The 57,671-nt window shown below is 49.3% G+C and carries 49 protein-coding genes (2 of these 49 running past the window's edge); 16 read left to right on the plus strand and 33 right to left on the minus strand.

What is annotated here, in order from left to right; translation table 11 throughout:
• The 7 genes from P2H89_RS12275 to P2H89_RS12305 all read left to right on the plus strand — a co-directional run.
• Positions 1-237 carry the final stretch of an MFS transporter gene (locus tag P2H89_RS12275; RefSeq protein ID WP_275827103.1) on the plus strand. Its footprint begins 963 nt before the window's first position, so 237 of the gene's 1,200 nt are visible here — the last part of the coding sequence; the start codon falls outside the window, past its left edge; it ends in the stop codon at positions 235-237.
• Positions 238-289: 52 nt separating this feature from the next.
• Positions 290-1,186 (plus strand): DMT family transporter, encoded by an 897-nt coding sequence (locus P2H89_RS12280; protein WP_275827105.1) that lies wholly within the window; start codon positions 290-292, stop codon positions 1,184-1,186.
• A gap of 59 nt (positions 1,187-1,245) precedes the next feature.
• On the plus strand, positions 1,246-2,010 hold the full coding sequence (locus tag P2H89_RS12285; RefSeq protein WP_275827107.1) for a TSUP family transporter: 765 nt from the start codon (positions 1,246-1,248) through the stop codon (positions 2,008-2,010).
• Positions 2,011-2,067: 57 nt separating this feature from the next.
• Positions 2,068-2,466 (plus strand): hypothetical protein, encoded by a 399-nt coding sequence (locus tag P2H89_RS12290; protein WP_275827108.1) that lies wholly within the window; start codon positions 2,068-2,070, stop codon positions 2,464-2,466.
• A gap of 98 nt (positions 2,467-2,564) precedes the next feature.
• The gene (locus tag P2H89_RS12295; RefSeq protein ID WP_275827110.1) at positions 2,565-3,437 is read left to right on the plus strand and encodes a hypothetical protein; all 873 of its coding nucleotides are present in this window, start codon (positions 2,565-2,567) and stop codon (positions 3,435-3,437) included.
• An 11-nt stretch (positions 3,438-3,448) separates the two neighbouring features.
• Positions 3,449-3,667, plus strand: coding sequence for a hypothetical protein (locus tag P2H89_RS12300; RefSeq protein ID WP_275827112.1), 219 nt, complete (start codon positions 3,449-3,451; stop codon positions 3,665-3,667).
• 83 nt (positions 3,668-3,750) lie between these two features.
• Positions 3,751-5,040: a folylpolyglutamate synthase/dihydrofolate synthase family protein gene (locus tag P2H89_RS12305; RefSeq protein ID WP_275827114.1), complete on the plus strand. Its 1,290-nt coding sequence runs from the start codon at positions 3,751-3,753 to the stop codon at positions 5,038-5,040.
• Here the strand turns inward: P2H89_RS12305 and P2H89_RS12310 are convergent.
• The 19 genes from P2H89_RS12310 to glgB form a co-directional block, all read right to left on the minus strand.
• The gene (locus P2H89_RS12310; protein WP_275827116.1) at positions 5,035-5,586 is read right to left on the minus strand and encodes an NUDIX hydrolase; all 552 of its coding nucleotides are present in this window, start codon (positions 5,584-5,586) and stop codon (positions 5,035-5,037) included. The two genes, P2H89_RS12305 and P2H89_RS12310, sit on opposite strands and share 6 nt — an antisense overlap.
• A 16-nt stretch (positions 5,587-5,602) precedes the next feature.
• The gene (locus tag P2H89_RS12315; RefSeq protein WP_275827118.1) at positions 5,603-6,322 is read right to left on the minus strand and encodes a (Fe-S)-binding protein; all 720 of its coding nucleotides are present in this window, start codon (positions 6,320-6,322) and stop codon (positions 5,603-5,605) included.
• A 27-nt stretch (positions 6,323-6,349) separates the two neighbouring features.
• The gene (ribH, locus tag P2H89_RS12320) at positions 6,350-6,853 is read right to left on the minus strand and encodes a 6,7-dimethyl-8-ribityllumazine synthase (RefSeq protein ID WP_275827120.1); all 504 of its coding nucleotides are present in this window, start codon (positions 6,851-6,853) and stop codon (positions 6,350-6,352) included.
• Positions 6,854-6,958: 105 nt separating this feature from the next.
• Complete coding sequence (locus P2H89_RS12325) at positions 6,959-7,669, minus strand: tetratricopeptide repeat protein (protein WP_275827122.1); 711 nt, start codon at positions 7,667-7,669, stop codon at positions 6,959-6,961.
• 40 nt (positions 7,670-7,709) lie between these two features.
• Complete coding sequence (gene pdhA / locus P2H89_RS12330) at positions 7,710-8,708, minus strand: pyruvate dehydrogenase (acetyl-transferring) E1 component subunit alpha (RefSeq protein ID WP_275827124.1); 999 nt, start codon at positions 8,706-8,708, stop codon at positions 7,710-7,712.
• A 415-nt stretch (positions 8,709-9,123) separates the two neighbouring features.
• Complete coding sequence (locus tag P2H89_RS12335; RefSeq protein WP_275827126.1) at positions 9,124-11,886, minus strand: T9SS type A sorting domain-containing protein; 2,763 nt, start codon at positions 11,884-11,886, stop codon at positions 9,124-9,126.
• 657 nt (positions 11,887-12,543) lie between these two features.
• On the minus strand, positions 12,544-13,557 hold the full coding sequence (locus P2H89_RS12340) for a hypothetical protein (protein WP_275827127.1): 1,014 nt from the start codon (positions 13,555-13,557) through the stop codon (positions 12,544-12,546).
• Positions 13,558-13,631: 74 nt separating this feature from the next.
• Entirely contained in the window at positions 13,632-14,174 is a 543-nt protein-coding gene (locus tag P2H89_RS12345) for a hypothetical protein (protein ID WP_275827129.1), read from the minus strand.
• A gap of 79 nt (positions 14,175-14,253) precedes the next feature.
• A complete protein-coding gene (locus P2H89_RS12350) occupies positions 14,254-14,964 on the minus strand; it encodes a DUF2071 domain-containing protein (RefSeq protein WP_275827131.1) in 711 nt (236 codons plus the stop codon).
• On the minus strand, positions 14,961-15,938 hold the full coding sequence (locus tag P2H89_RS12355) for an alpha/beta hydrolase (RefSeq protein WP_275827132.1): 978 nt from the start codon (positions 15,936-15,938) through the stop codon (positions 14,961-14,963). The genes P2H89_RS12350 and P2H89_RS12355 overlap by 4 nt, the downstream gene beginning before the upstream one ends.
• Positions 15,939-16,055: 117 nt before the next feature.
• Positions 16,056-16,688: a hypothetical protein gene (locus P2H89_RS12360; RefSeq protein ID WP_275827134.1), complete on the minus strand. Its 633-nt coding sequence runs from the start codon at positions 16,686-16,688 to the stop codon at positions 16,056-16,058.
• A gap of 32 nt (positions 16,689-16,720) precedes the next feature.
• Positions 16,721-17,245, minus strand: coding sequence for a hypothetical protein (locus tag P2H89_RS12365; protein WP_275827136.1), 525 nt, complete (start codon positions 17,243-17,245; stop codon positions 16,721-16,723).
• Positions 17,246-17,289: 44 nt separating this feature from the next.
• Positions 17,290-18,243: a hypothetical protein gene (locus P2H89_RS12370; RefSeq protein WP_275827137.1), complete on the minus strand. Its 954-nt coding sequence runs from the start codon at positions 18,241-18,243 to the stop codon at positions 17,290-17,292.
• Between the two features lie 87 nt (positions 18,244-18,330).
• Positions 18,331-18,771: a hypothetical protein gene (locus P2H89_RS12375; protein WP_275827139.1), complete on the minus strand. Its 441-nt coding sequence runs from the start codon at positions 18,769-18,771 to the stop codon at positions 18,331-18,333.
• A 56-nt stretch (positions 18,772-18,827) separates the two neighbouring features.
• The gene (locus P2H89_RS12380; RefSeq protein WP_275827141.1) at positions 18,828-19,442 is read right to left on the minus strand and encodes a hypothetical protein; all 615 of its coding nucleotides are present in this window, start codon (positions 19,440-19,442) and stop codon (positions 18,828-18,830) included.
• A gap of 158 nt (positions 19,443-19,600) precedes the next feature.
• Complete coding sequence (locus P2H89_RS12385; RefSeq protein WP_275827143.1) at positions 19,601-19,924, minus strand: hypothetical protein; 324 nt, start codon at positions 19,922-19,924, stop codon at positions 19,601-19,603.
• Positions 19,925-19,934: 10 nt separating this feature from the next.
• Positions 19,935-20,309, minus strand: coding sequence for a DUF5071 domain-containing protein (locus P2H89_RS12390; RefSeq protein WP_275827145.1), 375 nt, complete (start codon positions 20,307-20,309; stop codon positions 19,935-19,937).
• Positions 20,310-20,467: 158 nt separating this feature from the next.
• The gene (locus tag P2H89_RS12395) at positions 20,468-21,508 is read right to left on the minus strand and encodes a tetratricopeptide repeat protein (RefSeq protein ID WP_275827147.1); all 1,041 of its coding nucleotides are present in this window, start codon (positions 21,506-21,508) and stop codon (positions 20,468-20,470) included.
• Positions 21,509-21,677: 169 nt separating this feature from the next.
• Positions 21,678-23,627 carry a 1,4-alpha-glucan branching protein GlgB gene (gene glgB / locus P2H89_RS12400; RefSeq protein ID WP_275827149.1) on the minus strand — a complete coding sequence of 650 codons (1,950 nt, stop codon included), beginning with the start codon at positions 23,625-23,627 and terminating at the stop codon, positions 21,678-21,680.
• Positions 23,628-24,029: 402 nt separating this feature from the next.
• Between glgB and P2H89_RS12405 the strand changes: the two genes are divergently transcribed.
• Positions 24,030-26,810: a TonB-dependent receptor gene (locus P2H89_RS12405; protein ID WP_275827151.1), complete on the plus strand. Its 2,781-nt coding sequence runs from the start codon at positions 24,030-24,032 to the stop codon at positions 26,808-26,810.
• A 30-nt stretch (positions 26,811-26,840) separates the two neighbouring features.
• The gene (locus tag P2H89_RS12410) at positions 26,841-27,578 is read left to right on the plus strand and encodes a GLPGLI family protein (protein WP_275827153.1); all 738 of its coding nucleotides are present in this window, start codon (positions 26,841-26,843) and stop codon (positions 27,576-27,578) included.
• A gap of 141 nt (positions 27,579-27,719) precedes the next feature.
• Here P2H89_RS12410 and P2H89_RS12415 read toward each other — a convergent pair whose 3' ends face one another.
• Together P2H89_RS12415 and P2H89_RS12420 are read right to left on the minus strand one after the other, a co-directional pair.
• Positions 27,720-29,597, minus strand: coding sequence for a glycoside hydrolase family 13 protein (locus P2H89_RS12415; protein WP_275827155.1), 1,878 nt, complete (start codon positions 29,595-29,597; stop codon positions 27,720-27,722).
• A 39-nt stretch (positions 29,598-29,636) separates the two neighbouring features.
• A complete protein-coding gene (locus tag P2H89_RS12420) occupies positions 29,637-31,022 on the minus strand; it encodes an MFS transporter (protein ID WP_275827157.1) in 1,386 nt (461 codons plus the stop codon).
• A 197-nt stretch (positions 31,023-31,219) separates the two neighbouring features.
• Between P2H89_RS12420 and P2H89_RS12425 the strand changes: the two genes are divergently transcribed.
• The 3 genes from P2H89_RS12425 (at position 31,220) to P2H89_RS12435 (ending at position 38,127) form a co-directional block, all read left to right on the plus strand.
• A complete protein-coding gene (locus tag P2H89_RS12425; RefSeq protein ID WP_275827159.1) occupies positions 31,220-34,567 on the plus strand; it encodes a hypothetical protein in 3,348 nt (1,115 codons plus the stop codon).
• A 9-nt stretch (positions 34,568-34,576) separates the two neighbouring features.
• Entirely contained in the window at positions 34,577-36,241 is a 1,665-nt protein-coding gene (locus P2H89_RS12430) for an SWIM zinc finger family protein (RefSeq protein WP_275827162.1), read from the plus strand.
• Between the two features lie 350 nt (positions 36,242-36,591).
• A complete protein-coding gene (locus P2H89_RS12435; RefSeq protein ID WP_275827164.1) occupies positions 36,592-38,127 on the plus strand; it encodes a reverse transcriptase family protein in 1,536 nt (511 codons plus the stop codon).
• On the opposite strand, the gene P2H89_RS12440 is transcribed toward P2H89_RS12435, so the two are convergent.
• The 6 genes from P2H89_RS12440 to P2H89_RS12465 all read right to left on the minus strand — a co-directional run bounded on the left by P2H89_RS12440 (position 38,128) and on the right by P2H89_RS12465 (position 42,564).
• Positions 38,128-38,844 carry a hypothetical protein gene (locus P2H89_RS12440; RefSeq protein WP_275827165.1) on the minus strand — a complete coding sequence of 239 codons (717 nt, stop codon included), beginning with the start codon at positions 38,842-38,844 and terminating at the stop codon, positions 38,128-38,130.
• A 10-nt stretch (positions 38,845-38,854) separates the two neighbouring features.
• Positions 38,855-39,214: an ADP-ribosylation/crystallin J1 gene (locus P2H89_RS12445; protein ID WP_275827167.1), complete on the minus strand. Its 360-nt coding sequence runs from the start codon at positions 39,212-39,214 to the stop codon at positions 38,855-38,857.
• A 106-nt stretch (positions 39,215-39,320) separates the two neighbouring features.
• Entirely contained in the window at positions 39,321-39,926 is a 606-nt protein-coding gene (locus tag P2H89_RS12450; protein ID WP_275827170.1) for a hypothetical protein, read from the minus strand.
• Positions 39,927-39,949: 23 nt separating this feature from the next.
• Positions 39,950-40,582: a hypothetical protein gene (locus P2H89_RS12455; protein WP_275827172.1), complete on the minus strand. Its 633-nt coding sequence runs from the start codon at positions 40,580-40,582 to the stop codon at positions 39,950-39,952.
• Positions 40,542-41,324 carry a fatty acid desaturase gene (locus tag P2H89_RS12460; RefSeq protein WP_275827174.1) on the minus strand — a complete coding sequence of 261 codons (783 nt, stop codon included), beginning with the start codon at positions 41,322-41,324 and terminating at the stop codon, positions 40,542-40,544. Before P2H89_RS12460 ends, P2H89_RS12455 begins: the two co-directional genes overlap by 41 nt.
• 118 nt (positions 41,325-41,442) lie before the next feature.
• Entirely contained in the window at positions 41,443-42,564 is a 1,122-nt protein-coding gene (locus P2H89_RS12465; RefSeq protein ID WP_275827176.1) for a T9SS type A sorting domain-containing protein, read from the minus strand.
• 615 nt (positions 42,565-43,179) lie between these two features.
• Here P2H89_RS12465 and P2H89_RS12470 point away from each other — a divergent pair.
• The gene (locus P2H89_RS12470; protein ID WP_275827178.1) at positions 43,180-47,706 is read left to right on the plus strand and encodes a glycoside hydrolase family 97 catalytic domain-containing protein; all 4,527 of its coding nucleotides are present in this window, start codon (positions 43,180-43,182) and stop codon (positions 47,704-47,706) included.
• Between the two features lie 63 nt (positions 47,707-47,769).
• Here P2H89_RS12470 and P2H89_RS12475 read toward each other — a convergent pair whose 3' ends face one another.
• Both P2H89_RS12475 and P2H89_RS12480 read right to left on the minus strand, forming a co-directional pair.
• Complete coding sequence (locus P2H89_RS12475; RefSeq protein WP_275827180.1) at positions 47,770-49,044, minus strand: glucose-1-phosphate adenylyltransferase; 1,275 nt, start codon at positions 49,042-49,044, stop codon at positions 47,770-47,772.
• Positions 49,045-49,109: 65 nt separating this feature from the next.
• Positions 49,110-50,528 carry a glycogen synthase gene (locus P2H89_RS12480; RefSeq protein WP_275827182.1) on the minus strand — a complete coding sequence of 473 codons (1,419 nt, stop codon included), beginning with the start codon at positions 50,526-50,528 and terminating at the stop codon, positions 49,110-49,112.
• 253 nt (positions 50,529-50,781) lie between these two features.
• Between P2H89_RS12480 and P2H89_RS12485 the strand changes: the two genes are divergently transcribed.
• On the plus strand, positions 50,782-52,416 hold the full coding sequence (locus P2H89_RS12485; protein WP_275827184.1) for an MFS transporter: 1,635 nt from the start codon (positions 50,782-50,784) through the stop codon (positions 52,414-52,416).
• 66 nt (positions 52,417-52,482) lie between these two features.
• Positions 52,483-53,469 (plus strand): ROK family protein, encoded by a 987-nt coding sequence (locus P2H89_RS12490; RefSeq protein ID WP_275827186.1) that lies wholly within the window; start codon positions 52,483-52,485, stop codon positions 53,467-53,469.
• Between the two features lie 57 nt (positions 53,470-53,526).
• Here P2H89_RS12490 and P2H89_RS12495 read toward each other — a convergent pair whose 3' ends face one another.
• From P2H89_RS12495 to P2H89_RS12505, 3 genes are all read right to left on the minus strand, one after another.
• Positions 53,527-54,492 carry a phosphodiester glycosidase family protein gene (locus P2H89_RS12495; RefSeq protein WP_275827188.1) on the minus strand — a complete coding sequence of 322 codons (966 nt, stop codon included), beginning with the start codon at positions 54,490-54,492 and terminating at the stop codon, positions 53,527-53,529.
• A 34-nt stretch (positions 54,493-54,526) separates the two neighbouring features.
• The gene (gene lipA / locus P2H89_RS12500; RefSeq protein WP_275827190.1) at positions 54,527-55,459 is read right to left on the minus strand and encodes a lipoyl synthase; all 933 of its coding nucleotides are present in this window, start codon (positions 55,457-55,459) and stop codon (positions 54,527-54,529) included.
• Between the two features lie 85 nt (positions 55,460-55,544).
• Positions 55,545-56,348, minus strand: coding sequence for a hypothetical protein (locus P2H89_RS12505; protein WP_275827193.1), 804 nt, complete (start codon positions 56,346-56,348; stop codon positions 55,545-55,547).
• Positions 56,349-56,397: 49 nt separating this feature from the next.
• Between P2H89_RS12505 and P2H89_RS12510 the strand changes: the two genes are divergently transcribed.
• Positions 56,398-56,829 (plus strand): OsmC family protein, encoded by a 432-nt coding sequence (locus P2H89_RS12510; protein WP_275827195.1) that lies wholly within the window; start codon positions 56,398-56,400, stop codon positions 56,827-56,829.
• An 88-nt stretch (positions 56,830-56,917) separates the two neighbouring features.
• On the opposite strand, the gene P2H89_RS12515 is transcribed toward P2H89_RS12510, so the two are convergent.
• A protein-coding gene (locus P2H89_RS12515; RefSeq protein WP_275827197.1) for a DUF2851 family protein crosses the window boundary here: on the minus strand, positions 56,918-57,671 show its 3' portion. It continues 515 nt past the right edge of the window; 754 of the gene's 1,269 nt are visible here — the last part of the coding sequence; the start codon falls outside the window, past its right edge — the gene reads right to left on this strand; the stop codon is at positions 56,918-56,920.

The following is a 57,671-nucleotide window of genomic DNA, read 5'->3' on the forward strand; positions in this document are numbered from 1 at the left end:
ACGGCCGATTCGCCCCAGTTCTCGACGCTCACGGCACTTACGGCTCCACCGGCTTATAAAGGCACGGCGGTTACTGCGGTGATCAGCCTCGGGTTCATGGTTTCCATCATCAGTATACAGGCCATGAACTATCTGCTCGAGCTGGCGCCGCACGCCATTACTTACCTCGCCCTGGCCCCGGGCCCTATCCTCGGTTTGCTGGCCTGCCGCAGGCTGTTGAATAAGCCGATGGTATAAAGAGAAAGGGTTACTTTTGCGCCTTACCCAAGCGCTCCTCAGCCAACAGTACATGAATACTAAAAAGGAATTGGTTATCGGGATCAGTCTGGCCGTACTGGCGACCATCATCTGGTCGGGCAATTTCGTGGTGGCAAGGGGGGTCATCAAACAGATACCGCCTGTAGGCCTAGCTTTTTACCGGTGGGCCACTGCTTCGCTCATCCTATTGCCCTTTGCCTGGAAAAGGTTTCGTGCAGAAAAGGATGTTTTGGTGCAGCATAAGTCGTACCTGTTCTGGACGGCGCTCACGGGGGTTACGCTCTTCAATACTTTCGTGTATATCGCGGGCCATCATTCGCCGGCCATTAACCTGGCGTTGATCGGTACTACTTCCTCACCGGTTTTCTCGATCGTCCTGGCAGCGATCTTTTTGAAAGAACGCATCAATGCCTGGCGTGTCGTTGGCGTGTTGCTTTGCTTGGCAGGCATACTCTATCTGTTTTCGCAGGGCAGTTGGGAACGATTGAAAACATTCCATTTCTCGGCAGGCGATGGCTGGATATTGATCGGCGCGCTGTGCTTCGCCATCTACAATATTTTCGTGCGGCGTAAACCAGCCGGTATTCATCCACTCAACTTTTTATTCACCGTATTTTCATTGGGCACGCTGCTGTTGCTGCCTTTTTATTTGATAGAGTTGAGCCATGCGGCGCCCGTGCAGTGGAGCGCCAACCTCATCCTGATCATTCTGTACCTTGGCGCGGGGGCGTCTATGCTCGCATTCCTGTGCTGGAATATGTCGATAGCGCGGTTGGGTGCTGCACGCACGGCCTTGTTTGGCAACCTGATCCCCCTCTTCAGCATCATTGAAGCGGTGTGGTGGCTGGGCGAACAGTTTACGATGGTGCATGTATTCAGTGGCATTTTGGTGATCGCCGGTGTGCTGATCGCGAACCTGAAGAAGTGAGGCCGGCATGAACGCCGGTGGTAACCAACATGGCACGGCCTTGACCTTAACAATGATCTATGACGACTGACCTGATATTCCTTTGTATTGCGGCTTTTCTCGCTGGCTTTATCGATGCCATCGTGGGTGGTGGCGGGTTGATACAGACTCCGGTGGGTTTGGTATTACTTCCGCAATACCCCGTAGCTACGGTGCTGGGCACTTTGAAGATCCCTGCTTTCAGCGGCACCAGTTTTGCGGCCATTCAATATGCCCGCACGGTTAAACTCGACTATAAACGACTGGCGGCCATGACGGCCATTGCCTTTTGTGCTGCCTTTACCGGCTCGAAGTTGCTGACGCTGGTGAGCAGCAGTTTTATGAAGCCGCTATTACTGGTGATCCTCATTGGGGTGGCGATCTATACTTATGCAAAGAAGAACTTCGGCGTACATTCCGAAAAGGATCATACGGAAAGCCAGCAGTGGTGGTATGCGGCGGGGATCAGTCTGGTGATCGGCTTTTATGATGGCTTTATCGGTCCGGGGGCGGGCAGCTTTTTGATACTGGCCTTTGTAACGTTACTCGGTTTTGATTTTCTGAAAGCAAGCGCCCATGCGAAGTTTGTGAACCTCTCGACCAACCTGGGTTCTATCATCTTTTTTGCGATCAGCGGTAAGATCATTTATAAGATCGCGTTGCCGATGGCTGTTTGTAATGCGTTGGGGGGATTTCTCGGCGCCCGCCTGGCCATTCTCAAAGGCAATGCTTTTATACGCATTGTTTTTCTCCTGGTCGTTTGCGGCACCATCCTGCGGTTTGCCTATGACATATTTTTCAGGTAAGGGTGCTGTTTGGTACCTCGATTTAATTTCGTAGATTGGGATACACAACCTATCTATATGACCCAGCCTCCCTTCCAGCTATCACAACTAAAACCCTTCCTGCCCTATCTCTATTTTTCCGGGTTGCCGCTTGTTTGTTTTATTGATGCTATCAATAAGACGACCGAACCCGGTAACCTGCTGTTACTGATACCAGCCATTCCATTTGTGCTGCAACTCTTCTTCTCCATCAGGCATGTAGACATGATATTGGGTGTCATCACTTTTGCCATAGCCATCTATCTTACCCTGGCGTATGCTTCAGACCTATCTAAGATCACTGCCGTAACACCCCGCGCTATTAGCTTCATCAGCCTTGGCGGAGTTATTGTCGTGTTGAACTATATCATGTCGGTGAGGCTTTTCATCAATGAGTCTTTGCGCAATAAAGCAAGCGCTTCGCATCAATACCCTTAATTTAACAGTTTCCATACAGTTGCGAGGGCAATTAGCATGTTCTTTGTGACGTTTATACGACAAACATTGGTAAATTCGTGTATTCGAATCCCTTGTATATGGAAGACAATTTTGAGTCGAAGAAAAACGCGCAGGCAGGTGGCTATACCGCATTGGTAGTGGGCTTACTGCTTGTAATCTTCTTTTTTGTACGCTGGTCGCTGCCTCCATTGCCGGAACCATTGGCCAATGAAGGCATCGAAGTGAATCTCGGCAGCAGTGATGCCGGTATGGGCGATGATCAGCCCTTTGAGCCGGGTCCACCAGCACCCGCCGAACAGCAAGCCTATACTCCACCGGCTCCTACACCTGTGCATGAAGAGCCTGCCAAGGAAGACGAAGATGATAAGGAGCCCGATGCGCCCGTGATCAAGAAACCCACCATCACCAAACCTGATGCTACCAAGAGACCTGAAAAGGACGAAGTGAAAAGCAAACCGGTGAAGAAGCCCGTGGTAGAAACTCCACCCGCTCCTACTCCGCCCCGCCCCAAGGCAGTGTTTAAAGGTGTGAATGGAACCGGTACTGGTGGCAATGAAGCCGATACTTACAAGAAGGGCGGCAACCAGGGCATCGCCGGCGGCAATGGCGATCAGGGCCGTCCCGGTGGCAATCCCAACTCGGGCAATTACTCGGGCAATGGCGGTACTGGTAGTGGTGGTGTGAGCATCTCCCGGGGTTTGCAGGGCCGTCGCATTACAGGCACTCCTTCTTTCACAGATGAGTTCAACGAGAATGCTAAAGTATCTATCGATATTAAAGTAGATGAATCCGGCAAAGTAGTATCGGCCGTATATCAACCACGCGGTTCCACGACCTCCGATGCCGGCATGATCGAGATAGCAAAAAGGAAAGCTTACCAGGTGAAGTTCAATCCAGGCGAAAATGAATCGGCAGGTACTATTCAGTTCAATTTCAAACTGAGAAATTAACCTTCCTCCTCATGCAACTACTCCGTAAATTCCGGTGGCCTATTGTGATCTTTCTCGTCGGACTTGCTGTTAAGCTGTTTGGCGCCTGGGGTAAGATCACGCATATGGCATTTGCCGACACGGCATTGACGATCGGATTCTTTACGCAGATGCTGGCTGTCTTTATCACCTTATTCATCATCATTGGTATGTTGTTTACACGTACGCCGGGCGAACCTCCCAAAGCATAATTACTAATCCTTTCCTCATACGCTGCGCCACGGTTTTGGAACCGTGGCGTTGCTTTTATAGCTTTGCCCTCTGAACAATTGCCATGACTTACGAAGAAACGCTCCATTACTTGTTTACCAGGCTCCCGATGTTTAGCCGGATCGGTGCCGCTGCTTACAAAAAAGACCTCACTAATACCATTCAATTGTGTGACCTGATCGGCAATCCACAGCGCCGTTTCAAGACCATTCATATTGCCGGCACCAATGGTAAAGGTTCGACCAGTCATATGCTGGCGGCCATCCTGCAGAAAGCGGGTTATAAAACCGGTCTGTATACCTCGCCTCACCTGCGCGATTTCCGCGAGCGTTTCCGCATCGATGGCGCCATGATCGAAGAATCATTCATCGTCGACTTCACCAAGCGTATTCAACCCGCCATCGACAGCATAGAACCCTCGTTCTTCGAGATCACGGTGGCGATGGCCTTCGATTATTTCGAAAAGAACAACGTGGATATTGCGGTGATCGAGACGGGCCTCGGCGGCCGGCTCGACAGCACCAATATCATCACCCCCGAACTCTCGATCATCACCAATATCGGGTGGGATCATATGAACCTGCTTGGCGATACCCTCGAAAAGATCGCGTTCGAAAAAGCAGGCATCATCAAGCCAGGCATTCCTGTGGTGGTGGGAGAAACAGCGGCCGAGACCAGGGCGGTATTTCAGCAGGTGGCTGCAGAAAAGAATGCTCCTCTTTATTTTGCCGATCAACTGCGTTATGCGGCCGACTGGAAGATGGATCATCACCACCTGAAGGTGCAGGTAACCCGCAACGGGCATGATGAACGCCTTCCCTATCGCCTCGACCTGGCCGGCTTTTACCAGACCAAGAACCTCGTAACCGTACTGGAGGCAGTGCACCAGTTACAGCAACGCGGCTTTACGCTGCCGGCTGCCACCGTACAGGACGCGCTGCACCAGGTAAAGCCATTGACCGGCCTGCATGGCCGTTGGGATATCATTCAGCAACATCCTTTTGTAGTATTGGATGTGGGCCACAATGAAGATGGCATGCGCCAGATCGTTTCGCAGATCGAACTTACGGAGCACGAACACCTGCACATTGTGATCGGTATGGTGAAAGATAAAGAGATCGAAAAGGTGTTGCAGCAACTGCCCAAAGAAGCCAATTACTATTTTACGAAAGCACATATTCCCCGCGCATTACCCGAAGACGAGCTGGCCACACAGGCAGCGGCCCACGACCTGCAGGGGCTTAGCTATGCCGATGTAAATACTGCTCTGAAAGCAGCTTTACAAAAGGCCCAAAAGAATGACCTCATCGTTGTTTGCGGCAGCGTGTTCGTGGTGGGAGAAGTGAAACTATAACTTACCCAGTTTCTTCAATCCATAGTGCAGGCAGGTTACGTGCATGGCCTGAATGATCTCATTGTTGTCGAGCATTTGCTTCAGTTCATCGATCGAGACGAGGTGAATTTCTATGTCCTCATTGTCATCGAGCTCCTGTTCCTTCACCAGCTTGCCGCCGGTGGCGAGGAACATGTGCATCATGTTGTTGTTGGTAGAGGGGTTGGCGCTGGTTTTGCCGAGGTACTCGTATTTAGTGAAAGTGTACCCGGTTTCTTCTACCAGCTCGCGGGCGATGGCATCCTGGAATGATGCGTCGGTATCATCAACACAGCCGCCGGGTATTTCATAATGCGATTCGCCGAGGCCGTGGCGGTATTGACGTTCCAGGATCACTTTACCATCTTCGGTGAGTGCCAGGGCGGTGACCCAATTGGGAAACTCATAGACGTAATAGGGCGTAACAATCTTGCCATCGGGCCTTTCGCAGGTGTCGCGGCGTACGGTGAACCAAAGGTCTTTGAATAAGTAATCGGATTGGAGGGTTTTCCAGGTGAGGTCGCGCATAGAATTATTTATAAATTTACCAGCCACTGGCCAGCACATCGGCGATATGCATGGTTTGCAGGGCAAGGCCTTTGTGACGGATATAGCCGTCGAGGTGCATGAGGCAGGAGTGGTCGGTAGAGATGATGCATTCCGCGCCTGTTTGGCGGGCATTGTTCACCTTCTGATCGGCCATACCTATGGAGATGGGTTCAAACTTCACGGAGAAGGTGCCACCAAATCCACAGCAGGTTTCCACATCGCTCATCTCGGCGATCTCGAGGCCACGTACTTTCGACAATAACGTCCGGGGCTCCGTTTTAATTTTGCATTCGCGCAAGGCCGCGCAGGAATCGTGGTAAGTGGCTTTCGTATGCAGCGATGCGCCAACATCTTCCACATGCAATACGTTGACGAGAAAGTCGGAGAACTCATAGATCCGCTTCTGCATATCCTTCACCTCGAGGTGGTGCGATGAGTTATCGAACAGCTTCGGATAGTAGTTGCGTACAAAACCCGTACAGGAGGCGCTGGGGGCTACGATATAATCATCGCCTTTGAAGTCTTTTAAGAATTTCGTGCATACTTCCTTGGCCTCCTTTTGAAAACCGGCATTAAAGGCCGGTTGTCCGCAGCAGGTTTGCTCTGCATTATAGCTCACGGTACAGCCCACCTTTTCCAGCACCTTCACCATATTGAAGGCGGTTTGCGGGTAAAGCTGATCAATAAAACACGGTATAAAAAGTTGAACGTTCATGCTCCCTGCCCTTAAATAGAAAACCTGTTATTTTCTTTGAAACGAATTGACCAGGGCGACCATTTTGAGCGCCGTTATGGCTGCTTCTTCGCCCTTGTGGCCATGTTTGCCGCCGATGCGTTCATCGGCCTGTTGCTGGTTGTCTACGGTAAGTACCCCAAAGATGGTAGGTACGGGAAGGTTGAGGTTGAGTTGGGTGACGCCCTGCGTTACACCCTGGCATACGTAATCGAAGTGGGGGGTATCGCCGCGCAATACACAGCCGAGGGCGATGAAGGCATCGGGCCGGTCGTCGCGGTACTTATTGGCATCCCAATAAGACTTAACGGCAAAGGGGATCTCGAAGGCGCCAGGTACGTTGATCACATGGATGTGCTTTGCCTGGTTGGCTTCCAATACCCGCACGCAACCTTTTTCCAGCTCGTCGATGATGGAGGCGTTCCACTCTGTACGTACTATAACGATACAGGCATCCTTCTTAAGGATGCCTGCTTCTATGTGTAATAATTTACTATTGCTTACTTCAGCCATAATTCAAAAGTTCTGATCTCATTCAAAAGCCATTCCTATCATCTTCCATTCCATGCTGCACGGGCTTTTGTGTTACACTTGCACACCCGTTCAATAGCTCCGGGCTTATTTGGTGTCGCCCAGTTTGCCGAGGTATTTGTCAACGTCCTGGCCACCTTGTGCAGAGGGCATTACGCTGCGGGGATATTTGTTCTTGATATCTTTCAGCAGGGCAATAGCGTCCTGTGTTTTTCCGGCGTCGCTGAGCAGCATAGCTGCGCGGAACAGGTATTCGGGCGCATTGACCTCGTCTTCAGGAAAGTCGGTTCCGGCTTTCTTGTAATAAGAGATGGCTTCGTCTTTCTTACCCAGCTCGGAGTAGGCATCACCCAACAAACCATTGGCGCGCATCTTCGCTACCACTTCGCTGGTAGAGAATTCTTTCAGGTATTTTACGGCGTTGTTGAAATCACCCAATTGCAGGTAGCAGGCCCCGGCATAGAAATTAGCGCGGTTGCCGGTTTGGGTACCACCGTATTTGGAGATCACTTTCAGGAATCCCTGGTTGATACCGTCGCCGTTGAGCGCCAGTTTTACAGAGTCCATGCGGAAGTATTCTTCGGCTTTGAACATGGCCTCAGAAGCCTTCAGCTCATTGGGGCCTTTGACAAAGCTGTTATAGGCGAAGTAGCCGCCTACCAGTAAAACGATAGCAGCAAGGGCAATCCCTATCTTTTTGCTGTTCCTGCTCCAGAACTCCTGGGCATTTGCCACCACTCTTTCTTCGGAAGACTTTTCTACAGGAGCCTGACTGGTTGGCTGATTAACAGTAGCCATGATGTACGTTTGTTTTAATGTTGGTTTGTTTGGGTTATCCTTAGTCTACAATGAACGGATAGTTGGCGTCCATGGCAACGTCTTTCAGTACTTCGTCGTCGGACGGCCAGGGTGATTCTTCTGCGAACTTCACAGAAGCTACTACCGCATCGTTCACACGTTTGTCGATCGCTGCAATTTCGTCTTTTGTAGCGTATTTGTTCTTGTAAATGGTGCTTAATACCAGCTGGATCGGGTCGCGTTGTTTGTATTCTTCCACCTCTTCCTTGGTGCGGTATTTCTGGGGATCGGAGATCGAGTGACCCTTGTAACGGTATGTCTTGATTTCCAATAATGTAGGACCATCTCCTTCGCGGGCGCGTTTTACGGCGCGGGAAATGGCTTCGTGTACGGCTTCTGCGCTCATACCATCGACGGTATCGCCGGGCATTTCATAGGCATCAGCCAGTTTATAGATGTCTACTACGTTCGATGTACGCTCTACCGAGGTACCCATGGCGTAGTTGTTGTTCTCGCAAATGAAGATGACGGGGAGCTTCCAGGTCATGGCCATGTTGAACGTTTCGTGCAACATACCCTGACGGGCAGCACCATCACCAAAGAAAGTGAGGGCTACGTTGTCGGTTCCCTTGTATTTTTCAGCAAAGGCCAGTCCGGCGCCGGTACCGATCTGGGCACCTACGATCCCGTGACCGCCAAAGAAGTAAACGTCTTTTCCGAAGAAGTGCATGGATCCACCTTTACCTTTTGCACAACCGGTAGCCTTACCATAGAGCTCGGCCATGCAGGCGTCGGGCGACATGCCTTTGGCGAGTGCCAGACCGTGGTCGCGGTAAGCGGTTACAAACGGGTCTTCGATACGGGTGGCGGTCATACAACCGGCGGCGATGGCTTCCTGGCCTACGTAGGCGTGGAAGAAGCCGCGGATCTTACCGTCCATCTTATACTTTTCTTCTGCCATAAGCTCAAACTGACGGATAAGCTGCATCAGTTCGTACCAATACAAATAAGTCTCTTTACTGAATTTGGTTGCGGCCACTATGCTTGATTTGAGGTTATCTGCCTAAAAATCATTTCCTCAACCCGGTTGTCCGGAAGGAAAAGGCGGGGGCAAAGATAAGGGGTAAAAGGGAATATCCTAACAGATTGTTATGCTTTTCAATATGGCTTTAATGGGGTGAAGGGGAGCCAGTTAAAAGCTAATGGGAGCCTCATTTTCTGCCACTTCACTGCCACTTCAACTCCACTTGCCCAAAACACATGTATATAGGGGGTACGGTTCCGGGCAAGTGGCGCCGGAGGTGCGGGCGGGTGGCGGGGGGTGAGCTGCTTTTGGGCGCGGTTCGAGGATACGGTTTCTGTGCCTCGGGGCCAGGTCGTACCCTAGTGAAGGTGTCAAACCTTAAAACAATTGGCGCCGACGGAGCCAATTGTTTTAAGGTTTGACAGGGTTTTTACTGCTTTAGGAAAAGACATTGAAAAGCGTTTTTGCCGGCTCGAACACTTAGCATATACAGGCCAGTTTTTTGTCCAGAGAGATCTATCTGCCGTATCGTATTGGCATTCAGTTCTTTTACCTCCTGGCTCCACACCCGGTGACCGGCCACCGAATACACTTCGATAAGGGCTGGGCCGACAAGCTCCGCGTCTTGGATCTGAATATTCACCCAACCGGTGACAGGGTTGGGATAGAGCTTAATTTTCTGTTTGCCGGCGCCCACGGGGGCCGTGCGGGAGGTAGCGTTGCCACCGGCAGTAATGGATGCATTTGTCATGATAGTAAAATAGTCGTCGCTAACGTCTGCTGTTCCCCCGGCGCTGGCTGGCGACACCCTGATCAAACAAGTTGAAGCGCTGGGCAGCTCGCGGGGTATTGACCAGCTATAGTTTACAGGATTGCGGACATTGTACGTAGGGCCTGGATTATACATAGCGATCTCATTCCAGGTACTTCCGCCGTCGATCGAATATTCGAGCAGGAAATCGTCCACTTTATTGGTCTTCCAGGAAATCTCCATCGGAAATACCCAGGCATACGTTTCTCCACCGTTGGGACTCAATACCGAAACAACGGGCGGATTGATGATGGTAAATACCTGGTCGCTGGTATCCAGGCTATGCTCGCCGCCTGTACTTGTAACCTTCACCCTGCAGGTGGTGGCACCCACTGTGGGGACAGTCCAGTCGTAAGATCCGCTATTGGGAACATTGCTGGCGATTGGCTGCCAGCTTGCGCCATTGTTTGTGGTGAATTCGAGATTGACAGCTGCCGATCCATAATAGTACCACCTGATGGGGTAGGTTTTCCGCGCAAACAATGTTTCGCCCCCATTGGGTGATATCAATGACACGGTGCTGTTGGACCTGATCGTAAAATCAACATCGCTGCTATCTGCAACACTACTGTTTGTGGCGTCCTCGACGATGATCTTTCCTGTTTGAAAGTCTACATAAGGAACTATCCAAACATGCTGGCCACTGTTGGCGCCGATATTCGAGGCGATCAACTGCGATTGTCCATTGGTTTTGTACCTGATATTGACTGCCTGCACAAATGCACTTTGCCACCTGACCAGGCAAAGGCTATCACCTTCCAGTGATTCGCCTCCGTTGGGAGAAAGCACCTGAATGAATTTTGAAGGGGTGATGGCAAATGCAGCGTCGCTGCTGTCGGCGATCGCGGCATTCGATGCGTCCTCAATGATGATCCTGCAGGATGGCGCGTTCACAGAAGGCACGGTCCAGGTATATTGCCCCAGCGATGCGTCTACCTGGGAGGCAATCTGCTGCAGCACACCATTAGCCCGGTATTTAATATTGATCGTATTTACAAGACTGCGCTCCCATCTTATGATGTACTGAGCATTATTAGTCAATACCTCTCCACCATTTGGTGAAATTACCCGCAGCGTTGGCTGTATGGGTAAGGATGTAAGGAACTGACTATAGTTACCACTTCCATTACCAATAGAGAAGTCATCAAACTGTACTACACCGCCTGTTACAGCTCCTGCAACGATGAGGTTACCGGCGTTGGTCATGGCGAGCGATGAACCAAATCCGGTGGCAGGATCGCCGGCGGCCGTTTTCGCAAATCGCTTTTCCCAAACCAATGTGCCGGTAGTATTGTATTTATAAACAAAGCCATAGTGGGCCCTGAAACTATTGGGAGGAACCAGGATATATCCTCCTGTGGCAAAGATGCCGCCCGACTTATCGGCTACTACCGCTTTCACGATATTGTTTGCGTTCCTGTGCCATACATGCGCCCCTTCGAAACTAAAACAGTCGACACCCACATTAGAGATCACCGGACCTGCAGTACTGATAGCAATAGAAGAATTGTTTGTCAGGTAGCTTTTGTACACTCCCTGTGACTGCTTTGCCCATTGCCAGGTATTGATTGATTTACTGAACTTACTCAGAAATACATTGGAGTAATTAAAATTCTGATCGAGGATGGCGCCGCCAAAAATGATCCTGCCAGAGAAAGTGCCACCCAGGTAAATATTTCCCGCATCATCAACGGAAATATCCTCCGCATTAGAGACCGTGGTTCCCGTTCCGGGATACGACACACCCGACTCTGTTATTGAAGCACCAGACAGGTTCATTTGCACATAGGAGGCCAGTACCGATGAATTCAGCCGGTAGCGGTTAAAAGCGATATAAATACTGCCTGCTTTGTCGGTGGCAACAGCCATATATTCATCGGCCGGGTAGTTTGAAATCGCTGTGGAGTATTTCACCCAACGTGCCAGGCCGCTATAAGAGAGGCTGGCTACAAAAGACCGCTGCCCTTCCACGATTGCGTTGTTGGCCAGCGTAGGGTGATCGTAAACGATGTTCAGACTTCCTGTAAGAGAACCAACAACCACCGGAAGTCCTTCGCTATCGATGGCTATGTCGTACGCTCCCACGGCCGCCTGTGTAATATTCAGCTGCCGGGCAAATAGCAATGCGCCGGTAGAACTATAACCGGCGACGTACAGATCGCTGGTACCGGCGGCGCGAAGCGTTTGGTTACCAATCGTGATCTGCCCGGTAAATTTCCCGATCTGATAGATGGTTCCCCCATTATCAACCGCCATTTTTACATCGAACTGATTGGAGGGACTGACATAGGCTGATTCTTTGGCCCATTGCCATTTCTGGGCAGTTGCCCTTTGAAGGAGACAGGTAAACAGAACCAGGAATACAAGTAAACATTTATTCATACATGCGATTTAGTGATGCTTTTCGACTGAACAATCACGATAGCAATTGCCCCATACACGCGCGCATTTGCCTGCCGGGCATAATTGCGCAGCAGCAGTCAAAATGATTGCGTGAATACATTGCAGGATAAGAGAAATACTACGTAAGGAAAGTAGTAAAATAGTGAGCTCACGATATGAGGCCACGGTGTAAGAGGGTGCAAAGCTAACCTTCCGGGGTTATTAAAACAATATCGACAGATCGTAGAACAGACGACTGTTGTGTTTGTGTTCTTCTACAGCCATAAGTCGGGGCCGAACGCCCCTACCAGATGTGCCGAATTAAATTAAAAATTGGGTTTGCCTGAATGGACACTTATCTTTTCCCAATATACACAACTACCCCGGCCGCTTTTGGTGAAAGTGGGCCTTTAATCGCACTTGTGCTATTTATTCGAGACCGGTACGGGAGCGGTACGGAACGGGTACGGGAGCGGTACGGGAGCGCCTGGTGCGATGTCCTGTCCTGGCAAACGTAGCACTTCGTGGGGGCGCTTTCCAAATTTCAGGAGCAATTTCTTGGGCGATGTCAGGTTATGTCATGACATGATCCGGACTTTGAAGGCATCTGGAAGTCAGGAGATCTTAAAGAAGTAATGATGCCCATAAAGATGGGAATTAATATACGTTTTCGTGCTTCAGCTTGCGCAGTTTATCCAGACTGCCTTTTCGGCTAAGTAAATCTCCCTGCCAATCATAGGTCTTTCCTTCTATCTCTATTGATATGCCAACTCTATCGGACCTATCATAAATGCGATATATGGCATTTTTATGTTTAAAGGTCAACCTGAGATCATTGGTTGTGCTATCTAGTGTAAAATCGTGGGTTTGGTCAAGCGATTCGTCCGGATAGGAAAATTCTATGGAGCTATCCTTTTTGACAGCTGCATAATTAAGCATTCTGTCGTTGATATTATAGAGGATCACCTGCCGGCCGTTTGCCGGCACCTTAAAGGACAGTATTACCTCGATACCTTCCTGTTCCATATCTATTGTTTTCACAGACTTTTTTACCATTGCTTTTCCATTCCAAATCTCTTCCGTATAAATAGAAAATGGGATCTCCTGCTGAACGGTACTAATCCGGATTGCCCTGGGCTTGTTATTTTGAACAATAAATTCCGAAAATTCGTGCCAGCAGCAGCCGCTTTTCGTCATAGTGGTTATTCTCTTTTCCTTGCGATCAACGTTGAACATGCCGCAGTACTCCTGTGCCAGCCTTGTAAACTCATTGTTGAGCAAAAAGCCTTTGGGAGAGGCAAGGTATATTTTGAAGGAAGGTCCATGATAACAGCTGTTTTGTCCATCGCTGATGGCGAAATCATTTTTCCCGTCAAAATTAAAGTCTTCGTATATGATCAAACTTTGCTCGCCATAGGGCAGAGACTTTATATTGGCTAGGGCTTTCCCGTCATGAAGCGTCAATGCCAATTCATCGGAAGCCACTTTAATGAGCTGCTTTTTCGTTTTACGTTCATAAACAGCCACCCAACCTTTGCTGAATATTTCCGAGGTGTCGTTGATCTGAATTTTCCCATAGTATTCCTTGGAGAAATTATCAACGGTATAGACTGCTTGACCGTAACCCAAAGTGGACACAAGAATTAAAAATATTGCCGAAAGCATTTTCATACATACAAACTTCGAAACCGGACTACTGGCTGACATCTTAATTGGAAAATAAGGCGCCCTGACTCTGATACCACCTAGACGTAAATTACTATCAATTCACACTGCAACAGCGCCTCCAGTTTTCCGATAAATGCAGGATTTGCTTCGCTATCAATTTCTACAAACTGTATAAATTGCCGGCTTAACAATCTATCCTCCGGCAATTTTAACGCTGTAATAGATTGACTCTGGCTACATGAGTTACACTGAATTGATAGTTCTCCAAAATCTGCACAACTGCCTTCCTCACCTTCATTTTCGTAAAATTCGGCAACCTTTTCGTACAAGATGGCACCCAAGCCACTCCCGCAATAGACACAAGTCGCCGTAAAGTCTGGCCCCACCTCCTCCGGCACCAATCGCAAATTCTTTGAATCACGAATTTCTGCGTATTCAAACGCGCCTTCGCTATCCAAGAATATGCCTCCTGCATTATCACCAGCAGCTAACCAGCCATATTCTTCGCTGTACAAGCCATCGATTAATTGATTCTTTGTCAGGTATTCCTGAATGATGTTTTGGAAGTCTCCGATGGGAAACTCCTGCGTTGGGACCAAATACAAGATTGATTGAGACATATTTTACAGTTTCAGCCAGTACTTTCTAGCTCTTCGCGTCAGCATTAATACAAAGGATGTACAAAAACAGGAGCCGAATCTAAATTAACCTACCACTTCTGACTGCTATAGCGGAACCCTCTGCTAAAAAGACGGATGCAGGTTTTTCCTTGCTTAAGAAGTCGAAATCCCCGCCATACACATTTCCGAAATCCACTTCTACTAAATGGTCCTGGGTATTGTAAACTTCCCACCTGGGATGTTCTACTTTGTACTCGGATGTTCTATTATCAGCTATCCTGGTGTACCCCCAATAGTGCTCTGTAATAAATTCTTCTTCACTGCCGACTTGTATTGGGACAGTTTGGTTGTCGGCTACAATTTTCAATGAATGCCAGCGAGCCTTCTTCCACCGGTACTCTACGATCAGTTTGTTATCCTGGTTTGTCCAGGAATGAGCCATCGGCATGGTCTCATAATTTTCTTTGTAGACTGTATTGGCCACAAATGACAATGCGGGCCTGGGCACAATTTCCTTGATGAATACTACTCCCCTCTTCCACTCGCCGCTATCCTTATACCTCACATAAAACCTAAGATTGACCTCTTCAAAGTTTACGTGAAAGGGGATTTTAACCCCTTTGATCCTGGTGTCCTTGAACATAAAGCCAACCAGGCTCACATAGCATGTATCATTCCATAAATCGATCTCTGTGTGATGTGGCAGGTACCTGGCAAGCAAGCTACTATCAACGGCAAAATTTGCCATTGCCAGCTTTCTCCATTCGGCTTGTAAGAATGTTTTGCTCATCTGCTCTTCTCCAATATAGCAAGTATCGCCTTTTGAAACTTCTCCGGTTCGTCCTGATGAATTTGATGCCCGGAGTTTTCAAATAAAACCAGCTCTTTCCTGGGTGCTTTCAGTTGCTCATAATACTCTTTTGTTATGCTGGTTAACGTTTGAATGTCATTTTTGCCAACGAGAAAATAAACCGGACAGTTTACCTTTTTTAAGGTCTTTGGCAAATCGATATTCATTACTTCATTCCACGCAGGCGACCAGGTTTTAGACCATTGAAGAAAACCGGTCTTAAAATCATTGGTTGTGACAAATTCTTTACCCTCTTTATAAAAGAGCCACTTTCTCAGGTAAAACAGGTCTTCATCAACCTTAAAGGGAATATGTACCTCCGCTAGCTCTTTCATGGCAAGTGCATTATCTTTAAAATGAATCTTCAAAGTCTTGAGCAATTCTTTCTCACTCGCCAATTGACTGATGACTGGATTTGCCGCAAAATAGGAATACAATAATTCAGGGTAATTCTTAACGATATAAAAACCTAATACGTTTCCCCAGGAACTGCCCAGTAGGTATATCTTTTCTTTGTTCAGTTCTTTTCTCAGAAACTGAATAACCAGGTAAGTATCTTGTCCCATTTGCTCAACTGACGGCTGGACTGGCGAAGGATTCAATTTTAATGTTTTCCCCGCATCTCTTTGATCCCATTGGACTATGGTAAACTTACCCTTCAACAGATTAGTAAAAGAGCCAGCATTTTTCATCATTGAACTTCCTGGACCACCCGAAAGAAAGAGAAGTATAGGCTTATTAGCATCGTCAGTCTTAATTTCTATAGCCTGTTTTATCCCGCCAATTTCAGGCGTCAGGATGGTGTCAATGCTGACAGGGCCATTGCCTGACTTACGTTCATTTACAGTTTGCGCATTACTTATAAAAAATGAAAATACAATTGCTGATACAACTAAAAACAGACCTTTTTTCATCCAAAAGTTATTGATAACGATTATTTACAATGTTCGAGACCTTGTTCCGTGCTGGTATTCTTGTTTCGGCGGCCCACTTGAAAACGAAAGTACAGGTTTTATACCTGTTATACGCTGTTAGCCAATCCTACGCTCCGAAAACCCCTTTGCAATGATGTGAGCTTGTTTAAAGTTTTCTTCGTCTGGCCAATTGCCAGTGTTACTAAAAAATAGAACGTGATGTCCGTTCTCATTTTCCTGAATTTCGTTAACCCGATATTCGACTCGATGTTTATCGAGCACCTGAAAACAAGCATTTTTTAGCTGGACAGGTATGGCTAGCTGATTTTCCCTCAGCGTTTCAAGTGTTTCGGGAAGGCCTCTATAAAGCCAGTGAAAGTCTACCCAGTTACCACAGGCCTTTGTATGCTCAATAAACAAATCGCCCATCAACGAAGGGATATTATTTGACTTACTGGTGATGTTAAAAAAAACTTCATCATCGAATTGCCAAAGCACCGGATGATTGTCAAACACTTTCAATTCAGTTCTAGCGATAATATACTGTGGAATTCCGTCTGTCTGTGCCAGGTCATTGCAAACAATCTCCCACAATTGAGGCACCGTACCGTCCTCCTCATCTATCGAAACTTCCAATACAAATTTGGCATCTGGACTGCCCCAAGGCGAAATTAAGACCTCTTTCATTCTCATTCCGCCGTAGCGCTTATATGGTTCTGTCGAAGTAATGCGTCTTAACTCCTCAAGCATAATGGTTATCAAATTTATGGTGTACCGCGATCTCATTTAAAATGATAACGCCGGGAAATCAGGTTTTTCCATCTATAAGGTTCTTCTCCCAGAAATTTAACAGCATGACTGGCCAACGCAGGCTGTATGTCTTTAAAATTCGTGTAGAGAAACTGAGGTAATTCGATCATACGCCCGTCTGAAAAATAGAAAATAAGAGTCTTAAAGTCATAGATAGCTCTCCTGTCTCCATAGCTTGAAAGGCTAAATCCTTTGAAGTTTTCGTCAAGCGGTATTTGCCTACCCAAAATATTGTCTTTAAGCATTGGTTGTTTACCAGTTATTACTAAACTATACCGTTGCGTTAATGTTGATTTACCAAGAATGAATATCAAATAGCTAAAAAGCAAAAGGCCGAAGGCTACTAATCCCAATGCCTTTATACCCGAATGCTTCCTGGTCAAACTTGGGATACCAATAAATATAAAAAGCGAAATAGCTCCAACCAAGGCTAGTAATAAAAGAAGCCGTAAAACGAATACAGCATACACGTATTTACTTTTGAAATCTGCCATCATTAAGCTTATAAGAATGTTTTGCTGTTCAATCCACGATCTCAACATTACATTTTAATGGTCTGTGCTGTGGCTTTGAACTTGTCAATCCACTCCCCTTTTTCACTATCAGCCCCTAAAAACAAAACAGCCTTTGTTCCTTTATGGATAATCACCTGGTATAAAATTCCTTTCCTATCCTTGTCTTTTGTTTCCGCCATCACTTCATAGGCCAGATTTCCATTTATTGAAATGTCTTGCCTTACTATATTATCTATTTCAATACCCTGATTGCTATATCGTTTAGTAACATAATCCAAAAACTCTTTTGCTTTTGCAAAACTTGGCGCCTCGATGGTCGACAATTGAAACGTTGGCAGATCATCCCGCGGTGTTGCCATATCGGCCTTACCATTTGGGGAGTATATAAACATATTTCCCATGGTCGAAGCATATTTAAAGCCAGTTATACTTTCATCAAATTTAAAATCAGCTAATTCAAGCGGATTCAGGTCAAATGATTTATCATAGTAGGAAGCACTGAATATTTTGTTCAATTCGTCCATGCCTGCTTTATCAGCCGTTTGACAAACACCAACGAGCATCATTACAAAAGTCTCATCGCCAAAAACAAACCCCAATTTCGTTTCTCCTTCGGTCTTAGATGGCCCCGAAAAATAAATCGCGCCATACCCATTGTACTTTACCGGCTTAATAATGTCGACCTTTGCTCCCTGACTTTCTATGGCCTCTCTGGTCAACTTGCTTTTAAACTCCGTAAAGTTTGAGTTCGGAATTTCCATTACCTGCATATAGGTGTTATTGTCACGCTGTAGCCGAACCATGCTTTCCATTGGTTTATAAGTAGCAGGCGTTGTTACAAAAAGCTTTGTTCCTTTAATTCTTTTCAGGCTTTCTGCCTTGGTCACATTAATGTTATCAGGAAAAGGACGCTGTCCATTACTACAAGAGGCGAATGCCATGAAAGATGTTAATGCGACAGCAATAAATAGAAATCTCATTTTAGAGTTTTAGGGTATACGAAGTGATTCCAGGTAACATACCTGGCTGTGCAAAGTAATGGAATTTGAATCCAAAGCCCATGCCTCTCAATAAAAATCACTATCAATCCACATTATCCAGCCATCCCCCATTCCCCAAACCTCTATCATTTCGCCACTCTTGCCGTGGTACCCTTTAGATGCCTGGTCTTTATCACACAAATCCCAGGAAAAATGCAATGCAGCCTTACTACTCCAGCTGCTCGTAAATTCATAGACCGCCGTATCTGTGCACCCCGTAAATGATACACTGATATCAAAAACTTCGAGGGCAGCCAACTGCCGCTGGATATTATCGGGCAAATTATTCACATTAACCGGAGGGCCATCTTGTAGGTTTTGTGTTTTAAGTAAGCTGACCAAACTGTCGAAATCGCTCCGGTGCTCCTCAAACTTCCTTTTGTAGCGGTTTATATCATACCTGTTTGGCGCACAACTACCGATAACTACCAACAAAAAGGAAAATACAATAGATACCTTTATACTCATACTCCAGAAACTTATACGTCCAATCATTTATTCTATAATGTCGACCTTTCTCCAAATCAACGTGTATGCCTTTCGGGTTGTTCCGCTCTCGAAACTCTCTTAAAATATTCAATATATCTGCACAACGTCAAACTAAATCCTTCAAAATTCAGACTGCTGAAGTTAGCCAGGTCGAACTTATCATAGGAGACCATTGTTTTGTCGACAACAATAAGGTACTGTGAATTAACCTTCGCTCCAGGGTTTGTCAAAATGGCTGTTTCATAGATATTTTGCCATTGAAACAATCGGTCATCAATCAATATTCCACGACGATCAACATGAATAACGTAATTCCGTGTCTTATCCAACGAGTATTGCCAAATACTTGTTACAATGAGAATGCCTGAAAATGTGTATCCGAACAGGAGACCAATGCCATTTGCCTTGTCTGAAAATAAAGTTTCCCTGACTACCAGGATTAACAAGCCTAAAGCCAAAGCCAGCACAACATATTTGGAATAGCTACTTGGCCTAAAGGTCTTTTCTGTAATATCACCCACCACGTCATTGGGTCGGGCAATTTCAGAAGTTGTTTCGATTGTCATTTCCGAAAAAAACTTTGAAATAAGGTTAAGACTATCTATTTCTGTTTGCCTTATGCGCTCAAGATATTCATCTGAATGGTTCATTGGTTAAATCTTTCTGTTCAAAGGCCATAAATTCATCATCCGTCCAGTGCCTAATGTTTATTTGCAGTGTCTACTGGAATCGAAAGTTCCTGCCTATCGTTGCTGCTTTTTATAATACCAACATGCTGATGCCATTCTATAATAAATTAATCCAAACCTTACAATACGATTTTATTAATCCTGCCAACTAATGAAGAAAGATCAGTGCGTTTTATGTCATTTAAGGTCACTTGACCAACGAATGAAAAATGCCTGTTATCCGGGATACCCGAAGATATTCCAATACACCAAACAACTTTCCTATCTGAAATTTGCGGATCAATTAACAACGTCAAGTAGAGATCTGTATCAACTGGCCTCCATTTTGATTTTAAATGCAACATATCGAGAAACCACCAGTCGGACTGAACGTCGGCAGGCCCTAGTAAACTCCAGCCGTTTTGCTGAAATGCGACAATTAATTTTTCAATCCTTGCATCCATTTTTCAGTAATTAGTCACCATTCAAAATAGCAAGCGCCTCTATATTAAGTTCTTCTTCTAATTCGTCTCTTGTCGGAAATCGGGCTATCCGCTCAACTTCCTTTAACAAAACGGGATCAGTAGTCTTCCTTACGAGCATTGTTAGTACTCCCCATTTCCATTGCCCATCGTTTGTTTTTAAGACATTGATAATGTCTGGCGTTATTCTATCCGCAAAAGGCGCTAAGATTTCTGCAATAGGATGAGCAATGGGCCAATGAAGATCCTGCAACAATTCCAACAGATCAGGAACAATCGGCCTCAATTGTTCAAATGAAAGCGCTTTAAGTCCGTCGATTACTTCCTGGTCATCCTTATGCTTTGGTATAAGTTCTTTTATATCCATATTGCTACCCGCTATAATACACAATTTCTAACGGAAAACCATAGCTACTATATCTCATTGAGAGATTATTGATCATTCATCCGGCCGGTTAGCCAGTCCAACAAAAAAGCCCCCTTACGGGAGCTTTCTAATATGCAAAGTCGGGTGAAATAGTTCGCTTAGCGGCCTCCGGGCATCTTCCTCTCCTGCTTCAGGTCTTTGAGAGAAGGGTCCATCGCAATGGCCTGGGTACACAACTGCTCGCCTTTTGCCTTATCACCTTTTTTCTGGTAGGCCATGCCGATCATGTACAAGGCATTGGAGTTCTTTTTATCCACCACCAGGATCTGATCCCAGGTATCGATAGCCTCCTGGTATTGCTTATTGTGATAATAAGCATCTCCTACATTGTACAGCAATTCGGCATCCTGCGGACGGTGCTCCAGTACTGCCTTCAATAATGGTAATCCCTTATCGTATTGCTTAAGGTTGAGGTAGGCATTGGCGAGGTTTTCGAGGTACACGTCGGTACGCTTGTAGCCTTTTTCACCAGCCATTTCGAACCAGTACACGGCTTTTTTATCATCGGGGATGGAGTATGCCACCATGCCCGCCTCGAAGATCCAGTTGGCGTTATTCGGGTTGCGCGCAATGGCCTGCTGGTAGCAGCCTTCGGCACGCTTGTAATTGTTCATTTCCACAAAACAACGGCCTGCGATATAAGGCACCTCGGCCAACGTAGAATCGTCGCGGAAGGCACGCTCACAATATTTCAGCGCTTCGCCGTAATTGTCCAATTCGTAGTACGCTTTTGCGATCACGAAGTTGAGCGGTTTGGTACCGAGTTTCTTCTCCTGCATCTTCTGGGCATATTTGATCGCATCGGCCCACTTACGCACATTGAGGTTGAGGGTGGCAAGATTTTCTATCACCACCGGGTTATTGGGATCTTTTACTTCTGCTTTGAGGAACTTTTCACGCGCTTCCATATAGCGATTCTGCGCTACGAGCACATTGCCCCATTCGATGAGGTTGGCCGTATTGTCGGCACCAAACTGGTCGGATTTCGCAAATTGCTTTTCGGCTTCGCGGTATCGGCGGGCCTGTTGTTCGGCCACCCCTTTTTGATGGTAAAATGTAGCACTATCCGCATTTTGAGCCAGCGCAGATGTGGAGGCAACAGAGCCGATGAGCAGCCATAGAAGTGGGTACTTCGACATATAAAAGGATTTGGATTTAGGCAGCGGGCGCGAATTGGCTCTGCTTGCTTAGGCATACAGCCAGCAGCCATCCTTAAGGCTGCAATATTACTGCCAGGTATCATTATCAATGCGTTACATGACCGCCTGGCATTAAATCATTCAAAACCCGCCAATTGTTATTGGTGCATCATTTAAGAACAATAATCCCCAACGGTGGCAAATGTAGATTTATTTCGTAGCGGTTTTCCTTTTTATCCACAAGGGAGGTTAAAATTTCGGGATTGAAGACATCGCCTGTTCCACCATACTGGCGCAGGTCGCTGTTGAAGATCTCCTTCCAGGCATCTTTGCCCGGCGCATACAGCTTCCAGTCGCGCCGCACTACCGGCGTGAGGTTGAGCACCACCAGCAGGTCGTCCGCAGGATCTTTACCCTTGCGGCGGTACACCATTACGCATTCCGGCCGGTGCGAGAGATCGACCCACTCGAAGCCGTGCGTATTGAACTGGTTTTCATATAAAGCTGGTTCTGTGCGTAGCAGGTTATTGAGGTCGCGCACACATTCCTGCAGGCTGCGGTGGCTTTCGTGGGCGAGCAGCCCCCAGGGCAGCTCCGTTTTGTAGTTCCATTCGGTGGTGGCGCCAAATTCATTGCCCATGAAGAGCAGCTTGCCACCCGGGTGCGTGAACATATAGCCGTATAGCGCGCGCAGGTTGGCAAACTTCTGCCAGTCGTCGCCCGGCATTTTATAGATCATCGGACTTTTGCCGTGCACTACTTCGTCGTGGCTGAGGGGCAGCATGAAGTTCTCATCGTAGTAATACATCATGCTGAAGGTAAACCGGTTCTGGTGGAACTGCCTTTCGAACGGATCGAGCTTGAAATAGCCGAGCGTATCGTGCATCCAGCCCATCATCCATTTCATCCCAAAACCAAGGCCGTCCATATACGTGGGTCGGGAGACGCCCGGCCAGTCGGTCGCTTCCTCGGCGATGGTTTGTACATCGGGGAAGTCGCGGAAGATGGTCTCGTTGAGGTCTTTGATAAAAGCGATCGCCTCGATATTGCCATCGCCACCAAACTCATTGGGCTCCCACTCCCCTTCTTCGCGCGAATAATTGAGCTTGAGCATGGAACTTACCGCATCCACCCGCATACCGTCGATGTGGAATTTATCGAACCAAAAGCGGGCGCTGCTGATCAGGAAGGATTTCACCTCTCCCCGCTTATAATTAAATATATAGCTGTTCCAGTCGGGATGGTATCCCTTGCGCATATCCGCATATTCGTAGGTGTGCGTTCCATCGAACATGAACAGTCCGTGGGCGTCGTAGGGAAAATGCGATGGCACCCAATCGAGGATCACGCCGATGCCGGCCTCATGAAAGGCTTCCACCAGGTGCATGAAGCCCTGCGGATCGCCGAAACGGGAGGTAGGTGCAAAGAATCCTGTTCCCTGGTAGCCCCAGCTGCCGTCGAAGGGATGCTCCGTGAGGGGCATGAGTTCCACATGGGTAAAACCCATGTCCTTTACATAGTTTACCAGCCGGTCGGAAAAGAAATCATAAGTATTATATCGTTCTTCATCATGCGCATCGGGCCGCATCCAGCTGGCGAGGTGTACCTCATATACGCTCCAGGGTGACTGGGTAGAATTATGGACAGCCCGTTTGCTCATCCAATCCGCGTCGTTCCATTGATAGCCGAGATCCCAGGTTATGGAGGCTGTTTGCGGGCGGCGTTCCCAGAAATTGGCGAAGGGGTCGCCCTTGTCCATTTTTCGGCCGCGGAAGCCATGTATATGATATTTATAGACTTCTCCTTTGGGCATATAGGGTATGAAGCCTTCCCAGATGCCGGAATTGTCGAGTCGTACGTAGAGTGGGTGCGATTGGTTATTCCAGTCGTTGAAATTACCGGTTACGGATACCCAGGTGGCGTTAGGAGCCCATACGGCAAAGTAATATCCGCTCTTACCCAGTACCGTAATTTCGCGTGAGCCGAACAGTTCGTACAACCTGTAATGGGTTCCATTCTGAAAATTAGCTATATCATCTGTGGTAAACAGGGAGTAATTCCATACCGGACGGGTGCTGTCTACAAAGTGAATATCCTCGTACTTCTTGTCTTTTGCCACGCTGGAAAATTTATTTAGAATTTATTTATGGAATCTTTAACGGGCTGCATCATACTGTATCCGCTGAACCTTTCGTTTGACCGGTGGTCAATGAAATGTGTTAAAACGACGGTAATCTTGTTTAGATAAAACTGATTATCCGGATTTTTGCACCTCAACGATACCAGTACCGGAAGTTCGTAAATATTTTCCAAGTATTTCCAAACCAAGTGGTGCTGTTTGTGCGTCAATTTGAAGGTTACTATTTACCCGTTTGCAGATGTACGTGCCTGGCTTGCAGATTATGATTTGACTCCAGTACTCCTGCGTGTAGTTTTACAAAGGCTCAGCGTATAGAGATAATATAAAATTAACACAGTCAAAAAAACTAAGCCAAATCACTATTAACCCAGCACAGAACCAATGCAAAAACTAACGTTGTTGCTGTTGATACTGCTTGTATCGGCGGCTTCCCTCTTTGCGCAACAGCCCACTCTTAAAGGTACAGTAATTGACACCAGCGAAAAGAAAAATCTTACCAATAGCGTGGTGGCTCTTCTCCGTAAATCCGACTCTGTACTGGTCACTTACAGCAGGACTGATAAATCGGGCCAATTCTCCCTTTCCAAATTCAAACCGGGCAAATATGTTTTGATGGTAACCCACCCGGCTTATGCCGATTACATGGATTCCATTGAGGTGAATGATGCTTCTCCCGTCAACCTGGGCAATATTGCCATGATCCTGAAATCGCAGCTGCTGCAGGAAGTGGTAGTATCTCACAAACTGAGTGCCATCCGGATCAAGGGCGATACCATCGAATACAAGGCCGATAGTTTTTATATGAAAGCCGGTTCTTCGGTAGAAGACCTGCTGAAGAAACTGCCCGGCCTGCAGGTAGATCGCAACGGTAAGATCACCGCCCAGGGCGAAACCGTGCAGAAAGTACTGGTAGACGGCGAGGAGTTCTTCAGCGACGACCCCACGATCGCCACCCGTGGCCTGCTATCGGATGCGGTAGACAAGGTGCAGGTGTTTGACAAGGCCAGCGACCAGGCCGCCTTTACCGGCATCGACGACGGCAAGAAGGTCAAGACGATCGACTTGAAATTAAAAGAAGATAAGAAAAAAGGCTACTTCGGGAAAGTGGAGCTTGGCAGCAATGGCGACAAGTACTGGAACAATAACTTTATGCTGAATGCCTTCAAAGGCAAGCGGAAATTCTCCGCTTTCGGCCTGATGTCGAGCACGGGTAAAACGGGGCTCGACTGGCAGGAGAACATGAGCTATGGCGGCGCTGGCGGCAGCTTTGACGTGAGCGACGGGAACTTCGCCATTTACGGCAACGACGACGACCTGTTTGATGACGGCCGTTACTGGGGCGAAGGACTACCCAAAGGATGGACGGCCGGTATCCACTTCTCCAACAAATGGAACGAAGACAAGCAACACCTGAATCTCAACTACAAATATAATAAGCTGAATACCGAAGCCTCGGGCCTCAATATCAGCAAATACCTCCTGACAGGTCCATCACAGAACGTCATTGAATCGGGCAATAACTACAGCAGCCGGACCAGGAATAAGGTAGATGGCATTTATGACCTCAAGCTCGACTCTCTGTCTTCGATCAAGGTAATAGCCGGCGGGTCGATCGGTAAATCGATCTCCTCGAATAACGGCCACACGGACATCCTGGATGAGAACGGCAAGCCCATCCGCATTATCGACCAGCGCTCGAACTCAGTGACCGATAACAAAGCCTTCAACGCCCAGATACTCTACCGCAAAAAGTTTAAAAAACAAGGCAGAACGATCTCTATTAACGTTCAACAAGATTACCGGCAAACTGAAAGTACGGGGTTCCTGTATGCCCTGAATGACTTTTATGACGAAAGCAGCAACAAGACCTCGCAACTGGTAGATCAGCAAAAACTGAACGATAATATCACTTCAACGACGAGTGGGCGGATCGCGTACACCGAACCGCTCTCGAAACGCGCTATCCTGGAATTCAATTACGGTATTGGCAACAACCACCGTCAATCCAAGCGCACAACCCTCGGTAAACTCGATCCCAACAACCCGAAATACGACCAGGTGGTTGACTCCCTTAGCAATGATTACGAGTTCAACGTTTTGAACAACACGGGAGGGATCAATTTCCGCTACTCCAAGCCCAAACGCATTTCCTTTGGCTTTGGTGCCAATATAGCCCGTGCCGACTTTGAACGGGTCGACATTAAGAGCAAACAAAACACCCGGTATAGTTTCACCAATTTCTTCCCCACGGCCAATGTGGAGTGGACCATGGGCTCTAATGGAAATATTCGTTTCAACTATTGGGGTTCCACCCAGGCGCCTACCATCGACCAGATACAACCAGTAAATGATAATAGCGACCAAACGAACTTTCGCGTGGGTAATCCCGACCTGAAACAGGCTTTCCGCAGCCGCTTCAACGTGAACTACAACAAGTGGAGCATGCTCTCTGAAACCAGCATCTGGGCAGGCTTCAGCTACTCGACCGTTCAAAACGACTTCAGCTCCATGACCACCATTACTGACAAGGGCAACCGGATCACCAAGCCGGTGAACGTCAATGGCAACTACAACCTGAATGGTTATTTTGAGTACGGCATCAAGATCAAAAAACTGAATGCCAATGTGGGGCCCACCCTCAACTTTGGAAAGAGCAGAAATGTGAACTTCCTCAATGGCCAGGAAAACATCAATAATAACTACAACGTTAGCTTTGGTTTCAGTGTGTGGATGCAAAAAGAGAAGAAATACCAATTAAGCATTCGCCCCAACCTGAATTATAATGAATCCAAAACTTCGCTGCGGAAAGATGTGGTCACCAAATTCTGGACGCAGAGCTATGATGTGGATGCCACCGTATTCCTGCCCTGGAAACTCGAGATTGGCTCTGATGTGAGTGTCAACATTCGCCAGAAGACAGACGATTTCGATCGTAACAACAACGTAGTAAAGTGGAATGGCAGGCTGGAAAGAAAGATCCTTAAGAAGGATGCCGGCAGGATCCGCTTCTCGGCTTTCGATATCCTCAATCAGAATATCGGGTTCAACCGTAGCATCAACAGCAACTTCCTCAATGAAAGGACCTATGATACTTTCAAGCGGTATTTCATGCTGAGCCTTCTCTGGAATTTCAATAAGAATGGTGCTGCACCCAATATGTAAACCGATTAACGAACCGAACAAACTTATTATATGCAATTCAGAGTACTGATCATAACGCTGCTCCTGTTTGCCGGCCTGCAAAGGGCCCAGGCGCAGCAGTTCATCACCCATGGCAAGATTGAATTTGAACGAAAAACAAACCAACATGCCTTCCTGGAAGAATCCAGCTCTTTCACAGAGGTGATCAAAAACGGCTATCCAAAATTCCACACGGCTTACTTCGACCTGTATTTCAAAAATGGGTTGACGTTGTATAAGGCGGGCAGGGAACCCGAGATACGGCAGCAGAAGTTATTTCAAACCTTCCCTTCTGAAAATACCATTCAAACCAACCTGGAGAATGACAGCATGATCACCCAGAAGGATATCATGAACGACCTGTATATCCTCAACCAATCTACCCGCAAGATCGACTGGAAGATCGGTAGCGAGATCAGGAAAATTGCCGGCTTCGATTGCCGCAAGGCGGTGGGCCGTATTATGGATTCGGTGGTCGTGATCGCGTTCTACACGGATGAGATCATTCCTTCGGGAGGGCCGGAATCGTTCAACGGATTGCCGGGGATGATATTGGGCCTGGCCATTCCCCGTATGCATGCCACCTGGTATGCGACTAAACTGGAAGTAATAGAAATTCCCGACAAAGACATTCAAGCCCCTAAGAAAGGAAAGAAACTAACGAACAGTGAATTTGATAGCAGGATGACGGAATTTGAAAAGGGCTGGGGAGATTTTGGTAAGCGTATACGACCGATGATCTTATTATAACTGCCTGTCGCGGCAGGCTTATTGGCTTCAAACCATCAGGATAAACAAAAAGGCAGTGTGATGATTTCACGCTGCCTTTGTTTTTATGAGTTGTCGTGAATGACGGTGCCGGCTTTTGTTGCCGCTGCTCCTTCTATCCTATTACTTCAGCTCCAGTACCCACTGCGTTTTGGCAGGAATCTTCAGGGTGCTACCCAGCGATAAGAATTCATTGGTGGCCACTTCCCTTGCTTTTGTAAAGCCCTTGAGTCGTTCTTCAAAGCGCGCCGTTGAGATCTCCTTTGTGTCGTCGGAGGGATTCATGATGCACATGACGGTTTGCTGAGCATCGTACCGGAAATAAACATACACGCCATCCTCGGGCACATATTGCATCAACTTGCCGGTTTTAATGGCCGACGAGCTTTTGCGAAACTGCGCCAGCGCACGCGTGTAATTGAAAAGATTGTCCTCATCGGAGGTGCGGCCTCCTGCAGTAAACTTATTGGCGGCATCACCCGGCCAGCCGCCCGGGAAATCGAGGCGCACCAGCCCGTCGGGATTGGCGTGGTTCTTCATCATCACTTCTGTGCCATAATACAATTGCGGTATGCCGCGGAAGGTCAGGAGCCAGGCGAGGCCGATCTTCAATTTCTTCACATCGTCATTGACGATCGATAAGAAGCGGCTGAGGTCGTGGTTATCGAGAAAGATGACCTGCTTCATTGGGTGTTTGTACACAAAATCGTTGGAGGCCGTGAGGTAAAGGCGGTTTACGCCTTCCGTCCAACCGAATGGTTGGTTCAAGGCTGGTGTTATTCCGTAGAGGTTCAACTGAAAATCGGTTACCGCAGGCAGGTTGCTTTTGAAAGGTATCTGGTATACGTTCTCTGCAAAGAAGCTTTGGTTGGGTATACCGTGTACCCAGGTTTCGCCAAAGATGTGCAGTGTAGGATATTGATCGAGCAGCGCCTTGTTGCAGCGGTTCATGAATTCGAGGTCGTTGTAGGCATAGGTATCGATGCGCCAGCCATCGAGCCCGAACTCTTCGGTGCACCAAATGGCGTGTTGTATGAGGAAGTTGGCGACAAAGGGATTCTTTTGGTTGAGGTCGGGCATGGAAGGCACGAACCATCCATCACTCATTTTCTTTTTATCGATCGCCGATACATAGGGATCCATCAACACCTGGTCTTTGTAGGTGGTATTGGTATAATTGGGCCAGAAGTGGAACCAACTGCTATCTGGCAGATCGCGGAAAAGGAAATGTTCTATACCTACGTGGTTGTACACGGCGTCCTGTATGAGCTTCATGCCGCGCTTGTGCAAGGCATTGGAGAGCGAATGGTAAGCGGCTGCACCACCAAGGCGTGGTTCGATGGTATAGTGATCAGTAGCGGCATAACCGTGTTCGGTACGTTGGGGCATATCGTTCTGCAATACGGGATTGAGCCAAAGGGCCGTAACGCCGAGGTCTTGCAGGTAATCGAGGTGGTTCTCGATGCCTTTGAGATCGCCGCCATGGCGGTCGAATATTTCTGCGCGGTTGAGGCTTTGATCACGCAATCCTGCGATGCGGTCGTTGGTGGGATCGCCATTGCTGAACCGGTCGGGCATGATGAGGTAGATGAGGTCTTCGCTGGTGATGCCCTGATTGCGTGTTTTACCGGTTTCGGGATTGCGGGCTTTGAGCTCGTATTGGATCTTCACGTGCTCGGAGCGAATAAAATTGACGATGGTAATCTCTTTAATGCCTGGTTTGGCGTTGGGGGCAATTTCCAGGTCGATAAAGAGATAGTGCCTTTTGACCTGATCGGGCCGATTGAACTTAAGCACCTTTACGTCGGGACTACCGGAAGACACACTGAATTGTGTGGAAGTAAGTCCTGTTGGCCGGTACACCATCAGCTGCAATTTCCGGTTCTTCATACCGGTCCACCAATGGGTGGGATATACTTTTACATCGGATTGAGCCCATGCGTCGGCAGTAAATAATAAGCAGCAGGCGGCCACAAGCCATTGGCAGGAAAACAACTTCATCAGGTTATGTTTATTTGAATGCGTTAAATGGCGGTTCGTTTACAGCAGGTCTTCTTTTATTTTATCCTTCACGATCAGGGCACAGACAAATCCGGCGAGCACCAATAACCAGCCGCCTATCTGCACGGCGAGCAGGCGATCGTTGCCAAGGAAGTTCTCCATGATCTTACCGAAGAACAAGGAGGCGATGATCTCGGGCAAAACGATAAAGAAATTGAAGATGCCCATGTAGATGCCGATCTTGTTTTCCGGCAGGTGGCCTGCCAGCATGGAATAAGGCATCGACAGGATGGAGGCCCAGGCTACGCCCACCATACTCATGGACAGGTATAGCATCGATGTATCGGTGACGAAGCCTACAGAGATCAATCCCAATCCCCCCAACAGCAGGCAAAAGGTATGGGTCATCTTACGACCGAATTTCCCTACCCAGAAGGGCAATGAAAATGCGAACAGAAATGTTACCAGGTTCAATACGGCAGAGGTGGCGCCTGCATGCTCTACGCCTTTTGTATACAGAATGTTCAGCGGCGATTGGTTGGGCGCCAGGGGATCGCCTTTAAAAAAATCCTGCGCTACGGCCGGACTATAATAAAACCACATGAGGAATAGGCCGGGCCAGGTGAGGAACTGTACGATGGCCAGGCGCTTCATCTGCATGGGCATATTGGCGATAGAATGGGTGATCTCTTTAACCGCGCCACTAAAGCCGGTGCCATGTTGTGCATTGAGTTTTTTCTTCCAGTCGGGATCAACCGGCGGGTATTCGCGACTGCGCAATACGGTGTACAATACAGCGCCCAGGAACATGATACCGCCGATATAGAACGACCACATGATGTTTTGGGGAATGCCACCGGCTACTTTGTCGCGGCTGATGTTGAGGTAATCGGCGAGTACGCCCGGCAGGAAACCGGCTATACAGGCCGCAGCCCCGATAAACATGCTTTGCATGGCGTATCCAAAAGCCCGTTGCTTATCGCTGAGGTTATCGGCTACAAAAGCGCGGAAGGGTTCCATACTAATGTTGATACAAGAGTCGAGTATCCAGAGTGTACCGGCGGCGATCCACACGGTAGGCGAATTGGGCATTACAAATAAAGCGAGGGAACTGAGGATGGCTCCTACGAGGAAGTAGGGCCTGCGACGCCCCCAGCGCGGGTGCCAGGTACGATCGCTGAGGTAACCGATGATGGGTTGTACAATGAGGCCCGTCATGGGCGCTGCGAGCCATAGGCCGGGTATCTGCTCGGGCTTGGCCCCCAGGTACTCGTAAATGACGCTCATGTTGTTCATCTGCAGGCTCCAGCCAAACTGGATGCCGAAGAATCCGAAACACATATTCCAGATCTGCCAGAAATGGGCTTTTGGCTTCGCTTCTATAGCTGTTTCCGTTGCGAGCGTAAGGGGTGTAGTTGGCTCCATAGCAATCGTTGTTTGTTATTGGCTGCGGAAAGATAGGAAGTTATTGTGTAATTAGTACACATACCTGAAATCATACTTTAAAATACGAAGAATGTGTATGAGCTGTGCAATAAGATTCTGTGGTTATAACCTGTGGCCCAGTTACCTGGATATCATTTTTTTATCTACCTTCCCTACCCTTAATCCCGACCACGCGTATGCGCCTGATCAAACAAACCACCCTTTACTTCAAAGAAGGCAATTCGGATAAAGTATATGAGATCGACCTATGTGATGTAGGTAATGACCGGTATGTGGTGAACTTCCGCTATGGCCGCCGCGGCGCTGCTTTGAAAGAAGGCAGCAAAACGCCGGTACCGGTTAGTTTGCCCGAGGCGGAGCGGCTCTTCAACGAGGTAGCCGATGAAAAGATCGCCAAGGGATATTCTGCCAGCGAAAGCAGCCAGCCAGCTGCCCCCAGGGGTAGTTCCTTTGCGTTGACTGTTTCTGCCCCCTTACCAGTTGATGTATCCTCGCACCCCGATGCCCGTGTACGCGCCATCCTGAAGAGATTGCAACAGGCTGCACAGGGCAATTCGGGCGGGCGCCAGAAGCCCTGGAAGCTGTCGCGCGTGATCTGGAAGGCAGGTCAATACAAGATCCGCGATGCAGCTCCCTTTATCGTTCAGTTATTTTCGAAGAGTGATAATCTTCATCAATATGTATGCACCTGGGCTTTGATCCGCAGTGGTCATGAAGCCGCTGCAGACGCTCTTCAATCGATCTATAAAGATCATCCCACGGCGATTGTTCGTAAACTGGCTGGGGCAGGGCTTTTTCCCTTGCTGCGCGATGCGGCCCTCGAACAGCATACAGCCAACTATCTAAAAGATATGCCGCAGGTGTTGCGCGATGCGGTGGCCGCACAAGCGGGCGCTACGGTGGAGCAGCTGCTGCTGGAACCAGCCGGTCAGGAGCCTGCTTACTTTGTCTCGATTGAAACAATCTATCTCTTATCAATCGATAAACGGTGGCTTCGTCCCGTGCTGAAACGGGTTTTGCTGCAGGCGCCATTTCGTCCCCACTATTTCAAACACCTGCGTTCGCTCTATAAACTGGCCGAACTGCTGGATGATTTTGAATTCACCGGTTTGCTGGGTTGCCAGCTCGAGCGTCAACCGGAGGCCTTCCGGCACCGGGTGCCATTAAAAGACCAAAATACCAAGGTACTGGTCGACGGGATGGATGCGATGGTCAACCCGCACAAGGAACTTCGAAAGAAAGACAGCCGCCTCGCTTATTCACAAAGAACCCGGTGGTACCTGCACCGCAGGATCCGCCGGCGGCTGCAGTTGCTGGGCAACACGGGCGATGTGAGTTATGTAAAACTGGCCACGGCCTTGCTGATCTCTTATAGCCGGAAGAAGGATTTCAAGGAAGCTTATGCTACTTCCAACTATCAGTGGGATGGCCGTCGGTACAATACGGTGGAGACCCGCTTTCCACAAAATGCCCAGGCTGTATTCCTGCATTATATCTTGAGCGGAGAGCACCCCGACCTGCTATTGGCAGGTGGACGTGTGTGGCAGGTCCGCAATACGCCTGCAGCACGCACGGCTTCTGCTTCTTCGACCCCTGCCAGCGGCAATAGTGGCGGGTTATTGAAGAAGATCGTTGGCCTGTTTGGCAAAAAGAAAACCGACTACCGGGCTGTTGCGGGTCCGGCGCCGGCGACGGGTGCACACGATATTCAATCGGTGCCCAATGAGAATGGTACTCCTTATTTGCATCTCTGGAACCAGTTACCGCAATCTTATGTACAACTGCTCATCGAGGCTGAACTGGAAGAAGTGCATGAATTTGCAGCGGGCGGTTTGACCGCGCATCCCGATTATCCGCAGCTGAAACAAAAGCTGGACAAGGATGTATACAAGAAGCTGTTGTTATCGCCCTACCCTATCCCCGCCCGATTGGGCTATACGCTGGCTGTGGAAAGGTATGCCGGTATTCAACCCGAAGGAGACCTGGTGGCTGCGATGCTGCAATCGCTGCATGCCGATGCGCGCAGCAAGGGTATGGAATGGGGCAATACCTATCAATACGCCTATGCTCAGCAGGTGGATTTTGTATCAAGCCTGCTCTTTTTACGCGAACCCGCTATCCGCCAGTGGGCGCAGCATTTCATCAACAACAATCATATCGGTACTGAGGTGCGCCTGGCTGCTGTAGGCAAGGCCATTGCCACGATCCTATCGATCGTAGCGGCTGATGCTGATACCGAAACTTATATTGGCAATGCCAAAGACAATATGCTGGCCTGGTTTGGCAACGAGGTAAAGCAGGTGCCCCTGCCAGTGATTGCCGATCTGTTGCTGCATCCGGTAGCACCGGTTTTATTACTGGGACTTCAGTTGCTGAAGTCCAACCAGCAACCTGTTACGGCAGATGCGCTAAGTGCATCGCTGATAGCCGGCTTGTTGCAACACGATTATGCTCCCGTGCGGGAGGCTGGTATTGACCTGCTTACCTTACAGGAGCCGGCGCGCCTGATGGAGTTCAGGCAGGAAGTACTGGCGGCCTGTTTATCGCAGCACGCCAATGTGCGCCGGCATATAGCGCCGGTGGTAGGTAAAATGGCGGGCTTTGAAAAGGCCTTCGGCGATGAAGCGGCTACCCTGCTGATGCCTTACTTGCTGCGCAAGGAGCCGTACGAAGGTATGCATGACGATATCGGGCGCTTATTGTGCCATGAACTGAGCAGTAACCTGCAAAACGCGAATAAGGAAACGGCGCTCAACCTGCTGTACGGTAATTATACTGCTGCGCAGAACGTAGGCGTGGTTATCCTGGAAAAATATACGCAACCCGATCAGTTGACCATTCCACAGGTCATTGCTTTGGGTGGCCATGAAAATATCACGGTGCGCCAATGGTGCTGGCGGTTTTATCAGCAACAAGCGGCCCGCATCCGGTATGAAAAAGAAACGGCGATCAAACTGTTGGAAAGCAAATGGGATGATTCCCGTGCTTTTGCCATGCAATACTTCCGGGATGCGTTTACGGAAGCCGACTGGAGTCCTGAAGCACTCATTTCGCTGGCCGACTCGGTGAAACCCGATGTAGAGTCCTATGGCCGCGAACTGATCACGCGCTTCTTCCAGGGCGAGCATGGTCATCAGTATTTATTGAGCCTGAGCCAGCACCCCAGTGAGAAGATGCAATTGTTTGCGACCAATTACCTCGAAAGGTTTGCGGGCGATGACGTGAGCAGGATCTCTTCGCTGGAGTTCTACTTCCGTTCGGTGCTTACCCGCGTCAACAAAAGCCGGGTAGCGAAGAACAGGATCTTTCATTTCCTGCTGACGGAAGGGCGTAAATCGGAAGAAGCGGCAAAGATCGTGAGCAACATTCTTTCGGATATTTCTGCTACTGCGGCGATCGGCGACAAAGCCAAATGTATTGACGTATTGATGCAGCTGAAAGCCCTGTACGAGGTGGAGACTCCCTTGAAAGTAAAACCCATCGAAACAAGAGCAGCAGCCAAAACCCTTAATCCTTTATCATAATCAGTCTGTATGTTATTCAATTACCGGTTTGCAGGCAGTAGTACGGTTACGAGTTCGGCGCATATGACGGGTATGTCGTTTGCCCCGGATACGCTGCGCGACAGCGCCTGGTTTGTAGGCAAGCTGCATAAGAAGCTGGCGTTCCGCGAAGCGATCTCGGCCTTACACGATGTCGTGATCAGCGACCTTCGGTTCAAGCCCAAAGATAAAACGGCGTATAAGGAATGGGTAGCAGAAAATGAAGCCATGCTACTGGCCGATCATATGGCGGGCTACGATGCTCAGGGTGTATCGGCACGCATCGAACAGATCAAGGCCGAGCTGGCGGATGTACGGGCTCAAAAGAATTCTTTACTCGGTCCCTATCATACGGCCAAGTCAAAATACTTCAATTACATCTACGAAAAGGAAAGGGACAAGTGGATCGTGCTGGACCCGGTGATCACCATACATCCCGATGAGCTGTTCTTCGAATGCTTCAGCGAGGATGAATCGACCTATGGCAAGCTGGGTTGTAACTATAATGTTTTTAAAGAGATCGGCGACTATAAATGCGGTACCACCAATGTCGATTATTCGGCCGGACTGTATGAAGAATTTCAAAAGATCCGCGACTATAAAGAAACGGAACTGAAAGTAGACCCTTCGGGCTTCACGGTGCAAACCACCCGGGAAGAAGCTTTCAAGGAAGTAAAGATCGACCTGCCCGATAGCTGGGTACGGGGTTTTCTGCAGGTAAGCAGTGCGATGACCTTACCGACGATCCAGGTAGACCTGCACCCGATGGATATACACAGCCTTTGTTTGCTGCTGCGCCGCTTCCGTGAAAAGCGGGGACCGCGTGCCCTGCGTTATGTACTGGAGCCGGGCCATCCGGTAAAGCTGGTGCTGGAGCCCTGGGGTAAAGAGATTGTTTGTGCCCGCAGTATTTATACCGGGCCTGTTAAACAGGAGATCAGAACCTGGGGACGCAGGCGTTTGCTGATCCTGGAAAGACTGATTCCTGTGGCGAAGAAATTTACGGTACACCTGTTGGGTACTGGATTGCCTACCTTTTATATTGCCGACCTGGGAGATATGAATTTTACGCTGGGTTTGAGCGGCTGGACCACCAACGACTGGAGCCATGCGGGCAATTTCGATCTGCTGGCGCCGCGCCTGGCGGTGGATGATGCTACCAAACAAAAGGTATTTGGTCAGTTGCAAAAGGACTGGCTTACGACTTCTGCGCAATTGGCTCAAAAACTCCACCTGGATACCGCGCAAGTAGCAGGCGCATTGAGTGCTTATACCCAAGCGGGCCGGGTGATCTACGACCTTAACAGTGATGTATATCGCCTGCGTGAATTGAGCCGGGACTTATTGCCGATGGATAAGCTGCGTTTCAGTAATCCGCAGGAGGAACTGGCCGCTCAACTGTTAGCGAGCCAGGAAGTGAAGGTGACGGCCAACGCGATGCCCGATAACTGTATTCAGCTGGCAGGGAGTGTAAAAGGCGCCCGTAAAACCTTTAAGCCTCAAATGGTGATCGACGGCGATGAGAAGATCAAATCGGCGAGTTGTGATTGCAGTTATTATATCGAAAATAAACTATACAAGGGACCTTGTGAGCATATGCTGGCCATCAGGCAGTCGTTCAACAATACGCGGGTGGCGGGCAATGGCTTCAAGTAGCAGTATAGTTTATAAAAAGAGAAGCGTGTATTTAGTAAATTAAAAAACAGCTATTATATTTGTTAACCGCTTTTCGTGTTCTTTGACAGAGGGGAATTTGATGTGCACCTTGCTTCCGTAAGGAAAGGGCGATGTTTCGTCGTCCATGCAACATGACTTGATCATGCATCACCAAATGTAATCTTTACTATGGCATACCGGTACTATATTGCAATCTTGCAGTACAGGCCCGGAGTGCCCTGATTGCAATATAGTACCGGTATGCCTGGCGTTGATTAATCTGGTCGCCGGCACGCACGAAGGCAGCACGTTTCCCTCTGTCAGAACATGAATTCCATTCTTCATCTCTCATGTTCAACATACTTACCCGTCAACAGATCTACGATCGCATCCGCGCTACTTCCAAAGATGCGTTTATACTGGATGATATGAAGCGACTCGGCTTCTGGCCTTCCAATGAAGGGAAGCCATCGGTGCCCGAACTGCTCATCAGGCGCGAAACGGAGTTGAACAAGGAATTCCAGCGTTTGTATGAACAACACCGCAAGTACCTCGACCGGGAGAAGGTATTGAAAGAAATGCGCCTGAAACGCATGGACGCAGCCAGGGCCAAGCGGGCAGCCACCAAAAAGCGGAGGGAAGAGCAAAGGCTCCAGAAAGCGGAAGCGTGGCAGCAGCGGAAGGCGGTGGAGATCTTGTATCTCGGCGACGGTGTGTCTATTGGACTGAATAATGGGGTTTCGAATGCAGATGCGCTGCAGAAAAAGCGGTTACCTGTTTTTGCCAATGAGTTGGAGCTGGCTACCGCGATGGGCATCGAGCTGAAAGAATTGCGATTCCTTGCTTTTTCGCGCAAAGTAGCGCCGGTTAGCCATTACAAAAAGTTTTATCTGCCTAAGAAATCGGGCGGCAAGCGGCTGATCTCGGCGCCGATGCCCCGATTAAAGCAAGTTCAATACTGGATCCTGGAACATATTCTGAATAAGGTACCTGTGCACCAGGCGGTGCATGGGTTTGTATTTACGCGCTCTATTCTCAGCAATGCTCATTTACATGTGGGCAAAGAGACGGTATTGAACCTGGATGTAAAAGATTTCTTCCCTTCTATCCATTATAGGCGTGTAAAGGGATTGTTGCAACAAATAGGTTATTCAGAAAAGATTGCCACCATCCTGGCTTTGTTGTGCACGGAAGCGGTGACAGAGGAAGTAGAGATCGATGGCCGTGCTTATTTTGTACAGAAGGGCAACCGGGTATTGCCACAGGGAGCACCTACAAGTCCGGCCATTACGAATATCCTCTGTTTTAAGCTGGACCAACGCCTGCAGGGGCTGGCTAACAAACACCAGTGCAGTTATACCCGTTATGCCGATGATGTAACCTTTTCGTGGAGTGGTACTGATGTGAACGCCCAGCAAATGGTGTGGCGCATCAAGAAGATATTATCCGATGAAGGCTTTGAAGTACATCCCGAAAAAGTGCGCATCATGCACAAAGGCAGCCGGCAGGAAGTGACGGGCATTGTGGTGAATAAGCAGTTGGGTATTGACCGGGATAAGCTGCGTCGTTTCCGTGCTTTACTACACCAGTTACAAACGAAGGATGCGGCAGAGTTGATGCCGGGGGTAGAGAGTCCGGCCAATGTGGTGATCGGCTATGCCAATTTTGTGAAGATGGTGAAGCCTGCGCAAGGCAAGGTATTCAGCGAAGCGATCGATAAGCTGGTGCAGACTGGTCGGTTGAAATATATTACTCCTATCACGCCCGGTCATGGTTCTAATGGTGCGGGTTCTTCTAACGGTTCGGGGAACAGTTCTGCGGCTCCATCCGGTGCGGGCGATACCAGGAAAGACGATGACAAACCCTGGTGGAGCGTGACGGGCTGATCAGGGGAATTGGGCTTGCAGCCTGTCCATGATGCCCTGGTTAAAAGCGGGATCGACCTCTTCGATCCATGCGTAGCTGTCCAGTATTTCGACATCGATGGCATCCTGCATGGTAGTGACGAACATCGTGGGAATCCAGCAATAAAGATAATTTGTGGTTACAAAGAACCAGGTATCGATGGGAGGAATGTCGGCGTTATCGACAAAGCCGCGGGTTTCAGCAATTGGTGCACCATCGTACGTGGAAACATCTACCTGAAAAGCCAGTATTTTACCTTTACTGCCCGGTTCCTGCAGGTGTACCGCCTCCTGACCTCTACCTTCCATTACATTTTGAAGCACCTCTGCATGGTCAAAATACCGGGGAACATCTGCTCCTGTACAATCCTCCTTCGACCAGAAATGATAGATCGGATATCCATTATGATCGGGATTGCAGGATCTTAATATGGTCGTGTAGTCGATATTGTTTGGGTCTTCGATCTTTTCGATGATCCTTTGTGTATGGTTTATCGTTAAAACAAGGTTCTGGTAAAACTGGTCACTGTAAATTTCCGCAGGTGGCTGGTACCAGGAAAGGTCGTACGAAGAAATTTCTTGATTGTAGAACGCTGGGCTTTTTTCAGGCCACCAATCGCCCGATGACCTGGATTCAAAATAGTTCATTACTATTTTCGCCAGAACAACCGCGAGGCAGAATGCGAAGGTTATGGACATGAGTGAATGATTATTTTGCAGTTCCAAAGGACTGCGTCACGACAATCTTGCCCACGATATTATTATTGAACTCTTCTAGTTCGTCGGCAGGTACCCATAGTTCATTGTGGATCTCCCCTCCTACGTTTTCCACCCGGAATTTACTTACGTAATCCGAGCGCACTTCAAACTTTGTAACATAGCCCGAGCCGGAGGCCGGCACGTTCCAGTCGCGGGCGATCTGCACGGCGTATTCCTCGTTCATGACGGGATAGAATATAGGCTGCTGAAGTAAGCGTGGGGGAAATTTAGTAAAGCCCGATGCTTCGATCAGGGCGAGTTCCTTAGGGCCTACGGGACGATACAGTGTGGTAGTTGCGATGTTGTCCATTACAGTTGCACTTTAGGGGATGCGTACACGAAAGTAATGAATTCCGGTAGCTTTTACTATGCCTAAGCACGTTTCCCTTTTACGCCTTCCCTGCTTATCATACGGTTCAATGCTTTGGATTGGGATCGATCCTGGGTTCAAAGCCTCTCGATTGCAGGAAGGCGGTGAGGTCGGTCAGCATTTCGTAAACATACGAAGGTTCTTTATTCGTCGCGTCTTCCACTACTGGCATTTCCACAAAGATGTCTTCATACTTGATGCCCTTATGAGCCAGCGCCTCTGTTAGTTCCTGCTTATGCTTCCTTTCGAGGATGTTCTCGTCAACGCCGATGTACACCGTAAACCGGTTCTGCGATCCACTGATCTTGACCGGAAATCCATCGACGATACCCGTGATGCGCTTGCCGGAAAAAAGGAAACGGGAGGTAACAGCCGTATAGCTGATCTTAAATCCCTTTTCCTGTAAATATTTAAACGGGGGACTATCGAACAGGTAAGAGGCGCGGGAGAAGTCGACGTAAGCGCCACAAAGGAATACCACATACCCAAAGCAACTAAGGGAGAAAGCCAGGAAGAGGTTCACCCAGGCTTTCTGCAGCGAAGAATCAAAGGTAGACTCATGATTAAATATCGTGAGCACCGCGAAGATGCCTACGAAAAAAATGATCAGTCCCCAGAGTTTCTTTTTGTTGAGCAGGATATAAGTCAGCATATATCACATAAAAATATGATGATTTACGGCAAATGCCACCCTTTATCCATTAAAAATGATTTGCACGACTTACAGAAGTCATGTTCTTCATCCAGCGGATTTCCCCCTTCGGCATCGCGCATAAAACAGGATTTTTCCACGCAATGCGGCAATCCCTGCGTATGCCCCAATTCATGGATCGCCACTTTGTAGAACTGGTCTTCTTTATTGGTCCTCGAAAGCCGAAATGTAGATACCACGCAGGAGTAGCCGGGATTGTATCCGAGCCCCATTACGCCCCAATCTTTAATGCCTCCTTTGGTGGTACTGATATCCCGGCTGATCAAGCCGATCACTACTGTATCGGCATTACCATACTGCTTCAGGTACCTGATCAGGCTATCGGCCCGGTAGCGGTGGCGTGGTTCATAATAGGCGGTAGCCGGTATCTCGATAGATGGCCTCACCACCACTTGCGAATGCAGGCGCTTTATCTGCTCCTGTACCTTGTTCAATTCATGCACGGGAAATTCGCCCAGCGGTTGTATGACCACTACCCTGCTCCTGTGCACAGGGTTTTGGTCGCAGCCGTCGAGGGCTGACAACAGCAACAGGGTCGCCAACAATGAAACGAGGCTAGAAAGTACTTTTTTTGTCGAGTTCGGGTAATGCTTCATCGATTCGTTTTGCCAGTTCCGGCAATTTAATGGTTGGAACGGCAGGAAACAAGTGGTGCTCGAGGTGGTAGAACATACTGAACGTGATCTTATTCTTCCATCCTTTGCGCTGGGTGCGCGCCAGTTCCGGATGCTCTTCGGTATGGTGGTGCACGGTCCATACGGCAAAAAATGCCATCAGGAACTCACCGATCACCATTACGATTATGTGATATATGAGAAACTGTATGTTGAAATAAAACACCACGAAGGCGCAGCCTGCGATAGAAGCGAGTTCGAGCAATACATTCCTCACATATTTTCTGTTTCCCAGCTGCAGGGTTACTTTATGAATCAGGAACATATGCACCGGACCGTAGAGGATGGCTCCGTACCAGGTCATGCCGGCCGATTTTCCCTCGTAATCATCTTCTTTGAGGCAGTATTTATGGTGCCTGAGGTGGTTGAATTTTACGGCATGGATGGAGGCCATCATGAGTACGCTATTGGTGTACAATGACAGCCAGGTCAGGAATTTATTGGTGCCGAGTGAATTGTGAAAGCCGTTGTGCACCTGCCGGAGTGCGGTGAGGAAAAAGAAAGCAGAAAAAGGAAGTGCGAACCAGTAGTAACCAAAATAAGCGAGTGTCCAGGAGGCGAGACACCAGGGAATGGTGAGGTTATTTTCGATCAGCATTTCCCGCAAGTTAAGATCGCGCAGATCTTTCCATTGTACGCGTTTGAGCATTTCGGCGTGGGTCATATAGTAGGTATTTATTGCCGCGGATTGAAAGTACAGGAATGCCAGCGCACGAAGCGCTGGCCATGGACGGTGATCAATCTGTAAAAGTACACATACTAACTGAGACGGAAAAGCTATTTTAACGCTGCGCCTGATCGGCTATACTTATTTTATAGGTTCGCTGGTCGACCTCTACCAGGTACATACCTGTGTGGATGCCGCGGATATCCAGTTGAACGTTTGTTAGTTCCGGATTAATTTGCCACAGCTTCACTATCCTGCCCTGCAGGTCACGGAGCGCGATCTTTGCTTCTTTTCGCGGGCCTTTCAGCCATAGATCATGTTTGGCGGGATTGGGAGATACTTGCAGGCGACCGTTCTGCTGGGTTACCTGCCGGATGGATGAATAGGTTAGTACTCCTTCGCTTCGAATGGCGAGCCGGTACCAGGCTTGCCCCCGCAACGGCGCCCGATCAACGTGGCTGTACCGGAAGACGGTGGGTTGAGCTTTTATTTCGCCGATGGTTTGCCAGAGGGTCTTATCAGCCGACCTGTCGATTGAAAACAGTGTGTTTTCGTCGGGGTCCGCGACCTTCCAGTTAAACGTGTTACTACCGGCTGCGGCCGTTACTGTAAATTGCTCCAGCCTTGTTGCCATCAATACGGGATTGCTGTAGTGCACGGTAACGGACACGTAATCTATATGTGCAGTGAGCGCAAGGCTGACTACCCCTGCGCTGAGCGATGCCCTTACGGCAACGCCGAAATTGCCTGCGTTGATGTCGGCGGGTGTCCACGACAGACCCCACAGGTCTGCATTGCCGCCATAGGTAACAGTGGCATCCGAAGATGGCCAGGCAGCGCCACTGGCATGGTTGGTTCCACCAATGACACCATTCTTTACCATTAATACAGCTGCATCCTGTATGGATCCGCCAACGGCCAGTCCGGCCGCTCTTCGTTCTATAGTCACTACGATGCCGCAGATCGTTGCGCCTGCCGGTATCGCGAACCCAGGCGCCTGCAAAGAAAGGAAGTGGCTGCTGACCGTACTTAATGCTCCTACCGTTGACGTGGCCTGCGCGGTATTGTTGTCGGTTACTAATGCCAATGTGGGGTTTGTCCACACAATGGTACCTGCCGCCGCATCATCAGCTCCGGTAGTGGCAGCGAGTGGCCCCGCCGGTATACATTGCGCAAGCCCCATGTGGGAAAGGACAATACAAAGGGTACATACCTTAACAGGTAATGCAATTTTCATAATGGCTGGTTTAAGGATGAAGCAATAGGTGGTTTACCCGGACGGACAAATTATCCGGGGCATACGATGGGTGTTGCCTGCATGGCGCCATGCAGGAAATACCTGTTTGGTTTGAGTACAATGGAATGGTTGGGCCGTTGCCGGCAAAAAAAGATAAGGTGGGCGTATGATGCCCCGTTGCTTTACAGGTGAGCCTTAACCTACTATCAGAGCGAAACTTAGGTGCGTGGAGTAATTGCTTTACTTATAACGCAGTATTGCACTGCTTTATGATAAAAAGATATCATTTGTAGCTATTTCTTAGCTTAAATCAACCTTTTTGCATCCTTTGCGCTGGCTGCGGGTTTTCCTCTAAGGGTTTTCCTCTAAGGGTTTCCCTGTAAGCCCTTAACGCTTATCTGCCGGATAGACTTAAAACTCCCTCCTGCATCACCCATCTGCTATGAAGCGGCGGCTGTTTATAAACTTATCCACAGACTAGTAGTTTTCCTTCGCCCGCGCGTCAGGAATACAGCAATTCTTCCCGATACCCATTTTGGCTTCCTGATATCCCGGCTGTCCGCAGCCGGTAGTCAATGTATTATCCTTTTCTAACCAAAAACTTTTGCTTCGCTTATGAAAAGATCCCGCCTCCTGCTCGCAGGCGTATGGCTATGCCTTGCCTGCTCCATTCGATCACAGGCCCAATTAACAGCCTTCGGGCCTTTGGCCGATTCCCTGCAGAATGCTTTGTACAGCACGTTCATTTCTTCCAACGGTAATTACTACATCCAGAACAACACGGGCAACACCAACTTCAATTACTGGTGGAATGCCCACGGCATTGACGTGCTGGCCGATGGATACCTGCGGAATCGCCAAACTACTTTGCGCACCCGTATGAAGAACCTGCTCACAGGCATTAAAACCACGAATGGCAACACGTACATCAACTCTTTTTATGACGATATGGAATGGCTGGCCATTTCATCGCTGCGTGCTTATGAGGTCACCGGTGATACTGCGTACCGGAATGTTGCGACCCTGTTGTGGACAGACATCAAAACGGGGCAGCATATGGATCATGGTGGCGCTATTCAATGGAATAAAAGTTCGCCGCAAAGTCTGCATGCATGTTCGAACGGGCCAGCCGTGATCTTTGCGGCCAGGCTATACCGCATCACCAATAACGCGGCTGACCTGGCAACAGCCCAGAGTATTTATGCATGGCTAAAGAATACATTGGTTGACCCTGCCAGCGGCGCCGTATGGGATGCCTACAATACCGGTACGGGCGCTATCGGTACGGCTGTTTATTCATATAACATCGGAACTTTCATTGGCGCCGCTGTAGAACTGTACAAGATTACCGGTGATACTACGTACCGGGCCGATGCTGTGAAGTCGGCCGAATATGTGATGAACAACCGGCTTACCAATGGCGTGTTGTTTACCAATGAAGGAGGCGGCGACGGCGGTCTGTTTAAAGGTATCTATGTACGCTACCTTACGCTATTGGCACGGGAATGCAATCTATCATCCCCCATGCGCGCTCGCTACAATAACCTCATCAGCAGCAATGCGCGTACCCTGCAGGCAAAAGGCATCAACCGCAACACGGTAATGGCGAGTCCCAACTGGACGGTAGCCCCTACCGGGAGTACTGACTACTCCACCCAATTGAGTGCAGCGATGCTCGCTGAAGCTGCCGCCACCATCGACCAGTCTTATTTTTACAAAGACCTCAACTATCGCGGCCCGCTGGCTGGCCTCTCAGCCGGCACTTATTACCTGGCCGGTATGCAGGCAAGAGGCCTGGCCGATAACGACATTACCTCCTTTACCTTGCCCGAAGGCTACCAGGCTACTTTCTTTGAAAATGACAGTCTGCAAGGCGCCAGCATCAACAAATTAGCCGGCGAAGCGTGGATCGGCAGCACCTGGAACGATCGCATCTCGTCTATGATCATCAATCCCGGTGGCATCACCACCCTGAGTGGTAATTTTTACCTGCAGAACAGGTTCAGTGGTTTGTACATGAATGTCAAGGACAGCAGTACGACCAATGGCGCCACCATCGACCAGGCTGCTTTTACAGGCCGGCCGCATCAGCAATTTAACCTTGCGCACCTGGGCAATGGTGTGTATAAGATCACGGCTGTGCATACCGGTAAATCGCTCGATGTTTTCAATGGAGATATCAACAACGGTGCGAAGCTGATACAATGGCCCTACAATAGTCAGTACAACCAGCAGTTCGTCATTATAAGGACCGTGGATGGCTATTACAAGATCTGGAACCGCAAGAGTAACCGGCAGGTGGAGGTAAAGGATTTTGGCGTATCGCCGGGCGCTATCGTGCAACAATGGGAAGATGCAAACCAGTTGAACGGTCAGTGGCAACTGGTACCCGTGGTAGCACCCACTTCGCTGATCACCCTTACCTCGCCCGATGCGCAAACCACTGTATCCGTGGCCCTCAACAGCCAGCAACTCAGTTACAGTGTGGTCAAAAACGGCTCGACCATCATCAACAGTTCGCCGCTGGGCATCAATACATCGGTGGGAGATTTCACCAATGGCGTTTCCTTCGCATCGTACACTACCGACACGGTCAATGAAAGTTATTCCCTGCCTTCGGGTAAATCATCCAGCTACACCAATCAGTATCGCGAACTCAATTTCCGCGTATATAAAGGGCAAAAGGAACTTCAGCTCATCGTTCGTGCCTACAACGATGGTATTGCCTGGCGGTATGCGATTCCGGGCGCGGGCAATATCAATGTAACCGGCGAAAGCAGTGCCTTTACAGTTGGCGGTTTCGATAGCAGCTGGGCTATGCAATATGTGAACGATTATTCTACTGAATACCTTGCCCGCAACTGGACGGCTACATCGGCCCAATCCCTCTTCTGCGCTCCGGTGCTTGCGAAGTCTACTACCGGGCAATGGGCTTTGCTGACAGAAGCTGCCAATTTTGGCGACTATTCGGTATCGAAGCTTCGGGCAGGCAGCACCAATGGCCGGTTTCAGCTGGAACAAACGGGTACCATCACGACGGCGCTGCCGATGGCGAGCCCGTGGCGTGTGGCTATATTGGGGAGTTTGCCATCTATCGTTGAATCGGTGCTCATCGAGAATCTCAATCCGGCTACCGAGCTATCGAATGTTTCGTGGATAAAGCCAGGCCGTTCCAGCTGGGATTGGGGCGGCGAAGATGGATCTCCTGCTCCTTCCCTGGTGCTCACTAAAAAGTACATAGACCTGGCGTCCGATATGCATTGGGAGTATATGCTCATCGATGATGGATGGGAAGCTGCCGGCTATGCCATCTCCGATGCCGTTACCTACGGCGCGACGAAAGGGGTTGGCATTCTGCTCTGGGCGCATCACAACAAGTTCCAGAATGATGAGAACCAGATACGCACCTTACTTACCACCTGGAAGGGATGGGGCATTAAAGGCATCAAGGTCGATTTCTGGCAGGATGATAACCAGGCGATGATCCAGAAGTATGATAAGTTGTTGAAGGTTGCCGGCGAACTTCAATTGCTGGTGAACCTGCATGGCAATACCAAACCATCCGGTACGCGACGCCGGTGGCCGCACCTGCTTACCTCGGAGGCAGTGTATGGCGGTGAGATGTACCTGTTCAACAGCACCATTCCCAAGGCCACACACAATATTACGCTGGCCATGACGCGCAACGTGATCGGCCCGCTGGATTATACGCCGCTCGATTTTGCCCGTCGCTCGCAGGTCATTCAGCAAAACACTACCTGGGCGCATCAGCTGGCACTGGGGATCGTGTATGAATCGGGTATCCAGCACATGAACGATGCTCCGCAGAATTACCAGTATCATGTGAGCAAGCGACTGCTGCGGCAGTTACCGGTTGCCTGGGATGCGATCCGTTGCCTGGAAGCGGCACCCGATCAGTACACCACCATAGCGCGTCGCAAGGGGCAGGATTGGTACGTGGGTTCCCTCACCAATGCTGCGCGCACGCTCTCTGTAAACCTCTCGTTCCTCGATGCCGGTAAAACCTATTATGCGGTGTTGTATAAAGACGGCAACTGCGATTCGGAGCTGGAACCGGTGCAGCAAACCGTTACGCAGGGAACCGTGCTTACCGTTCCGCTGCGCACTAAAGGAGGAGTTGCCATCTATCTGTCACCGCTGCCCGTTACTGTACCTGCGATTACGAAATATGAAGCTGAAGCTTTGGGCAATACACTGGTCAATGTAACCCGGGAAACCGATACCGACAGCAAATGCTCGGGCAATCAGTTTGCGGGTTTTATCGGCAATGGCAACTACCTTGTCTTCAACAATGTCAATGTAGCTGCTTCCGGCAACTATGTGCTCACGATGTATTATATGACGGGAGAAACCAGGAGTGCATATATCAAGGTCAATGCGCAATCGCCGGCTACCTATTCATTTTCATCTACAGGCAGCTATGCCGGTAAAGGGCTGGCCATGCGTTCGTTTGAGGTATCGCTCAATGCAGGCAACAATACGATCGAGTTTGGCAATACCAGTGGGTGGAGCGTGAATATCGACCGCATCACCATTCAAAGTGCCGCCAGTGTAAACCCTGCGGTGGCCGGCACTTTTTACCAGCACTGCAATTTCGACACTACCGGTTATGTGGTTACACTGGGCGAGGGAGATTACCCGCAAGCGGTGTTGCAGGCCAGGGGAATCAGCAACAATGATATCTCTTCTTTGAAAGTGACAAGTGGTTACCAGGTGATCCTGTACGACGAAGATCAATTTCAAGGCAGTAGTGTAACCCTTACTGCCAACAATGGCTGTTTGGTCGGCGTTAACTTCAATGACAAGGCTGGCTCTGTCCGCATCAGGCCACTGGCGCCGGCTACGCAGGCCCGGGTCGTGAGTCAGGTTACAGCAAAGGAAGAATTACTGCCGGTTGCTGGCTTTAAAGTGTATCCCAACCCGGCAGGAGAATCGCTGTATATCCCGGGCGAAGGGATCAGCCACAAAACAGTGTTTGTTTACGACAATATGGGGCGACTGGCGCTCAAGACGGTTGTGCAGGGAGGTGTGGTTCGTATCAACAAATTGCCTGCCGGTTTGTACCACCTGGTGATCCCAGGCAGCGGGCAAACGCGGCGATGGACATTCCTGAAACAATAACTGCCCATAACGAAGAAAGCCGCATTACTGCGGCTTTCTTCGTTATGATAAGTACTGTTATGCTCAGATCACAAATCCATCGGGCAGGATGGCGCCTTTCTTCACTACCACGATGCCGTCCTTGATGGTGTACAGCGAGTGGTCGGTGTTTTCGAGCTGATCGTGGCCATTGATGCGTACATCGTTGCCGATGCGGCAGTTCTTATCGATGATCGCATTCTTGATATGGCAGCGATCGCCGATTCCCAATGTGGGCAGCCCGCGCTCCGTAGCGTGTGTCATCTCTTCGATGGTCTCATAGTAATCGGTACCCATGAGGTAACTGCTTACCACGGTGGTGCCGTAACCAATGCGGCTGCGGATACCGATCACACTGTGTTCGATACGGCTGGCATTGATGATACAACCTTCGGAGATAATGGCTTTTTCGAGCGTAGTGCCACTGATCTTGGCCGGTGGCAGCATGCGCGCCCGCGTATATACGGCATTTGAATTGTCGAAGAGGTTGAACGGTGGTATCTCATCCGTAAGGGCCAGGTTGGCCTCGAAGAAGGAATAGATATTACCGATATCGGTCCAGTAACCATCGTATTGGTAGCTGGCCACTTTATAGTCATGCAGCGCCCCTGGTAATATTTCTTTACCAAAGTCGGTGCAATCCTTGTATACATCCAGGAGAAGATCATTCAACAACTTGCGGTTGAAGATATAGATACCCATGGAGGCGAGGTAGTCCCTGCCCTGTGCCTTCATTTCGGGCCCTGTGTCGCTGGTCCAATCGGGCAGCAGGTCTTTCTTGGGTTTTTCGATGAAGGAAGTGATCAGGTTATTGTCGTCACTTTTCAGGATACCGAAGTCGGATGCTTCACGGGCGACCACGGGAATGGTCGCGATCGATATCTCTGCACCGGTATCTTTGTGGTTTTGCAGCATCTTCTGGAAATCCATCTGGTAGAGCTGGTCGCCCGACAGGATGAGTACGTATTCGCATTCATGCTGGTTAAGGTGCCGCAATGACTGTCGTACCGCATCGGCCGTTCCCTGGTACCAGGAAGGGTTATCCGGTGTTTGCTCTGCCGCCAGGATGTCTACAAACGCACTGCTGAAAATACTGAAGTGGTAAGTGTTCTTGATGTGTTTGTTGAGCGAGGCGGAATTGAACTGCGTCAGTACGAACATCCGGTTGATGCCGGAGTTGATACAGTTGGAGATCGGAATGTCCACCAGGCGATACTTACCAGCAATCGGCACGGCAGGTTTGGAGCGGCTGGCAGTAAGGGGATATAACCTGGTGCCGGCTCCTCCACCCAATATGACTGCAATCACTTGTTTACTCATAATTCTGGGTTTTTATATTTGATCGGTGCTATTCTTCAGGTACAACATTGGTATGGCGGGAATGTTTATCCCAGCGCTGCCTGGTATACTTCGATATACTGCTGAACGCTGGTTTCCCAGCTGAAATCGAGCTTCATCATCCTGCGGCGTATTTCCTTCAACGTGCTTTTCTGGTGATACAATTCCGTTGCCCGCCATACAGCCTGGGTAATATCGCCTACACTTGTGTTATTATAGCAAATGCCATATCCACCGGGATCTCCGTAATCGATAACGGTATCTTTAAGTCCGCCTGTTCGCCTTACCATCGGCACGGTGCCATAGCGCATGGAATACATCTGGTTGAGGCCGCAGGGTTCTACCCGGGAAGGCATCAACAGAAAATCCATGCCCGCATACATGGTATGGCTTAACCCTTCATTATAGCCGATATAGACGTTATAGTCGTATTGCGACATCGGTTTGAGGCCCATGAGGCCAGCTTCCACTTCGGGAAAGCCACTGCCCAGTATCAGGAAGTTCATGCGACGGCCAATGTGCATGAGCGAATCGCGGATGGCCTGCGGCAGCAGATCGGCCCCCTTCTCTCCGACCAGGCGGCCTATAAAGCCGATCAGCGGTTTATCGAAATCGAGCGAGAACTGGTCGCAGAGCAACATCTTGTTCTTGGCTTTTCCAGCCTCCGAATCGCTGAGCCCGTACCGGTGGGTGAGGTATTCATCGTGTTGAGGGTCCCAGACCTTTACATCGATACCATTTAATATACCATAGCATTTCCCTTTCTCGTATTCGAACAAGGCTTCGAGGCCATTGCTCATGTATTTGAGTTCGTCGAGGTAACTTGGGCTTACGGTGGTTACCTTATCGGCGCACTTGATGCCTGATGCAAGTGGGTTGATGGCCTTGTTCCATTCCAACAGGCCCCATTGCCACAGGTCGTAAGGGGGGATAAAATTGTTCTGGTCCCAACCCATCCAGCCCTGGTATTGAGCATTGTGGATGGTGAGTACAGTACGGATGCCCGCGATGGGACGGTACTTGTAGCAATGCTTTAGCATAAAGGGGATAAGCCCTGTATGATGGTCGTGCACGTGGATCACATCTGGCAGGTGCTGCCAGGCGTTGACCCAGTCAAGTACCGCGATCTGGAAGGCGGTGAATCGCTCGGTATCATCATCATACCCGTACACTTTTTCCCGGTCGAGCAGACCGTTGATGTCTACGAGGTATAGATCAAAACCCAGCTTATTATGCCTTTCTTTAATGACGGTAAATTCGAACCACCAGTTGCCGAGGTTGGTGTACCCCTTGTGCACTACATCCCACTGGTTGGCATACAGGAATTTGGTACGGTACATGGGCATCACCACCTTGGCGATATGCCCGGCTTCATTCAAATACTTGGGTAGCGCCCCCACTACATCCCCCAATCCACCTGCCTTGGCCACCGGATAACATTCTGCGCTGACGTGTAAGATCTCCATGCTGTTTCAACTATTGGTGCAGTTATTCCCTGTGCAATTCCCTGTCAATTTAGGAAGGATTTCGATTCATTGTTGCACAGCGAATAAAAAAGGCAAAAGAATACTCATGTATCGGCGGGAGGTACTTTGTGGTATCATTACAAAACCTACATTTGCGGCACTATTCCTTGTATATCTTATAAATTTTGGCCTGGCAATAGCGGTAAAGGCAAAAAACTGTTACTTTTAAAAAATTTTACTAAAACGATTCTGCATGAGTCAACAAACCAAGTGGTCCCAGTTCGGTGTTCTAATCATCGTATTCTTTTTCTGGGGCTTCGTAGCTGCGTCCAACAGCATCTTTATCCCTTTTTGTAAGAAGTTCTTCAACCTGGATCAGATCCAGTCACAGCTGGTAGGCTCGGCCTTTTATGGCGCTTACTTTTATGGCTCTCTTATCCTTTATTTAATGTCCGCGATCAGCGGTACCGACCTGTTGAACAAGATCGGTTATAAAAAGGGTATCATATTCGGTTTGTTGATCTCGGTGGTAGGTGCCCTGTCGCTGGCTTTCATCAGCGGTTCGGGTAATGCTACGTTCGGTCTCGTATTATTATCTTTCTTCATCATTGCCCTGGGCTTCTCCCTGCAGCAAACCTCTGCGCAGCCTTTCGCCATTGCATTGGGTAGTCCGGAAACGGGCGCTCACCGTCTTAACATGGGTGGTAGCGTCAACTCTTTCGGTACTTTGCTGGGCCCCCTCGTGGTGAGCGTGGTATTGTTTGGCAGCGTTGCTGCTAAGAAAGAAGCTTCGATCACCAATATCCAGACCCTGTATTTCTTCCTATCCGGTTTGTTCCTCCTGGCTGCAGCCATCTTCGCTTTTGCCAAATTGCCCAAGACCACTTCCGACGAAAAGCTGGAAAAGAGTCCCAAGGCCCTCTATACTTTATTAATTATCGGTCTCATCTTCCTGCCGGTACTGTTTGCCGATTTCGTAAAAGAGCAAACTGGGATCAGCAAAACGGCCATCGTGATCGGTTCACTGGTGATCATCCTGGGCATCCTGTTCACCTCTATGTTCCTGTCGTCTAAGAATCCTGCCGGCTGGGGTGCTATGCAGTATCCTCAACTGGTGCTGGGTATGGTGGCCATCTTCGTATACGTAGGGGTGGAAGTTACCATCGACAACAACTTTGCGGCCCTGTTGAAACTGCCTGCTTTTGGCGGTTACGACGAATCGGAGATCGCTCACCTGGTGTCCTTGTACTGGGGTAGTTTGATGATCGGCCGCTGGACCGGCGCCGTGAGCGTGTTCAACCTGCCCAAGAACACGAAACGCATCCTCGGCCTCGTGGTGCCCATCGTTGCCTTTGGACTCATTTTGCTGGTGAACTACCTGAAAGGGGATAACGTGGTGGAAGAGTTCCTCCCCTACCTCATTCCCATCATCATTGCAGCTCTGGCCTTCCTGTTTGCGGAAGAAAAGCCAGTGAAGCTGTTGCTGACCGTATCGGTACTGGCAGCAGTTGCGATCCTGATCTCCCTGGTAACTACGGGTATGGTTTCGAACTTCGCTATCATCAGCTGCGGTCTTTGCTGCTCGGTGATGTGGCCTTGTATCTTTGCGCTGGCCGTAACCGGATTGGGTAAATATACCAGCCAGGGTTCAGCCTTCCTGATCATGATGATCCTGGGTGGTGCGATCATTCCGCCGGCTCAGGGCGCCATCATCGACATCGATGCGGCCAGGATTGCGAGCGGTGGTGAAGGCCTCAATTTCACCCACCTGTCTTATATCCTGCCGTTGATCTGCTTTGCTTACCTCGCCTGGCATGCGCTTAAGACGAAGGGCGTGTTGAAAAAACAAGGCCTGGATATCGATGCCCAGGTAGCAGGAGGTCACTAATCAACCAAAATAATTTGTACATTGCGTCCCGCTTACACGCGGGACCTTTTTTTATAACACAAACACATGGCAATCAGTCAAAAGCAAGAGCTTGCTATCGGCATCGACATTGGCGGCACCAACACCGTATTTGGTATTGTAGATCATCGGGGGGATATCACTTACCGGGGTGCCATTTCTACCAGGAAACACAACAATGTTAGCGACTATATCGATGAATTGTATGAGGCACTTTTGCCTGCGATCAACGAGGTGGGCGGCATCGGAGTGATCAAGGGTATCGGCATCGGCGCACCCAATGGCAACTACTACAATGGTACCATCGAGTATGCGCCCAACCTGCCCTGGAAGGGTGTGATCCACCTGGCGCAACTGATGACCGATAAGTTTGCTGTTCCTTGCTCGCTGACCAATGATGCCAATGCAGCTGCTGTTGGTGAAATGATGTACGGCGTGGCCCGTGGCATGAAGGACTTTATCATGATCACCCTGGGTACGGGCGTGGGCAGCGGTATCGTCGCCAATGGCCAGCTGATCTACGGTCATGATGGCTTTGCCGGCGAACTGGGGCATACCACCATCATCCCCGACGGCCGCAAGCACAAGGGCACGGGCCTGCATGGTTCGCTCGAAGCCTATGCTTCGGCTACCGGCGTGGCGCTCACTGCCATCGAGTTCCTCGACAAAGATCCGCATCGCGATAGCCTGTTGCGCAATTATGCCAAAGAAGAGATCGACAGCCGTATCGTATACGACTGTGCGGTACAGGGCGACAAACTGGCGCAGGAAGTATATGAGTTTACCGGCAAGGTGCTGGGCCTCGCTTTGGCCAATTTCGTGATGTTCTCTTCGCCCGAAGCCATCATTTTGTTTGGCGGTATGACGAAGGCAGGCGACCTGATCCTGAAGCCTACCCGCGAGCATATGGAGAAGAACATGCTGCCCATATTCCAAAACAAGATCAAGTTACTGTTCTCCGAACTCAAGGAAGCCGATGCGGCCATCCTGGGCGCCAGCGCGCTGGTGTGGGAAATGAAAGCACAAGTAGTATAAAAAAAGACCTGCCTGCCGGCAGGTCGATACCATATTCTTTGCAAGGCAGTAACCCGGTTACTGCCTTGTTTTTTTGTCCTTTTCGCGGATGATGAACACGGCGGGTACCGAACGCTGACCACCTTTATCGGATGGCTGAATGGTTTCTTTGCCGTTCACGAGTACGCAGCTGCTGCCGCCGCCATCAAGGTTGAGCGCTTCCACGCAGCCGAGATCGGCCAGTATCTTTGCTTCTTCGGCCAGGGTAGCGCCTTCGGCCAGGCCGGGAAATCGCCCTTGTATCGCCAGGATGATCAATTGCCGCTTGGCAGTATACCCCATAGCCGTGCGCGGGTGCACGTCTTTCTCCCCGTTCACGAACATCTGCTCTTCTTCATTCGTCACATTCACCACGCCTTCTTTTACCAGTACCGGCCCACCACCAATGGCGGTATTCATCTTCCACCATTTCCATTGGTCGAGGGTATTGAGGTCTTCAAACGACGGATCGGGATTGGCTCCTTTCGCCAGGATAGGCCGTTCCTGAAAGGCATAGGGCCAGCGTTGGGCCGTATCCGTATACAACCAGGCTACATCGGCGCGGCGGTGTTTCGTGATGCCAATGGCGCTTCGGGTGGGATAATAGAAAGAATCGGTGCCTTTTTGCTGCAGGGCCGGTTGATTGTAGGATACCACAAAACCATCCCTGATCACCGTATTGAGGTTTTGGTTGGTGGCGAAGGAGAAAAAGGTGCCGTTCATGACCACCAGCGGTTTCTTTTCCTTTTCGTAGAACTGCGTGGGGGTATAACGTTTGCCCTCGCCGATCTGGGTGGTGAACTCCAGCCTGCGGTCTTTGAGATTGACCACTACGCAATAGGCTATAAAAGGCCGGCCGTTGACGGAGTCGGTGGTCTTGTACACCTGTACGCCGGCGGGTAATTTACCAAAGGCGCTGTCGGCGCGTTTCCAATCGAGTTGAGCGAAACAAAAAGGAGCATACAGAATGGTCAGTATGCTCCCTAACAGTAATGTCTTTTTCAAACAGAAATATGTTAAGATTCAGGTTAATCGATGGTTAGGCTGTTACCTGTTGCTTTTGCAGCTTCCACGTGGATATTCCATAACCGGGTATCACGTGTTTGTCGCTGTGGTACGAGGAACGCACCAGCGGACCGCTTTCCACATAGTCGAAGCCCATTTCATAACCGGCTTCGCGGAAGGCGGCGAACTCGTCGGGATGTACAAAGCGCAATACCGGCAGGTGTTTGCGCGTAGGCTGCAGGTATTGACCGATGGTGATTACATCCACACCGCTGTTGCGGAGGTCGCGCATGGTTTGAAGTACTTCTTCCTTTTCTTCGCCCAGGCCAAGCATAATGCCGCTTTTGGTGCGCATGCCACCTTCTTTCAATATTTTCAGCACATCCATGCTGCGGCGGTATTTGGCCTGGATCCGCACCTGGCGGGTAAGCCTTTCTACCGTTTCGATGTTGTGGGATACCACTTCCGGAGCCGCTTCGATGATTCGTTGGATATTCTCCTGCTGGCCTTTGAAATCGGGCACCAGGGTTTCGAGCGTTGTATTGGGATTCAGTGATTTGATGGCTTTGATGGTATTGTACCAGATGATACTGCCGCCGTCTTTCAGCTCGTCGCGATCGACGGAGGTCACCACAGCATGTTTTACCTGCATGAGGTAAATGGCTTCCGCCACGCGCTGGGGTTCGTCCCAATCCACCGCATCCGGCCTGCCTGTTGCTACGGCACAGAAGCCACAGCTGCGGGTACAAACGTTACCCAGGATCATAAAGGTGGCTGTTCCTTCTCCCCAGCACTCTCCCATATTGGGACAATTACCGCTCTCACAGATCGTGTGCAGCTTGTGCGTATCTACCAGACCGCGTACATGTTTGTAATTTTCGCCGGTGGGCAACTTAACCCGTAGCCAATTGGGTTTCTTGATCTTAGACGATTCGGGTACTGTATTGATTATCGGTAGTTCCTGCATAATTAGTCTTTCAGTGATCTGTATCAACAACTTAGCACAGCCAGTTGTTCAATGGGCAGCCACCGGCTGCGCCGACAAAAATACATCACTTTCTCCTTCCAAGCAGCAGGGTTACATATCCGCAGAAGAAAAACGTTTTTTCCTTGTTATAGGCCATCTGGGAGACCTTTTGGGGGTAGTATTCGGCATTGACACCTACCTCTACTGCCGTGACGGTTTCGTTAAAACGGCCGAAATCGAAGCGCAAACCCGCTTTGGCATGAGCCCCCGGGCGGAGTTCAACCTCATTCCAGCCGGTGGTAAAACCGGCTGCCCCGATCACCAGGTAGCTGCTGTCGATGATGGTAGGATAGCTGGAGCGGAGTCGCTCCCGGTTCTTACCCTCCACATCAACCAGGTAAGGCTTTTGGAAACCGAGCGATACACCGCCGGCGTAAGCTGCCATCACGGCCACGCCGTTCTTGTTGCCTTTGCCACCGATGATGCGCTGCTGGCCCATGCCAAACTTGAGCTGGTAGAAATTATTGGTTTTACCGTAGACTACGCTGTTCACATTGAACGCCCCGACGGCGTAGGAGGTCCTTTTTTCTTTGGGATGCTTCTTTTCGTTGAGTTCGATCTGGAAGATATTGGCCACCCGGTTGCTTTTAAAGCGGCCCCACTCGTACGACAATCCGTAACCGTCGGTGGATAACTTTATGCCAAATATGCCTTGTTTGTTAAATATGATCTCTCCTTCTTCTTCCATTTTCATGAGCTTGGCTACCTGCTCACGTTTTGCCGCTTTCTTATCCTTTCTGGCTGTGGGCGACTTGGGTGCTGGATTATCCTGAGCCCATATACTGCCTGCTATTAGAGCTATGACGATTGACAAAACAAGTTTCTTCACCGGCTGTGATTTAATTATTCAACGTAAATTTAAGGCAAAATTACACATAATGACCTCTACTGTTGTTTACGAAGGAAACCTGAAAACGGTTTGTACTCATTTAAAATCAGGCACTCAGATTTTTACCGATCCACCGGTGGACAACCAGGGCAAGGGCGAGTCATTCTCTCCTACCGACCTGATGGCTACTTCACTCGGTGCGTGCATGCTGACGATTATGGGTATTAAGGCGCGCGATCTGGAGGTAGACCTCACCGATACGAAGATCGAGGTGGAGAAGCTCATGGCCGCCGACCCACGCCGGGTAAGCGGTATCAATGTAACCTTCAGCTTTCCCGAAACGCTGGTGGTGGATGAAAAGAATAAAACGATCCTGGAACGCGCAGCACATACCTGTCCGGTTATGTATAGCATTCACCCCGATATCGTAGTGAATGTGACTTTCAACTGGAACCCGGCTACCATCACCCTCAAGGTATAAGTAGCGCCTGAATGGCAAAAAGTTTTTAGTATCATAATGCCCGGACTCAACCCTCCGGGCATTTTTAATGTCAGCCCCTGGCCGCTCCCTATTGCAAACTTCGCTTCAACAAGGCATTGCCTACCGCACAATCCAGGCAGCGTTTCCGGTCGCAGTAACTGTGCTTGAGTTCCAGGAGGGCCTGCGATTCAAAAGCATTGGCGATCCCCACCCCACAGTCCTTAAAGCCTTGTGTAATTTTATTGTCCTCAGCCTCCATTTCCAGCAGCCATTGCATGGCCCTGTCTTTATATTCCTGTTCCTGGCGGATATATCCATAAGCAAATAATGCAGGCACGATGGTATTGATGATAATGTGACGGATGAGGTTATTGCCGGCATGCTTGGGCCGGTATACAGAAGGGGTATCGAATGTATAATGCTGCTGCCAGTAGCCGCTGGCCGATGTGTCGAGCAAGGCTTTAACGTTTTTTACTGAATTGATTTCCTTAATTTTTGAGAACAAATGACCTGACCGATGGACAAGCCCCGCCAACTGAGCAAGCCTGAGGGTAGGAAAAGACGCTGGTCGCATTCGGAGAAAGAGCGCGGCTGGCCCACTTTGCTGGAGCTTATACTTGGTATTATAGAACTGATAGGTTGTTTTTAACGTTCGCGCGTACTCGTCGTTGTAGTCTTTTTCCAGCAGCCCTGCCTGTCCTAGCAGCAATGCTTCGAGCTGCACCAGTTGATTTCTGTGTTTACCCAGCACTTTCAGTGGTATGCTGCGGGCCATGGTTTCGAAGCAATCTGCATTTACCTTCATCCCGAAGTTGCGCGCCAGCAACCACCAGAAGGCTTCT

Source organism: Paraflavitalea sp. CAU 1676 (assembly GCF_029223285.1).
Classification (GTDB): domain Bacteria; phylum Bacteroidota; class Bacteroidia; order Chitinophagales; family Chitinophagaceae; genus Paraflavitalea.

Excerpts from the sequence above, each read along its gene's own strand:
- P2H89_RS12280 (WP_275827105.1), top strand. The coding sequence starts at position 290 with ATGAATACTAAAAAGGAATTGGTTATCGGGATCAGTCTGGCCGTACTG.
- P2H89_RS12285 (WP_275827107.1), top strand. The coding sequence starts at position 1,246 with ATGACGACTGACCTGATATTCCTTTGTATTGCGGCTTTTCTCGCTGGC.
- P2H89_RS12290 (WP_275827108.1), top strand. The coding sequence starts at position 2,068 with ATGACCCAGCCTCCCTTCCAGCTATCACAACTAAAACCCTTCCTGCCC.
- P2H89_RS12295 (WP_275827110.1), top strand. The coding sequence starts at position 2,565 with ATGGAAGACAATTTTGAGTCGAAGAAAAACGCGCAGGCAGGTGGCTAT.
- P2H89_RS12300 (WP_275827112.1), top strand. The coding sequence starts at position 3,449 with ATGCAACTACTCCGTAAATTCCGGTGGCCTATTGTGATCTTTCTCGTC.
- P2H89_RS12305 (WP_275827114.1), top strand. The coding sequence starts at position 3,751 with ATGACTTACGAAGAAACGCTCCATTACTTGTTTACCAGGCTCCCGATG.
- P2H89_RS12310 (WP_275827116.1), bottom strand. The coding sequence starts at position 5,586 with ATGCGCGACCTCACCTGGAAAACCCTCCAATCCGATTACTTATTCAAA.
- P2H89_RS12315 (WP_275827118.1), bottom strand. The coding sequence starts at position 6,322 with ATGAACGTTCAACTTTTTATACCGTGTTTTATTGATCAGCTTTACCCG.
- ribH (WP_275827120.1), bottom strand. The coding sequence starts at position 6,853 with ATGGCTGAAGTAAGCAATAGTAAATTATTACACATAGAAGCAGGCATC.
- P2H89_RS12325 (WP_275827122.1), bottom strand. The coding sequence starts at position 7,669 with ATGGCTACTGTTAATCAGCCAACCAGTCAGGCTCCTGTAGAAAAGTCT.
- P2H89_RS12335 (WP_275827126.1), bottom strand. The coding sequence starts at position 11,886 with ATGAATAAATGTTTACTTGTATTCCTGGTTCTGTTTACCTGTCTCCTT.
- P2H89_RS12340 (WP_275827127.1), bottom strand. The coding sequence starts at position 13,557 with ATGAAAATGCTTTCGGCAATATTTTTAATTCTTGTGTCCACTTTGGGT.
- P2H89_RS12345 (WP_275827129.1), bottom strand. The coding sequence starts at position 14,174 with ATGTCTCAATCAATCTTGTATTTGGTCCCAACGCAGGAGTTTCCCATC.
- P2H89_RS12350 (WP_275827131.1), bottom strand. The coding sequence starts at position 14,964 with ATGAGCAAAACATTCTTACAAGCCGAATGGAGAAAGCTGGCAATGGCA.
- P2H89_RS12355 (WP_275827132.1), bottom strand. The coding sequence starts at position 15,938 with ATGAAAAAAGGTCTGTTTTTAGTTGTATCAGCAATTGTATTTTCATTT.
- P2H89_RS12360 (WP_275827134.1), bottom strand. The coding sequence starts at position 16,688 with ATGCTTGAGGAGTTAAGACGCATTACTTCGACAGAACCATATAAGCGC.
- P2H89_RS12365 (WP_275827136.1), bottom strand. The coding sequence starts at position 17,245 with ATGATGGCAGATTTCAAAAGTAAATACGTGTATGCTGTATTCGTTTTA.
- P2H89_RS12370 (WP_275827137.1), bottom strand. The coding sequence starts at position 18,243 with ATGAGATTTCTATTTATTGCTGTCGCATTAACATCTTTCATGGCATTC.
- P2H89_RS12375 (WP_275827139.1), bottom strand. The coding sequence starts at position 18,771 with ATGAGTATAAAGGTATCTATTGTATTTTCCTTTTTGTTGGTAGTTATC.
- P2H89_RS12380 (WP_275827141.1), bottom strand. The coding sequence starts at position 19,442 with ATGAACCATTCAGATGAATATCTTGAGCGCATAAGGCAAACAGAAATA.
- P2H89_RS12385 (WP_275827143.1), bottom strand. The coding sequence starts at position 19,924 with ATGGATGCAAGGATTGAAAAATTAATTGTCGCATTTCAGCAAAACGGC.
- P2H89_RS12390 (WP_275827145.1), bottom strand. The coding sequence starts at position 20,309 with ATGGATATAAAAGAACTTATACCAAAGCATAAGGATGACCAGGAAGTA.
- P2H89_RS12395 (WP_275827147.1), bottom strand. The coding sequence starts at position 21,508 with ATGTCGAAGTACCCACTTCTATGGCTGCTCATCGGCTCTGTTGCCTCC.
- P2H89_RS12405 (WP_275827151.1), top strand. The coding sequence starts at position 24,030 with ATGCAAAAACTAACGTTGTTGCTGTTGATACTGCTTGTATCGGCGGCT.
- P2H89_RS12410 (WP_275827153.1), top strand. The coding sequence starts at position 26,841 with ATGCAATTCAGAGTACTGATCATAACGCTGCTCCTGTTTGCCGGCCTG.
- P2H89_RS12415 (WP_275827155.1), bottom strand. The coding sequence starts at position 29,597 with ATGAAGTTGTTTTCCTGCCAATGGCTTGTGGCCGCCTGCTGCTTATTA.
- P2H89_RS12420 (WP_275827157.1), bottom strand. The coding sequence starts at position 31,022 with ATGGAGCCAACTACACCCCTTACGCTCGCAACGGAAACAGCTATAGAA.
- P2H89_RS12425 (WP_275827159.1), top strand. The coding sequence starts at position 31,220 with ATGCGCCTGATCAAACAAACCACCCTTTACTTCAAAGAAGGCAATTCG.
- P2H89_RS12430 (WP_275827162.1), top strand. The coding sequence starts at position 34,577 with ATGTTATTCAATTACCGGTTTGCAGGCAGTAGTACGGTTACGAGTTCG.
- P2H89_RS12435 (WP_275827164.1), top strand. The coding sequence starts at position 36,592 with ATGTTCAACATACTTACCCGTCAACAGATCTACGATCGCATCCGCGCT.
- P2H89_RS12440 (WP_275827165.1), bottom strand. The coding sequence starts at position 38,844 with ATGTCCATAACCTTCGCATTCTGCCTCGCGGTTGTTCTGGCGAAAATA.
- P2H89_RS12445 (WP_275827167.1), bottom strand. The coding sequence starts at position 39,214 with ATGGACAACATCGCAACTACCACACTGTATCGTCCCGTAGGCCCTAAG.
- P2H89_RS12450 (WP_275827170.1), bottom strand. The coding sequence starts at position 39,926 with ATGCTGACTTATATCCTGCTCAACAAAAAGAAACTCTGGGGACTGATC.
- P2H89_RS12455 (WP_275827172.1), bottom strand. The coding sequence starts at position 40,582 with ATGAAGCATTACCCGAACTCGACAAAAAAAGTACTTTCTAGCCTCGTT.
- P2H89_RS12460 (WP_275827174.1), bottom strand. The coding sequence starts at position 41,324 with ATGACCCACGCCGAAATGCTCAAACGCGTACAATGGAAAGATCTGCGC.
- P2H89_RS12465 (WP_275827176.1), bottom strand. The coding sequence starts at position 42,564 with ATGAAAATTGCATTACCTGTTAAGGTATGTACCCTTTGTATTGTCCTT.
- P2H89_RS12470 (WP_275827178.1), top strand. The coding sequence starts at position 43,180 with ATGAAAAGATCCCGCCTCCTGCTCGCAGGCGTATGGCTATGCCTTGCC.
- P2H89_RS12475 (WP_275827180.1), bottom strand. The coding sequence starts at position 49,044 with ATGAGTAAACAAGTGATTGCAGTCATATTGGGTGGAGGAGCCGGCACC.
- P2H89_RS12480 (WP_275827182.1), bottom strand. The coding sequence starts at position 50,528 with ATGGAGATCTTACACGTCAGCGCAGAATGTTATCCGGTGGCCAAGGCA.
- P2H89_RS12485 (WP_275827184.1), top strand. The coding sequence starts at position 50,782 with ATGAGTCAACAAACCAAGTGGTCCCAGTTCGGTGTTCTAATCATCGTA.
- P2H89_RS12490 (WP_275827186.1), top strand. The coding sequence starts at position 52,483 with ATGGCAATCAGTCAAAAGCAAGAGCTTGCTATCGGCATCGACATTGGC.
- lipA (WP_275827190.1), bottom strand. The coding sequence starts at position 55,459 with ATGCAGGAACTACCGATAATCAATACAGTACCCGAATCGTCTAAGATC.
- P2H89_RS12510 (WP_275827195.1), top strand. The coding sequence starts at position 56,398 with ATGACCTCTACTGTTGTTTACGAAGGAAACCTGAAAACGGTTTGTACT.